At 60.1% G+C, this 57,671-nt stretch carries 50 protein-coding genes (2 of these 50 cut by a window edge); 24 read left to right on the top strand and 26 right to left on the bottom strand.

Translation table 11 applies throughout. The annotated features are described in order from the left end of the window. The 3 genes in view from ACO08C_RS05410 to glmM are tightly spaced (at most 27 nt apart) and all read right to left on the bottom strand, a layout consistent with a single transcriptional unit that may run on beyond the window. On the bottom strand, positions 1-119 hold the beginning of the coding sequence (locus ACO08C_RS05410) for an NAD-dependent epimerase/dehydratase family protein (protein WP_421788165.1). 859 nt of this gene lie to the left of the window's left edge; the window shows 119 of its 978 coding nt (coding positions 1-119); the start codon lies at positions 117-119; the stop codon falls past the left edge of the window. After that, on the bottom strand, positions 119-724 hold the full coding sequence (locus ACO08C_RS05415) for a hypothetical protein (RefSeq protein ID WP_421788167.1): 606 nt from the start codon (positions 722-724) through the stop codon (positions 119-121). The genes ACO08C_RS05410 and ACO08C_RS05415 overlap by 1 nt, the downstream gene beginning before the upstream one ends. Positions 725-751: 27 nt before the next feature. Continuing rightward, positions 752-2,107, bottom strand: coding sequence for a phosphoglucosamine mutase (glmM, locus tag ACO08C_RS05420; RefSeq protein ID WP_421788169.1), 1,356 nt, complete (start codon positions 2,105-2,107; stop codon positions 752-754). A 194-nt stretch (positions 2,108-2,301) separates the two neighbouring features. Between glmM and ACO08C_RS05425 the strand changes: the two genes are divergently transcribed. From ACO08C_RS05425 to ACO08C_RS05435, 3 genes are all read left to right on the top strand, one after another. Beyond that, positions 2,302-3,312, top strand: coding sequence for a glycosyltransferase family 2 protein (locus ACO08C_RS05425; protein ID WP_421788170.1), 1,011 nt, complete (start codon positions 2,302-2,304; stop codon positions 3,310-3,312). 262 nt (positions 3,313-3,574) lie between these two features. Then, positions 3,575-4,327, top strand: a complete 753-nt coding sequence (locus ACO08C_RS05430; RefSeq protein WP_421788171.1) for a glycosyltransferase — start codon at positions 3,575-3,577, stop codon at positions 4,325-4,327. Continuing rightward, entirely contained in the window at positions 4,324-6,432 is a 2,109-nt protein-coding gene (locus ACO08C_RS05435) for a glycosyltransferase (RefSeq protein WP_421788173.1), read from the top strand. The genes ACO08C_RS05430 and ACO08C_RS05435 overlap by 4 nt, the downstream gene beginning before the upstream one ends. On the opposite strand, the gene ACO08C_RS05440 is transcribed toward ACO08C_RS05435, so the two are convergent. Genes ACO08C_RS05440 through ACO08C_RS05460 form a run of 5 tightly spaced genes read right to left on the bottom strand, consistent with a single transcriptional unit; the run spans position 6,429 to position 10,617 of the window. Continuing rightward, positions 6,429-7,277 carry an SMP-30/gluconolactonase/LRE family protein gene (locus ACO08C_RS05440; RefSeq protein WP_421788175.1) on the bottom strand — a complete coding sequence of 283 codons (849 nt, stop codon included), beginning with the start codon at positions 7,275-7,277 and terminating at the stop codon, positions 6,429-6,431. The genes ACO08C_RS05435 and ACO08C_RS05440 overlap by 4 nt on opposite strands. A 13-nt stretch (positions 7,278-7,290) precedes the next feature. Beyond that, positions 7,291-8,034, bottom strand: a complete 744-nt coding sequence (locus ACO08C_RS05445; RefSeq protein ID WP_421788177.1) for an SDR family NAD(P)-dependent oxidoreductase — start codon at positions 8,032-8,034, stop codon at positions 7,291-7,293. Positions 8,035-8,039: 5 nt separating this feature from the next. After that, positions 8,040-8,972, bottom strand: coding sequence for a phosphoglycerate dehydrogenase (locus tag ACO08C_RS05450; RefSeq protein WP_421788179.1), 933 nt, complete (start codon positions 8,970-8,972; stop codon positions 8,040-8,042). A 3-nt stretch (positions 8,973-8,975) separates the two neighbouring features. After that, positions 8,976-9,680, bottom strand: coding sequence for an acylneuraminate cytidylyltransferase family protein (locus tag ACO08C_RS05455; protein ID WP_421788181.1), 705 nt, complete (start codon positions 9,678-9,680; stop codon positions 8,976-8,978). A gap of 52 nt (positions 9,681-9,732) precedes the next feature. Then, positions 9,733-10,617: a glycosyltransferase gene (locus ACO08C_RS05460; RefSeq protein ID WP_421788183.1), complete on the bottom strand. Its 885-nt coding sequence runs from the start codon at positions 10,615-10,617 to the stop codon at positions 9,733-9,735. 217 nt (positions 10,618-10,834) lie between these two features. Between ACO08C_RS05460 and ACO08C_RS05465 the strand changes: the two genes are divergently transcribed. Together ACO08C_RS05465 and ACO08C_RS05470 are read left to right on the top strand one after the other, a co-directional pair. Beyond that, entirely contained in the window at positions 10,835-11,638 is an 804-nt protein-coding gene (locus ACO08C_RS05465; protein ID WP_421788184.1) for an ABC transporter permease, read from the top strand. A 45-nt stretch (positions 11,639-11,683) separates the two neighbouring features. Beyond that, entirely contained in the window at positions 11,684-12,610 is a 927-nt protein-coding gene (locus tag ACO08C_RS05470; RefSeq protein ID WP_421788185.1) for an ABC transporter ATP-binding protein, read from the top strand. Positions 12,611-12,636: 26 nt separating this feature from the next. On the opposite strand, the gene ACO08C_RS05475 is transcribed toward ACO08C_RS05470, so the two are convergent. The 12 genes from ACO08C_RS05475 to gspG all read right to left on the bottom strand — a co-directional run bounded on the left by ACO08C_RS05475 (position 12,637) and on the right by gspG (position 31,275). Beyond that, on the bottom strand, positions 12,637-14,907 hold the full coding sequence (locus ACO08C_RS05475) for a sulfotransferase domain-containing protein (RefSeq protein WP_421788186.1): 2,271 nt from the start codon (positions 14,905-14,907) through the stop codon (positions 12,637-12,639). Positions 14,908-14,911: 4 nt separating this feature from the next. Continuing rightward, positions 14,912-18,115 (bottom strand): glycosyltransferase, encoded by a 3,204-nt coding sequence (locus tag ACO08C_RS05480; protein ID WP_421788188.1) that lies wholly within the window; start codon positions 18,113-18,115, stop codon positions 14,912-14,914. Positions 18,116-18,147: 32 nt separating this feature from the next. Continuing rightward, positions 18,148-18,855, bottom strand: a complete 708-nt coding sequence (locus ACO08C_RS05485) for an FkbM family methyltransferase (protein ID WP_421788190.1) — start codon at positions 18,853-18,855, stop codon at positions 18,148-18,150. A 76-nt stretch (positions 18,856-18,931) separates the two neighbouring features. Further along, complete coding sequence (locus ACO08C_RS05490) at positions 18,932-19,735, bottom strand: class I SAM-dependent methyltransferase (RefSeq protein WP_421788192.1); 804 nt, start codon at positions 19,733-19,735, stop codon at positions 18,932-18,934. A gap of 5 nt (positions 19,736-19,740) precedes the next feature. Further along, complete coding sequence (gene galE, locus ACO08C_RS05495) at positions 19,741-20,736, bottom strand: UDP-glucose 4-epimerase GalE (protein ID WP_421788193.1); 996 nt, start codon at positions 20,734-20,736, stop codon at positions 19,741-19,743. Between the two features lie 67 nt (positions 20,737-20,803). Beyond that, complete coding sequence (locus tag ACO08C_RS05500; protein ID WP_421788194.1) at positions 20,804-23,401, bottom strand: hypothetical protein; 2,598 nt, start codon at positions 23,399-23,401, stop codon at positions 20,804-20,806. Further along, complete coding sequence (locus tag ACO08C_RS05505; RefSeq protein WP_421788196.1) at positions 23,394-24,134, bottom strand: sulfotransferase family protein; 741 nt, start codon at positions 24,132-24,134, stop codon at positions 23,394-23,396. The genes ACO08C_RS05500 and ACO08C_RS05505 overlap by 8 nt, the downstream gene beginning before the upstream one ends. Positions 24,135-24,277: 143 nt before the next feature. After that, entirely contained in the window at positions 24,278-25,480 is a 1,203-nt protein-coding gene (locus ACO08C_RS05510; protein ID WP_421788198.1) for a type II secretion system F family protein, read from the bottom strand. Next, on the bottom strand, positions 25,477-27,288 hold the full coding sequence (locus tag ACO08C_RS05515) for a GspE/PulE family protein (RefSeq protein WP_421788199.1): 1,812 nt from the start codon (positions 27,286-27,288) through the stop codon (positions 25,477-25,479). Before ACO08C_RS05515 ends, ACO08C_RS05510 begins: the two co-directional genes overlap by 4 nt. Positions 27,289-27,587: 299 nt before the next feature. Beyond that, positions 27,588-29,102, bottom strand: a complete 1,515-nt coding sequence (locus tag ACO08C_RS05520) for a hypothetical protein (RefSeq protein ID WP_421788201.1) — start codon at positions 29,100-29,102, stop codon at positions 27,588-27,590. Between the two features lie 623 nt (positions 29,103-29,725). Continuing rightward, on the bottom strand, positions 29,726-30,121 hold the full coding sequence (locus ACO08C_RS05525; RefSeq protein WP_421788203.1) for a prepilin-type N-terminal cleavage/methylation domain-containing protein: 396 nt from the start codon (positions 30,119-30,121) through the stop codon (positions 29,726-29,728). A gap of 665 nt (positions 30,122-30,786) precedes the next feature. Further along, positions 30,787-31,275: a type II secretion system major pseudopilin GspG gene (gene gspG, locus ACO08C_RS05530; protein WP_421788205.1), complete on the bottom strand. Its 489-nt coding sequence runs from the start codon at positions 31,273-31,275 to the stop codon at positions 30,787-30,789. A 127-nt stretch (positions 31,276-31,402) separates the two neighbouring features. Between gspG and ACO08C_RS05535 the strand changes: the two genes are divergently transcribed. The 10 genes from ACO08C_RS05535 to fcl all read left to right on the top strand — a co-directional run bounded on the left by ACO08C_RS05535 (position 31,403) and on the right by fcl (position 40,806). Next, positions 31,403-31,990, top strand: a complete 588-nt coding sequence (locus ACO08C_RS05535) for a PulJ/GspJ family protein (protein WP_421788206.1) — start codon at positions 31,403-31,405, stop codon at positions 31,988-31,990. Next, entirely contained in the window at positions 31,987-33,036 is a 1,050-nt protein-coding gene (locus ACO08C_RS05540) for a hypothetical protein (RefSeq protein ID WP_421788208.1), read from the top strand. The genes ACO08C_RS05535 and ACO08C_RS05540 overlap by 4 nt, the downstream gene beginning before the upstream one ends. A gap of 67 nt (positions 33,037-33,103) precedes the next feature. Beyond that, positions 33,104-34,087 carry a hypothetical protein gene (locus tag ACO08C_RS05545; protein WP_421788210.1) on the top strand — a complete coding sequence of 328 codons (984 nt, stop codon included), beginning with the start codon at positions 33,104-33,106 and terminating at the stop codon, positions 34,085-34,087. Then, positions 34,084-34,674 (top strand): hypothetical protein, encoded by a 591-nt coding sequence (locus tag ACO08C_RS05550; protein ID WP_421788211.1) that lies wholly within the window; start codon positions 34,084-34,086, stop codon positions 34,672-34,674. The genes ACO08C_RS05545 and ACO08C_RS05550 overlap by 4 nt, the downstream gene beginning before the upstream one ends. Next, positions 34,671-35,174: a SctD/MshK family protein gene (locus ACO08C_RS05555; RefSeq protein ID WP_421788212.1), complete on the top strand. Its 504-nt coding sequence runs from the start codon at positions 34,671-34,673 to the stop codon at positions 35,172-35,174. Before ACO08C_RS05550 ends, ACO08C_RS05555 begins: the two co-directional genes overlap by 4 nt. Positions 35,175-35,183: 9 nt before the next feature. Continuing rightward, the gene (locus ACO08C_RS05560; RefSeq protein ID WP_421788214.1) at positions 35,184-37,277 is read left to right on the top strand and encodes a type II secretion system protein GspD; all 2,094 of its coding nucleotides are present in this window, start codon (positions 35,184-35,186) and stop codon (positions 37,275-37,277) included. A 57-nt stretch (positions 37,278-37,334) separates the two neighbouring features. Then, positions 37,335-37,769: a hypothetical protein gene (locus tag ACO08C_RS05565; RefSeq protein ID WP_421788216.1), complete on the top strand. Its 435-nt coding sequence runs from the start codon at positions 37,335-37,337 to the stop codon at positions 37,767-37,769. 48 nt (positions 37,770-37,817) lie between these two features. Beyond that, the gene (locus ACO08C_RS05570; protein ID WP_421788218.1) at positions 37,818-38,657 is read left to right on the top strand and encodes a sulfotransferase family protein; all 840 of its coding nucleotides are present in this window, start codon (positions 37,818-37,820) and stop codon (positions 38,655-38,657) included. A 141-nt stretch (positions 38,658-38,798) separates the two neighbouring features. After that, complete coding sequence (gmd, locus tag ACO08C_RS05575; RefSeq protein ID WP_421788220.1) at positions 38,799-39,863, top strand: GDP-mannose 4,6-dehydratase; 1,065 nt, start codon at positions 38,799-38,801, stop codon at positions 39,861-39,863. After that, complete coding sequence (fcl, locus tag ACO08C_RS05580) at positions 39,856-40,806, top strand: GDP-L-fucose synthase (protein WP_421788222.1); 951 nt, start codon at positions 39,856-39,858, stop codon at positions 40,804-40,806. Before gmd ends, fcl begins: the two co-directional genes overlap by 8 nt. Before the next feature lie 17 nt (positions 40,807-40,823). On the opposite strand, the gene ACO08C_RS05585 is transcribed toward fcl, so the two are convergent. Then, the gene (locus ACO08C_RS05585; protein ID WP_421788224.1) at positions 40,824-41,942 is read right to left on the bottom strand and encodes a DegT/DnrJ/EryC1/StrS family aminotransferase; all 1,119 of its coding nucleotides are present in this window, start codon (positions 41,940-41,942) and stop codon (positions 40,824-40,826) included. Positions 41,943-42,192: 250 nt separating this feature from the next. Here ACO08C_RS05585 and galU point away from each other — a divergent pair, with 250 nt between their 5' ends. The 5 genes from galU (at position 42,193) to cysQ (ending at position 46,294) form a co-directional block, all read left to right on the top strand. Beyond that, the gene (gene galU / locus ACO08C_RS05590) at positions 42,193-43,074 is read left to right on the top strand and encodes a UTP--glucose-1-phosphate uridylyltransferase GalU (protein ID WP_421788226.1); all 882 of its coding nucleotides are present in this window, start codon (positions 42,193-42,195) and stop codon (positions 43,072-43,074) included. Between the two features lie 66 nt (positions 43,075-43,140). Continuing rightward, on the top strand, positions 43,141-43,977 hold the full coding sequence (locus ACO08C_RS05595) for an ABC transporter permease (protein ID WP_421788228.1): 837 nt from the start codon (positions 43,141-43,143) through the stop codon (positions 43,975-43,977). A 4-nt stretch (positions 43,978-43,981) separates the two neighbouring features. Continuing rightward, on the top strand, positions 43,982-44,719 hold the full coding sequence (locus tag ACO08C_RS05600; protein WP_421788230.1) for an ABC transporter ATP-binding protein: 738 nt from the start codon (positions 43,982-43,984) through the stop codon (positions 44,717-44,719). 43 nt (positions 44,720-44,762) lie between these two features. Next, a complete protein-coding gene (locus ACO08C_RS05605) occupies positions 44,763-45,389 on the top strand; it encodes a hypothetical protein (protein WP_421788232.1) in 627 nt (208 codons plus the stop codon). Between the two features lie 107 nt (positions 45,390-45,496). Continuing rightward, positions 45,497-46,294 (top strand): 3'(2'),5'-bisphosphate nucleotidase CysQ, encoded by a 798-nt coding sequence (gene cysQ / locus ACO08C_RS05610; RefSeq protein ID WP_421788234.1) that lies wholly within the window; start codon positions 45,497-45,499, stop codon positions 46,292-46,294. 3 nt (positions 46,295-46,297) lie between these two features. On the opposite strand, the gene cysN is transcribed toward cysQ, so the two are convergent. Together cysN and cysD are read right to left on the bottom strand one after the other, a co-directional pair. Next, positions 46,298-48,196: a sulfate adenylyltransferase subunit CysN gene (gene cysN / locus ACO08C_RS05615; protein WP_421788236.1), complete on the bottom strand. Its 1,899-nt coding sequence runs from the start codon at positions 48,194-48,196 to the stop codon at positions 46,298-46,300. After that, complete coding sequence (gene cysD / locus ACO08C_RS05620) at positions 48,196-49,164, bottom strand: sulfate adenylyltransferase subunit CysD (RefSeq protein ID WP_421788238.1); 969 nt, start codon at positions 49,162-49,164, stop codon at positions 48,196-48,198. Before cysD ends, cysN begins: the two co-directional genes overlap by 1 nt. A gap of 234 nt (positions 49,165-49,398) precedes the next feature. Here cysD and glmS point away from each other — a divergent pair, with 234 nt between their 5' ends. Next, a complete protein-coding gene (gene glmS, locus ACO08C_RS05625; protein WP_421788240.1) occupies positions 49,399-51,219 on the top strand; it encodes a glutamine--fructose-6-phosphate transaminase (isomerizing) in 1,821 nt (606 codons plus the stop codon). 19 nt (positions 51,220-51,238) lie between these two features. Here the strand turns inward: glmS and ACO08C_RS05630 are convergent, their stop codons facing one another. From ACO08C_RS05630 to ACO08C_RS05640, 3 genes are all read right to left on the bottom strand, one after another. After that, positions 51,239-52,747, bottom strand: a complete 1,509-nt coding sequence (locus tag ACO08C_RS05630; RefSeq protein WP_421788242.1) for a phosphomannomutase/phosphoglucomutase — start codon at positions 52,745-52,747, stop codon at positions 51,239-51,241. A gap of 24 nt (positions 52,748-52,771) precedes the next feature. Next, positions 52,772-54,073 (bottom strand): UDP-glucose dehydrogenase family protein, encoded by a 1,302-nt coding sequence (locus ACO08C_RS05635; protein WP_421788244.1) that lies wholly within the window; start codon positions 54,071-54,073, stop codon positions 52,772-52,774. Between the two features lie 70 nt (positions 54,074-54,143). Then, positions 54,144-55,109 (bottom strand): KpsF/GutQ family sugar-phosphate isomerase, encoded by a 966-nt coding sequence (locus ACO08C_RS05640; RefSeq protein WP_421788246.1) that lies wholly within the window; start codon positions 55,107-55,109, stop codon positions 54,144-54,146. A gap of 174 nt (positions 55,110-55,283) precedes the next feature. Here ACO08C_RS05640 and gpmA point away from each other — a divergent pair, with 174 nt between their 5' ends. The 3 genes in view from gpmA to ACO08C_RS05655 are tightly spaced (at most 49 nt apart) and all read left to right on the top strand, a layout consistent with a single transcriptional unit that may run on beyond the window. Further along, a complete protein-coding gene (gene gpmA, locus ACO08C_RS05645) occupies positions 55,284-56,009 on the top strand; it encodes a 2,3-diphosphoglycerate-dependent phosphoglycerate mutase (RefSeq protein WP_421788247.1) in 726 nt (241 codons plus the stop codon). Continuing rightward, entirely contained in the window at positions 56,006-56,659 is a 654-nt protein-coding gene (gene ribD, locus ACO08C_RS05650) for a bifunctional diaminohydroxyphosphoribosylaminopyrimidine deaminase/5-amino-6-(5-phosphoribosylamino)uracil reductase RibD (protein ID WP_421788249.1), read from the top strand. The genes gpmA and ribD overlap by 4 nt, the downstream gene beginning before the upstream one ends. A gap of 49 nt (positions 56,660-56,708) precedes the next feature. Then, positions 56,709-57,671, top strand: partial view of a pentapeptide repeat-containing protein gene (locus ACO08C_RS05655; RefSeq protein WP_421788250.1) — the 5' portion only. The gene runs 339 nt beyond the window's last position; only the first 963 of its 1,302 coding nucleotides appear in the window; it begins with the start codon at positions 56,709-56,711; its stop codon lies beyond the right edge, outside the window.

The following is a 57,671-nucleotide window of genomic DNA, read 5'->3' on the forward strand; positions in this document are numbered from 1 at the left end:
TAATCGTTCAGATTATCGAGGCCCAGAACATCATGCCCGGCATTCAGCAATGCCTTGACGGCGTGGTGTCCGATGAAACCGGCCGCCCCGGTGACGATGACGCGCAGTTTTTCTCCCATTACGGATCCCCGCACTCGACCGGTTCGCGTCTTTCGATGCGGATCGTATCGAGCCGAACGGCCCCTGCCTCGCCCAAACCGGCCGGCCACAAGCCGATGAAAATGTATTCCGCTTCGCATTGCGGCGGGTTCAGCGTGACGGAAATCGGTTCACCATCGTCGGGAATATCCATCAGTTGCCAGCCATTCTGGCCGATACCCCGCTGAAAGACCCCGATATGGACCTGTTCGGCGGAGCTGCCCGGCGCGGCCGCCAATTCGTAGTGTATCTGCAAGCGATGCCCTTGCATGACTTCAAGCTCGCGACGGGTCAGCGGAATGAAGGCGCCGGCAGACGGGACGATCAGCGGATCGCCCAGCCGATTCTCCGCGAGGATGACGGCTGACTGGCCGCCACGGTCATTGACGGTCACGCTTGTCACGATCCCTTGTCCCACCACGAGCGATTGCAGGCGGTCGAAACCCGCGACGATGCCGGAGTCGATAATATTCCGCGTGCCATCAGCCTGCTGCCGGTAGGCTATCATCAGCGGCGAGAAGATCATGGCCGCCGCCAGCAACAGGCCAATCGTATAAAAAGCCGGGTCGTTGAGTCGAAGTAGCACGATCTAAGTCCTGGGAATTGAAACCGGTCAGACCTGGCTTTGCCGGATGGCAGCGGACACCATCTCCAACGCCTGATCGCTCGCGGGTTCTTCGCCTTCGGTCATCACGCGAATGACCGGTTCGGTGCCCGATGCCCGCACAAGGATGCGCCCGTGCTTGCCCAGATGTGCCTGGGCTTCGGCAATGGCTTTCTCGACAGGGCCGGAGGAAAGTATGGCGGCGCGGTCGCTGACGGCAATGTTTTCCAGCCTTTGAGGCGCCGGCTCGAATAGCCGGCAGCTTTCGCTGACCGGACGGTCCTTCTGCTTGAGGATGGCCAGCAATTGCAATGCCGTAATCAGGCCGTCGCCGGTCGTCGCGAAGTCGCTTAGAACAATGTGGCCAGACTGTTCGCCACCGATATTGGCGTTCAATTCGCGCATCTTCTCGACGACATAGCGATCCCCGACATCTGCGCGTTCGAGCTCCAAACCTAACGATTCCAAGAACCGGCCGAGCATGAAATTCGACATCACGGTGGCAACGACCGCCTTGCCACGCAACCGCCCCGCGGCAGCCCATTCGGAAGCGATCACGGCCAATAGTTGATCGCCGTCAACCACGTGACCCTGCTCGTCGACGATCACAACACGGTCGGCGTCGCCGTCAAACGCAATGCCGATATCGGCGCGGGTCTCGATGACTTTCTCGGCCAGCGAGCTGGGATCCGTCGCGCCGCAATTATTGTTGATGTTGAAGCCGTCCGGCTTGGTGTGGATCTCGATCACATCGGCACCGAGCTCCCAAAATGCCGCCGGGCTGACCTTGTATCCCGCACCATTCGCGCTATCGATCACGATCCGCAATCCGGACAGTGTCATGTCACGCGGGAAGGTGGCCTTGGCGATCTCGACATAACGGGCCTGGGCGTCATCGACGCGCTTGGCGCGGCCGAGAAGATCGGGCTTTGCCAGCATGATCTCCGCCGGCTCCTGCAAGAGCGCTTCGATCTTCATTTCCGCCTTGTCCGACAATTTGAAACCGTCGGGTCCGAACAATTTGATGCCATTGTCATAATAGGGATTGTGCGAAGCGGTAATCATGACACCGAGATCGGCCCGCAGTGACCGGGTCAGTTGTGCAACCGCGGGGGTCGGGATCGGGCCAAATTGGAACACGTCCATGCCCACAGCGGTGAAACCGGAAACCAGCGCGGTCTCGATCATATACCCCGACAGCCGCGTATCCTTGCCAATCACAACCGAGTGGCGGTGATCGCCGCGGCGCTTGAAATACTGTCCGGCGGCCATGCCAAGCTGCATCGCGAATGTCGGGGTCATCGGAGGCGTGTTGACGGTCCCGCGGATGCCGTCCGTTCCGAAATACTTCTTCTTGTTCTTCATGCCGCCTGTTCCCGGTTGAGGTCGCCGCGATTGTCGCCGGATGCATATCAAGGTTTTTCTGCGCGACCTATCCCCAATGCGACAAATGTGTGGCGCACCGAATTGACTTAGCAAGCCTGCAATTCCAGTAAGCGTGTAGCAATCCGTTCATGCGATCTGACCGATCGGCTGCGGGCGCAACCGGGACCTCGAACATGACACGTCAATCGCTTGTGGACATCGTCATCGTCAATTTCAACGGCGGCGATTTCATTTCCGATTGCATCGAGGCGGTTAAAAATCAGACGCTTTCAGACTTTCACGTCTATCTGATCGATAACAATTCGACTGACGGATCTGCCGAGCGCCTATCGCTTGAGGATGACCGCTTCACCCTTGTCCGGAATACTGAAAATGTCGGTTTTGCCGCGGCCTGCAATCAAGGGGCTGCCCTCGGCAGCGCACCCTGGATCGCCATGCTCAATCCAGACACCACACCGACGCCCGACTGGCTGGAAGAGGCTGTGCGGTGCGGCGATCAGTACCAGGCCGAGATGGTTGGCAGCACGCTGTTATCGAAACGCGATCCTTCCAAGCTGGACGGCGTCGGCGATGCCTACTCGCCCTTCGGCCTGGCTTGGCGCGGCGGATTTGATTGGCCTGCCGAAGCGGCGCCCGACAGCGATGGGCTGATTTTCGGTCCCTGCGCCGCGGCCGCGCTGTACCGGCGCAATATCTACATGGATGCCGGCGGATTCGACGAGGATTTCTTCTGCTATGTCGAGGACGTCGATCTGGCTTACCGCCTAAGGCTTTTTGGCGCCGTCTGCGTTCATGCCAGCCAGGCGAAAGTCTATCATTTTGGCTCCGGCATTTCCGGCCGGCGGTCAGAATTCACCATTTATCACGGCACGCGGAATCGCGTCTGGACCTGGGTAAAAAATACACCGCCAGTGATGTTCGTGCTCGGTCTGCCCGCGGTCGTGGCTGTAAATCTCGTTTTCCTCTCACGCAGTGCTTTTCATGGCAAATTTCATTGTACCGCACGGGCATTAATCGGCGCATTGCAAGGCATGGGGCCGATCCTGAGGAGCCGGCGCGACATCCAAAAGAGGCGAAAAGCAAGTACGCTCGAGCTGGCTCAGATTATGACCTGGTCGCCGATTAAGCTGCTTACCCGTGCGCCCGATGTGCGGCCGTTGAGCCAGCATAAGCAAGACCGTTGACGGCAGGACCGTTCCCGGTCGCCGCGGATTCAGCCTGTCGGCGGTCTGGACTCGGTTCCGGCACATGACTAAGGGTTGAATCCCGTTTGACGAAGCGGCTTTGAGCTTTGGCTGGACTCTTCGGGCGCTGCTTAATGGATGTTGAGGCAACACTGCCGGGCCAATGAGATCGCAATTCCGCTTATGACTTTTTTTCTTTGGTCGATTGTGGTCAGGCTGCGCAATCAAAGCGGCGGAGGGGATGCCGTCATGCCGAGACGCCATGTCTGATCCGCTTAGCTTCGCCGTAGCAATTCCCGTCGGCGGTTGGCACGATCTCCTGCCGCGGTCCCTGGCCAGTCTTGCCGCGCAAACGCCTCCTCTTCGCGTCGCCTTGATGGACGCTTCGGGCGACCCGAGGGTTGCCGAAGCAGCGGAGGCGAGCGGACTTGATTTCGCATACATGCGGACGGGTCCGGACGCCGGTCAATCATCTGCCATCGCTGAAGGCTGGGATCAGACCGAGTCAGATTTCGTATTCTGGCTGAATGCGGACGATTGCCTTGCGCCGGGTGCCCTCGATTGCGTGCGGCAAGCGGTCGAAACCCAGCCGGAGCTCGATGTCGTCTACGGGCATACCGACTTTATCGACCTGTCCGGAGAAGTGATCGACAGACACGATCAGGTGGAGGCGGTTTCGCTGCTTCTTTTGCGCTCCAACATCATTTCGCAGCCCTCCTGTTTTGTGCGCCGTTCCGCGATGGCCGCAGTGGGCGGCGTCGATCCGTCGCTTCACTATGTGATGGATTGGGATCTGTGGATCCGGCTTTATTTGGCGGGTGCGAAATTCGTGCTGGTCCACGAAACTCTCTCGCTTGTGTATATGGGCGAAGGTACGAAGACGCATCAGGTCTCGCTCGCGCGGTTGCGCGAAGTCTTTCAATTGGTCCATAAGAATGCCGGCGCTTGGGCCGCCATGAAATCTACCGGCTCGCTGGCAGCCGAGACGCTCTTCAGACGCAGGCCGACCTTATGAGTTCGCATCCTTCCATCAGTATTGTGACGCCGAATTACAACGGGGTGCAGTTCCTTCGGGAGTGTATGGAGTCGGTGCTCGGCCAAAACTATCCACGACTTCAGTATGTCATTTCAGATGGCGCCAGCACCGACGGGTCGCGGCTGGTGTTCGAGCAATACCGCAAAGAGCTTACCGCGCTGATCAGTGAGCCCGACGACGGTCATGCGGATGCCATCAACAAAGGTTTTTCCATGACCGATGGCGACATCATGGGCTGGATCAACTCCGACGACATTTTGCATCCCGGGTGCCTGTCCCAAGTCGCGCGAATTTTTGAGACCCACCCCGAAGTCGAGTGGATTACCGGCCGGCCCAGCGCGATGAATGTGCGCAGTGAGGTGTATTATGCCGGACCGGTCAGAACGTGGTCGCGGCTGCGTTTTCTCGCCGGCGACCATCGCTGGATTCAGCAGGAGTCGACTTTCTGGCGACGCAGTCTTTGGGAGCGCGCCGGTGGAGGGCTGGATACGCGGCTGGATCTGGCAAACGACTTTGACTTGTGGATGCGGTTTTTCCGTCATGCGGATCTTTATTCCGTCGATCGAATGCTGGGGTGTTTCCGCGTTCGCCCGGGTCAACGTTCCGTGGACCAACTCGATCAGTACAAGCAAGAAATGCGGGCGGTCATCCAAAGGGAGCTTGATTCACTCGATCCGGAATTCCGCTATGCGTTCGCAGACCTCATCCCGGCGAGGGCGCGCGAATTGACCGATGCCGAGCGCGAAGACCTTGATGAGCAGCTCCGCGTTCTCGATCCTCCGATCATCCGGATGAGCGCCGTACGGCGGCGGGCTGATTTTGGCGAAGCGACCGGCGGTACGCGCTTCAGCGCCGGCCTGCGAACGCCCGAGCCGATTAGCGATCTCGGCGCGCTCAAGGACAAGCACCGCGGCGAGCGCTGCGTCATTCTCGGGAATGGACCGTCGCTCAACAAGACAGATCTAAGTCTGCTCAAGGGCGAAACCGTTTTTGCGTGCAATGCTGTCCATCTCCTATTCGACCGGATCGACTGGCGACCGTCTTATTACACTTGTGTCGACTCGCAGGTCTTACCGGACCGCGCCAATGACATCGAAGCGATGCTCGGTGAGAACCCTAACATGGTCGCGTTCTTTCCGGCGGAGGTTCAAACGCATGGCGGCGAGCGCCGGCGCCTGAAAGGCCGCCAGATTATTTCCGACGGGCCCAATCGCTTTTTTTTCAATGAGGTGGCAGGAACAATCGATAACCTGCCAGAGTCGATGTTTTCGCTAAATGCTGCCGATCATGTGATCCAGCCTCACACGGTTGCCATCACGATGATGCAGCTCGCGGCCCATCTCGGTTTCTCCGAGCTGGTTCTGGTCGGTTTCGATATGAAATACACGATGCCAGCTTCGGCCAAGCGCGAAGACGAAGACGCGCCGGATGATCCGCGACTTATCTCATCGGCAAACGATGATTCCAATCATTTCGATCCGAGCTATTTCGGCGCCGGGCGGAAATGGCACACACCAAATACTATTCTGATGCGTGAGCATTTTGAAATTGCCCGCCAGGCGTTATCGCGGGCCGGCGTTCACGTGTTCAATGCAACGGTTGGCGGTGAGTTAGATGTCTTTGCGAGAAAACCGCTTTCCGACGCACTCCGGCAGCAGCCGGCACCCCAGCGCGATAAGATTCAAGCCGATACAGCCGCCGTTTCGGCGGACATGATTGAGGTGCCGCCCACCGGGGTGCAGCGGGTGCTTGCGGAGCTTGGCCCGAGCCTCAAACGCAACTGGGCCTTCGTTACGGGCGTGGTGCTTATGTTTGCAGCCATCGCGGCCAGCATCGTCTTGCTGCCGGAATGGCGACTTTGGATCGCCGTGTTCGGCCTCTTCGGCATCACGCTGGCTTTCAGCATTGCCGTAGCCCTCAAATCGCGGCGCATTCTCACCGGAGTGATGGTTGCGCTGAACGATAAGCAACGCAGCAAGGCCGAAGCTGAACTTGAACTTCAGCTGCTCGAACAGGAGCTTGATGCGCTGTATGCCGAGTTGCACATGTTGCGCCGCGAGCGCTCGCGACGCGATGTGGCCTAGCCGAATTTCAGGCTGAGGAGCGCACCATCGTGCGGCCCGTCGAGGCCGATCGACGCTGATGTCACGAAAACCCGGCTTAGCTCCGGCGCAAAGGCGAGGCTGGTGGGACGCCGGATGGGCAAGGTGACCTTTTGGATCAGATCGCCATCCGGTGAAAATCTGCGCAAGCAAGCGCCATCCCAGAAGGCAATCCAAAGCGAGCCGTCCGGATGCACCTGCATGCCGTCGGGAAAGCCGTCGCCTTCACCGAATTGGACAAACAAGCGTTTGTTGTTGAAGCCGCCTCCTGGAACCCAATCTGCGACAAAAACTGACTGGCGGGCGCTGTCCGTAAGGTAGACGCGAGCTCTGGCGGAATCAAAGGCGGGCCCATTCGTGACCCTGTATCCGCGCTCCAGGCAATTGGCCGTTCCGGTGTCCGGATCAAAGCGCCACCAACCTCCACTGTCCGCCTGTTCCGCATCGTCCATGCTGCCGGCCCAGAAGGAGCCGTCGGGTGCGCGTTTGCCGTCATTGAACCGGTTTCGCGGAAACTCCGCCTTTTCCGGCGAGAGTATCTCCCGCCGTTCAATCGAACCTTCATCGTCCAGGAAAAGCCACGCAAAACCCGATCGCGTCGCGGCAAATATGCCCCCTTCGCTGTCCGGTACATCGATGCAGCCGACCGGCTCATCCGATTTCCAGCTTTCCCGGCCACCCGATCCCGGCGTGTAACGATGCACAAGCTGGCCCTTTATGTCGACCCAGTAGAGGGCCTGCTCGGCCGCCGCCCAGACCGGTCCCTCGCCCAGCACAGACCTTGCCGGCCACGCTATTTCGGGATCGCCAATGGACAGTGGCGTCATCGCCTTGCCGGCTTCATACCGGATCGTGCAGGCGGGACAGAATACCGCCGTCCAGCCAGAATGTGGTGCCCGTCGCGAACCCGGCGTCCGGCCCGGTCAGGAACAAAGCGGCTTTGGCAACTTCCGCCGGCTCGCCAATGCGCCCCGCGGGATGGCAGGCTTCCAGCGACTGGAAGGCCGTTTCGCGACCGTCAAACCCCTCCATCAGCATCGGGGTCGAGATCGCGGCAGGTGCGAGACAGACGACCCGGACGCGCTTGCCGAGATCGACGGCCAATGCGCGGGTCAGCCCATGCAGGGCCGCCTTGGAGGTCGCGTATGCGGCAAACTCCGGCTTGGTGGCCTGGGCATGTACGCTACCGATATTGAGGATGGTTCCGGACGTGGCTTCGAGATCGGGCAGGAATGCCTGACTCAAGCGGAAGGGCGCGGTCAGATTGACATTCATCGTGCGCCGCCAGTCTGCGGCCGTAATGTCCTGGCTTGGCGCGAGTATCTGGGCCGCAGCGTTGTTGACGAGTGCGCCCAGGGGAGCGTCCGCTGCCGCAGCACGGACATCGCCCACAACACGGTCCAGAATGGATTCGTCTTCTGCAAGGGCATTAAGATCGGCTTCGACGAAATGATCGCAAATGTCCGGCCCGGGCGCTTTGCGGCCGGAACCAATGACACGCCACCCGGCATTCCGGTAGGCGGCACCCAGCGCGGAGCCGATGCCGCCGCCGACGCCCGTGATGAAGACCGCCTTGCCTGTCATGAATCCTACTTAACACCCAAGAAGTCGAACAGATAGCCGATGGCCTGATGGCTTACGCGGCGAACGGCATCTTCGGTGTTCGATCCGTTGTGCGATCCGAATATACATCGCTCATACTGCCGCAGCGGATTGTCGGCGGCGAGCGGTTCTTCCTCGAACACGTCAAGCGCAGCGGAGTGAACCTTTCCGCTCTCGAGGCCTTCGAGCAAGGCGGCCTCCTTGACCACCGGACCGCGGCCGACATTGACGATGCGCACGCCCGGCTTCACCGCCGCGAGCACGTCCTCGTTGAACATGTGGTGCGTACCCGGATTGAGCGGGGCGGTGAAGACAAGGAAGTCACAGTCTTCGACCCCTTCAAACCAGGGTTTCGGCGTCACGTCGATGCCGTCGACCTGGGTGTAGGCCGGATCATACGCATAGATTTCCATGCCAGAGGCTATCAGCCGCCGCGCGGTTTGGCGGCCGATATCACCAAAACCGATCACCCCGGCTTTGCGCCCGACCAAAGAAATACCGCGTGGCTTTGGCCAGGCATTGTTGGCGCGGATCTCGCGGTCGATCAGGAAAGTCTGGCGCGCCAGTCCACCGACATAATTCATCGCGACATCGGCCACTTCATTGCCGAATACACCGGGCGTGTTGGTCGATGGCAGGCCGAGCCGCTTCGCCGCTTCGAAGTCGACATTATCGACGCCGACACCCCATTTCACGATCGCCTTGAGCTTTCCCGCGGCGCCCGCTTCCAGCACACGGGAGCTCGCCGGATCATCGCCGATAATCCAGCCATCCATGTCGGGCAGGATGTCGCACAACGCGTCCTCGGTCATGGTTTGCACGACGTCCGGCGCTTCGAGCTCAACGTTTTTCGCGGCGAAGACGGGACGGAATTCGTCAATCATGCCCAGCATGGGCGGACAGGTCACCAGAATACGCATGGCCTAGAGCTCGACTTTCCGATCGTAGAGGGCCACCGCCTCGGCCAGCATCCACTGGTCCGCATTATCGATGTCGATGGATTCCAGCGGCGGGGTTTCGTGCATGGCAGGCCTCGCGCCGATGCGGGCGCCCGTTTTGGCAAAGCTCTGCCGGTTGAAGATATAGAGGTTCGAGTTCTCCTCGAACCAGGGTTCGAGGTCCTGGGTGCGAATCAGATTGTCCGGGTCGTGGTTCACCGGAGTCATGTCGTCACGGTAAAAACGCGTCTGGATCCGGTTCACGGTGAACAGGCTGTCGGCGCGTCCGTCAGCGGCGACCTCGCGATACCTGCCCAGTGCTGCGCGAATGGCATCTGCCGACAGGAGCGGATTTGTCGTGTGGGTCATCACATAAGTGTCGGCGTCGACATTCTCGACATCGTCGGCCAGCACCAGATTCATCGAAACCAGGTCGCCACAGATTTCCGGCTTGCGATCCCGCAGCATCACGCGCCCGCCCGCATCACCGTCATTCAGCCCGTGGTCCGACAGGATCTGACGCGCATCGGTGTTGATAACGACCCGATCGATCTCTTCGATGGACAGCAGCGTGTCGAGGATCCAGCGAAACAGCGGCTTGCCGGCAAACTCCCGGAAATTCTTGGATTTCACGCGCGCACTGTGCGCCTTCATCGGCAGGAGTGCGACGACCTCGGAAGATTGCACCATGGTTTCTCTCTTTCTGATCCGGGCCGGATTTGAGATTGTCGGCGCGGCGGAATTAGCGAGGGTAGAAATACCTGTCCTTGCGCTCCTGGGACAGCTTCCGGTGATCATTATTGCCCCTGTAGGAGCCCCAGTACTGCATCAGTCGGAACATGAAAATGCTGCCGGCTTCTTTCCAGAAAACACGCTGGTTCAAGGCTTCGCTCATGTCATACATTATGCCGGCTACTGTAAAACGGATGAAATCCCGGAACCGGATATGAACCTCCGGCATGATCCCCTGAAGAGCGATCGCTTCGCGCTCATAGCGGGTTTTGACCTTTGACCACGTTTCTTCGTGAAGGTGAATGACCGAAGCGTCGGCGACATAACCGATCTTGTGTCCATCGGCGACGAGCCGTTTGCCCATCACCATGTCTTCGAGGCCGGTTACCTCTTCGTCGAACTTGTATGTCTTCCAGATTTCCTTGAGCACGGCGGAATTGGCGTTGTTACAGAAAAAGCCCTCCTGCGGGATGCTGCCGTGCTCGGGAAAGTACTTCCGGAAGAGCTGTTCCTCGGAGAATTTGGTCACACCGGGCCGGCCCTGCTGGCGGCCATAGGTGAACGATACCGTCCCCTCGTGTAACGGCCGGATCAAATTGACGAGCCATTGATCACCTACGGGAATGCAATGCCCCGAGATGAAGACCAGAAATCGTCCTTCCGCAAATTCGCAGCCCACATTGAGCGAGCGGCCGAAGGTGAAGTCGGATTTCTTGATGTGGGTGACGCGGGCACCGTGTTGCTCGGCGATCGCCAGGGTGTCGTCCGTCGATCCGGAATCGACAATCACAACCTCATGGCTGAACTCGCCATTATCCTGCGCTGCGCAAGCCTCTAGAACCTCACCCAGCCATTTGCCTTCATTGTAAGTTCTGATGACGATGGACGCGTCCATGTCCGCCTCTAGCTGTTGTTCGCAGCGATAACTACAGGATGATCCGGTTCTGAAAAGGGGGGTGCTGCAGGTCGTTGAATTGCTTGACGTGTGCGGGCCGTTATGGTGACTGCATAACCGCGTTCGAACCTATGAGCCGGGTCCGCGCAGGCGATCCTTCACAATAATACCAAGCGGGTTCACTAGAACGATTATGGACAATTCAAAGCCAGTTATCGTGTCCCGGAAACATAAGGGGTTGTCCGTCTTCTTTGCCGACATTGCGCAGGGTGTTGCCAAGAACGATGTCTGGCTGACGTTCGCGATGGACGACATGCAGCAGCGCTACCGTCGGAGCGCGCTCGGACTGTTATGGATCATGTTATCCTACGCGCTATTCGTTGGCGGCATCTCATTTATCTTCGGCGCGTTTACCCGGTTCGATTCCGGGGCCTTCGTGACCTATGTCGCCATCGGCTTCGCGCTGTTCACCTTTCTGATGGCGCAGATTATCGATGGGTGTCAGGTTTTCGTAAACTCGATGACCTGGATCAAGAGCGTGTCGATGCCGCTTTCGGTCCATGTTTTCCGCAGCATTTTCAGAAGTATATTCGTTTTGGCCCTCAATTTGGTCGTTGCCTTCGCTGCCATGATCCTGTTCGGCTGGCGACCCGAACTGGTCGCGCTGATGAGCCTGCCCGGGTTTGCGATCTATCTGATCAACGCGGTCGCGGTTCAGTACACGTTCGGCTTTGTCGCCGCCCGCTATCGCGATGTCACGCATCTGACCAATTCCATCACAAGAATCATGATCTTCCTAACGCCCATTCTATGGGTCAGAGAGGAGATGACCGGTGCTCGGGCGGTCGCCGCAGATTTCAACCCACTGACTCACTACATTGAAATTATTCGTGCGCCATTGATGGGGGAGTTGCCGCGTATGTCGAGCTGGGGGATTGTCCTGGCATTGACGGCTATCATCTGGATCGCAGCGGCCCTAGTCGGTGCGCATCTGCGCCGCCGGCTCGCGTACTGGATATAGGAAAAGGCGTCCGGCTTGCCCCACGTATCTGTCAAAGACCTGTGCATGAACTATCCGATCTATCAGCGGGCTGTTGTCTCGGATAGGGCGGACGTCTCGACGCCGTCAGGCGATACCGAGGGATCGCTCACGCATCGTAACAGCACGCTAATCCGCGGAGCCGACAATTCGATCATCGGAGTACGCGCCTTGTCGGGCGTGAGTTTCGATCTTGAGAGCGGCGGCCGGCTGGCAGTGATCGGTGAGAACGGCTCGGGAAAAACCACACTGCTCCAGGTGCTTGCGGATATATATACGCCGGATTCCGGTGAGGTGATGATCGAGGGCCGGACCACCAGCGTGGTCAACATCAATCTCGGCATGAGCCTGGAAGCCAGCGGGCACAGCAATATCACCCTACGGGGTCTTGCGGCCGGGCGTACGCGCAAGGAGATCGAGGAACATCGCGCGGATATTGTGGCATTCTCAGAACTGGGCGAGTTTCTTGACTTGCCGGTCCAGACCTATTCGGCCGGCATGCGCATGCGGTTGAATTTTGCGATTGCGACAGCGTTCGAACCGGAAATCCTGATCCTCGACGAATGGCTATCCGCCGGCGATGCCGCCTTCCGGAAGAAAGCCACAGCCCGCATGCAAAGCTTTGTCGAGCAGGCCGGAATCCTCATTCTCGCCTCGCATAGCCGCCCCCTGATGGAAGCGACGTGCGATCGTGCGATCTGGCTCGATCACGGCAAGGTTCGGGCCGAAGGCGATGTGAAGGAGATTGCGGACGCATACGACGCGGAAATGATGCGCCGGCAAGAGTTGCGCGACGCGCAGGCCAAAGCCGAGCTTGAGCGAATGCGGGCCCGGCATGCCGCGGAGCTGCGCGCCGAGAATGAGGCACGCGACGGTGCGGCATCCAATGCCGGCGCACCGGCGAATTTTATTCAGCGTTTCTTCCGGTCATTCACGAGACTGTTCCGACGGTAGCGGTCGCGTCTCCTGACCGTACGCATTTACCAGTCCATGTCCTCGGCATAGCCCAGATCGATCAGGGCCTGGCCATAACGCTCCTTGAACCTTTCGCGGATCTCCGATGTGAAGTGTTTTCGCCAGTCGCTGCTGTCCGGGTTAGCTTTTGTATTGCCGTGATTGATACCCGTCACATCCGGCACGTTCAGGAATTCGGAGATATTGAGCAAATGTGCCTCCGGGTCCTGTGTGTAATCCTCTAGGCGAATGGTCATTACCCGGTCGTCGTCGAACGGGGCAAGGATCTGATCCTCGATCACCTGTTTGGAGATGTTGTCCAGTTCGTGAAGGATTCCGTCTTCCTCCGGCAATTCGCGCAGGATCGGTTTGTCTTTTACCAACTGGTCCCAGACCCAGCCGACTTCCGCCACATCCGGATGATCGCCCTTATGATGGAAATAGTTCGAGATCAGCACCTGCCGAGGATCGCGGATGATGCGTAATCCCTTCCAGTTCTTTGCATTCCGCTTGATCTTGTTAAGGCCGCGCTGAGTGGCATTTGCAAACCAGACGACGTCACGACCGTCCTTGCCCAGACCTTTGAAATCGACATTCACCAGGTCGAGTTCATCCATGCGGGAATAATGGAATGGCGGATCCTTGATTTCGTACTGACGGATACGCGCTCCGGTACTGTCGGCAACGCGCTTGAAGACTTCCAGCCGGAAGAAGCGGGACGCACATTTGTGATGCCCGAAGAATACAAAGACATCGGGTGCCTCCGGATATCGAAGCGCCCCTATCTGCCGTTCGCTCGCTTCGGTCCGCTCGCGGAGCCTGCCGCGCTCCAACTTTTCAACGTGAACCTGAGCCTTGATTTCACCGATAGCCTGGTGCGCCGCCTCCGCGACACCGCGCACTTTCCCAACTTCCGGCTTGAATTCCTCGTCCAACACCTTTTTCAGATCGGACAAGCCTGCTTTGTAAGCTTCGTCACCTCTGGTTTGAGCCGTTTCGACAGCATCAAGGCGCGCAATCAGCTCGGCGGACAGACTTCTGGCGTGCTCGTCGATTTCCGCGAACATGCGTTGCTCAAGCCCCTGCCGCAGCGCTTTCATCGACGCTTCGATTTCGACTTTCGCGTTATCGAGCGCCATGGCACCGAATTCGGCCTTGTTCTCGACGCCAACTATGCGATCACTAAGTTCCTGCTTAACCAGTTGGAGCTGGTCTTCGGCCTGTTCGCGGAGCGCTTCAAGCCGGGTTTCAATAAGCTGTTCGGTTTCACCTGCGTGGTCGGCGAGGCGTGATTGCACCTCCAGAGCGGCGTTCAATTCCTTCTGCAGTTCGCCGGTGGCCTGGTCGTTCGCCGCAATGCGTTCGCTTTGCCGCGATTCCAATGACTTCATCTCGATATGGATGGCCGCGATCTTGGCCGAGAGCTCAGCGCGAACCTTCTCGTCAAAATCCATCGCTCGCTCGGCGGTACGGTCCATCAGACGCGCCTGCTCGTCCAACACTGCGTTGAGGCGCTGTTGCAGCCCCTCGTATTGCCGCTCGACGTCATCATAAACGGCCGTTTGATCGAGACGCGCAGACAAAGATTGGATCTGCTTCTGCATCTCGGCTTCACGCCGTTCGACATCATCATAAACGGCCGTTTGATCGAGACGCGCAGACAAAGATTGCATCTGTCGCTGCATCTCGGCCTCGCGCCGTTTGGCGTGCGCACCGTCGAGACTCGCAACGCGTCTTGTCAAACCGACGTGATCGGCGAAAAGCCGCTCTATGCGTCCTTCGCGTTCACCAGCAAGATCGTGCATTCGCTCAATCTCAGCGAAAAGATCATGATTTTGAACAGACAATCGAGCGATATAGTTTCTTAGGCGCCAAATGATCAGCAACAAAGCGGCAAAAAAGCCCACGGTTACTGAAGACGCAGCCAAAAGCATCCGGTCTTCTGGGTTAATCGCTCCATCAAGCATTGCCAACGACACGAATATGCCGCCAGCTATTCCGAAAAGTACCGGTAGCAGCGGCAATATTTTCCACACGACACGCCGCGTCAGCTGTAAAACCGGAAATAGTGCCGGAAGATTTTTTCGAACATACTCGCCAACAGGTGCATACCACGGTGGTTTCCTTTCCTGACGCGATCCAAGGAAAGAAATACTGCCGCGGCGGTGCTCACCACGCATGGTCCGGGCATCCTGAACGATCGAACTCATATCAACACCCGGGTTCAACCTTCCGACATGCTCGAAAAGCTTCGTCGCCGCGCGTTCCTGCCATTCCTCTGTATGCCTGATGTCCATCTATCTACCCCGGAATCTCATCGTTATTCAAAAGAATCCGGCTAATATCATAACGGGATTTGAACAGCTTATGGTATTCATCGGCTCTCCGCCTGTATTCCTTGTACTCCTCCGTATTCGCTGAATGGTCCCGGTAATGATCGACGACGCATTGGTCGACATAAGAGATCTTCAGACCCTGTTCGCGCGCGCGTATGAAAAAATCCAGATGCTCGCCAAGCTTAAATTCGTCAGTCCACCTTACCGCTCGGAGCGATTGCGTCTTGGCGACAAAGAAATTCAGAACGAGGTCGTACAATGGAACATTGCTTTGCCATTGGCGAACCTTCCCCGTGGAAATCTTGAAATCACCATCATTCTCAAAATCAAAACACCCGTAAAATGTACGGGGCTGGTCTTTTTTCTGCGCAGAGGGACCAACATCAAAGACGGAGCCGCCTACGATATCCAGATCGTAGGTTTTTAGCACCTCCACCATATCTTCGATTCTGGTCTTATCGGTGAATATGAAATCGTCATCTAAGAGGACGAAGTACTTGGTTTCACATTTATCAATCAATGTATTTCGACCAGCCGATAGGCCGATATCCGTTTGTTCGGACCGAATCAGGTCAACATTCTTTGGCACCTTGAATTCCGCGCAATCCGAGTCATCCATAACAGTAATATGAGAGTGTGGATAACGCTCGCGAATTGACGAGATAAGCTTCAGAACATGCTGGGGACGGCCAAAAGATTTAATTCCGAACGTAACATCATTATTGATATCCGCCTCTGTTTCCGGTGAAACACTCGGAATGAATCTGGATTTTGATATATATTCGTTTCTGAAGGACTTAGTGAAGGTTTCGAAATCTGGCGCACTATTTTTTGACACAATGTCGTAGAGGATTTGAGCCGTTTTATCGATGGAGCTATTGCCCGGCAACAACGGCACCCGGCTGTCTTCGATGTCGCAGTGTGTCCTAAGAAATGCCGCGGGATCTCTCCTCTCCCCCGCCTTTATGGCGCTCAGAGCGGATTCGATTTCCGCTTCGTTTTCGGCTTTCCAGTATGCATCTAGCGGTTCGCTGAACTTATCGACCTTCTCGAGATTTGGGTTGTAATAGATGACGCTTATATTTGAAGCCAATGCCTCGAGTATGACACCGCTGAATCGGGAGATAACAACCGTTGCCCGTTCGAACAGCTTGTATAAGGGCTCCGGTGACGGCTCGATTCCGAAAGTGGGACCCGTATCGGCGATATGTTGTGATATCACCGGCTCGAATCCGGCAGCCTTTGAAGCGGCTATGGCGCCGCGCAGCCAGGAATCCCTTTTTGCACCTAAAACGCCATAAGAAAAATTGACATTTATCAGCGCCATTGGCCGGTCCTTTGCCCGGACAGCAGACGCGGATTCCGTCGGGCGGGAGGTCAGCAACTCATCCAACCTCTGGACACCACCAACATAGATTTTTTGATCGCTGTCGGCAAAGTAGCGACGGTCGAATTCGCCGTTGAGAATGACGGTATTGACGCGCCGATATGCGGTACGATTCTTGCCGGTATCTACATCAAAAAAGTCATTCACGCCCTCGACTATGCCGACGGTTTCGATTCCGGCCTCCGCTGCCACGCGGTTGAGATGCCTGACCACGCGGTTTTCCCAATCGTTAAATACGACAATGCATCGCGGAACCACGGCTCCTTCAATCAAGGTGTCCAAATGGATTAAGTTCGAATTCTGCTTTGCCACGCCCTCCTCGGGATGCGGGGGGCTGATGTTCACGATTTTTGACCGGACACCAAAAGTACGAAGCGCCTCGGCTAGATCGGCAGACGATTTGGCGTGATAGCCATTATGAGGCACAAACAAAACATCGATTATTGCCCCGCTTGCCGCTTTCCGTTCGTAAGCCGGCATACCTTTGCGCTTGACAATATGCTTGATGAGCTCCTGCTCACCCCAAGCGCTTTGATTTAGGCTTTGCGGGTCTTCCTTGCTCTTTTCAAATCGGGCATTGAATCGCTTACGATTTGTTTTTTGCTTTTCTATTCCATCGCGCACGACATGCGACAAATGGAGCACGAAACAGTCTTCATCGATCGATACGGTATCGGTTACGGTAAGACCACCCAATGCCGTTAGCTTTAGTTCGAAATCTCGGTCTTCGAAGCCGTGACCGGTATATCCTTCATCAAATGCGCCAACATCTAAAACCGTTTGACGCGGCGCCATCCACAAATAGGAATACGGGCTACCCGCGGAATATACATGTTTGCCTTTTTTATGTGCTTCCGTTTCAATCAAGTTGTTTGCGAGCACCAATTCCTGCCAGTCTACGCGCTTTATTGCCCTGCCCAGAGCTTCGAAATAGTCGTCATGGAACAAGAAGTCCGCGTCTACAAAGCCTAAAATATCGGCATTGGATTTTTTTATCCCATAGTTTAACAGGCCGGACCGCGTCCATGCGATGCCGGTATCGACTATATAGTGATCAATATTGGCCTCATTAAGCTTCAGGCCGTCTAATTTAAGTATATCATGAGATACATCTTCGACAATTATGACGTCTAATTCGATTCCGGTCAAGCCTTTAGACAAGTATTTGCGCCAAGACCGCTCTAGAGAATACAAAGATATCGCCGTCCGTTTTACTCTGTTTTTTATACAATATATAAGCGATACTTTTACTGATTTTTCTAATGTTGACGCGATCTGTTCGGCTCGATATGCATAATCTGTTAAGTACTTATAAGGAAAAACGTCTTCGAGATTAAGGCCGCCGTACAACCTGTACTCATCTCGCATTCGAGATCTAAATAGATTTGCCTTGTCTAGTACATATTCTGCTTTATTAATATTTCCCGTGTAAAGGGATTCTTCCAGTCTTTCGAAATCCTGGCTGTCAAGCACCGGCTTGTTGGAATCTATCACGCGCCTGACCGCCTCCGGACCCACCAGTTCGGAAACCGCACTTAGATACTGGGAATCGGTTGCGTGTACTTCCAGGCCAAACTCGTTGCCATCGCCGGAAGTCATCAGCCCTTTAAAGAAGCGCGTCGCTAGATCAAGCTGGCCTTCCTTGAGCAGAACTCCCAGAAGGAATGCCGCATAGGGCGTACCCTTCGCGGCGTTCGCAGCGCTCTCCGGTCCAATTGTCTGCAACAATTGCACCCTACGCCGGTTGTCCGCCAACGCAAACCAGTCAACTTCGCGGCTCACTTTTCCGTTGCCCTCCAAGACATCTGCCCCTGTCAGCGCCAGACGGATGCAGCAGCGGCCGACAGGCCCACCATATCAACCGACCCGGCCGGGCAGGCGAAATAGTCGTAGACCTGACCCGCCGCTATTGACTGCAAGAAGCCCTCTTCCGTGGGTATGTAAGTTCCAATGATGTCGAAGACAACATAGTCTTTCGATGCGAAAAACTGATAGATTTCCCTTGCTTCTATGCCATGCGCGGAGAGCGGTGATTCACCGACTTCGGCGTGAATGATCGGCGCACAGCTGCTTATAATGTTACTGCATCCCTGCAGCACTGACAGCTCTGCGCCTTCAACATCAATCTTGATGAACCGCACCTTCTGACTGCGCGCCAAGCACTGATCGAGCGAGACCATTGGAACCACCCGCTCGTGCTTCAGGGTACCCGTATCTCCTTGAAGCTTCTGGCGCACGTGAATTGCCGATTTGCCCGGATCGTCCGGGAGGTATGTGAAACTGACTTCGCCAGATTTTTCTCCGACGCAGGCATTCATAGCGCAAATCCTGACATCCGGGGTTTGCAATGAATACTCGATCAAGCGCGCACATTTCTCCGCGATAGGCTCGAAGGCATAAACACACCCGTCAACGCCAACCGCCTTTGCCATCGGGATCGCATGCTTTCCAGTATGCGCGCCGACATCTATCGCCACATCACCAGAGCTCAAGATCGCTTCATAAACGCTCCGAATCGACATCTCAAATCTGTCCGGCGCATCCGGAAATCTTGAGATGGTCGAATTATATAAATCTCTGTACACTATACGCCCCCTGCTAACTTCCCGCTTTTTTCATGTGATAGTTTGCGCCTTTTACATGGCTCAATACATGTATATCGGCACGACATAATTTTTGTTTATTTTGACTGTCGGATCTTGTTGTATGATATTTCGATACGTTAAGATCAGGGTTTTTGCAGAGAAACTCTTCTATTTCGTTGAAGTATATTTCATAGTGGCTTTCTGTTGTAATGAATAACTTATTACAACATGAAACAAATGGCTTTAGCTTTAGATTATGCGTTGAACTTAAGAATGCAATCGCCCCCTCGGTCACCCCAGGGCAGTGCACATTAGTGAAGTCGTCTACCGCGACAATGCCACCATCGCCCAATATTTGTAATGACAATAACAAATCATTGTACACACCTTCAAACGTATGCTCCGCATCAACACTAATAAATCTCGGCTTTTTTCCTAATGCCTTGAGTATATCGTCGCTGTTTAGCCTTTTTGTGTCACCTTTAAAACAAAATAGCCTGTCCGACTCGCCATTGGCCTTTTTTATATTTTCTTTGAGCTGCTCTTGCGTGTTTATGGTGAATATATCATAGCCAATAGCTACTTCGCTGTGTTCCTGTAAGCATGTATATATTACGGAAAGATACTTTCCTTTATATGTTCCGAATTCGACTGCGCCGGATACATTGCTTAGATCGACATTTTTTGTCTGAATTTCCATCAAAAACGCGGTCAACCAAGCTGAATCTTCCCATAACCAACCCTCGATTTCCTTGAGGGCAAACTTAATTTTGTCCTCTTTTATCTTTTTAACTTCCTGTATTTGGGCGTCGGTCATGGTTATTACTCCTGCATCGGATTGCCTGCCCGCAAAGCCTGCTCCCAAGCCCAGGCGGAGGCGACAATCTCCCTGAGATCATCGTGTAGCGGCGTCCAGCCGATCTCGTTCTTCAACCGGTGCGAACCCGCGACAATGGCAGCCGGATCACCGGGCCGGCGGGGCGCTTCCCGGACCTCGAAATCGACCCCGGACACGGCCTTCACCGTGTCGATCACTTCCTTGACGCTGGAGCCACGGCCATAACCGCAATTCAGCGTCACGCTGTCAGCGCCCTCCCTTAGATGATCGAGCACCACGCCGTGCGCATTCACCAGGTCGCTGACATGGATGTAGTCGCGCACACAGGTGCCATCGTGCGTCGGATAGTCCGTGCCGAACAGATCGAGCCGCTCGCGGATGCCGAGCGCCGCCTGACAGGCCGCCTTGATCAGGTGGGTCGCATTGGCGGTCGATTGCCCGGCCCGGCCTTCCGGGTCCGCGCCCGCCACATTGAAATAGCGCAAGACGCCGGAGCGCATGGCGCCCGTGTGAGCCAGATCTGCCAACATCCATTCGGTCATCAGCTTTGACCGGCCATAGGGCGATAGCGGGTTCAGCGGCGCGTCTTCGCTGACCGGCTCGTCGCCGGCCATGCCGTAGACCGCCGCCGTGGAGGAAAAGATGAAGCGCTCGACGCCGTTGGACGCGGCGGCTTCGATCAGGTTCCGCGAAGCTGCGGTATTGTTGGCATAGTATTTCAGGGGGTCGGAGACGGATTCCGGGACCACCACCGATCCCGCAAAATGAATGATATCGGTAATACCGTGATCGCGGATCAGCTTCGCCGTCAGCGCCTGATCTCCGACATCGCCGCGCACAAGTTCGGCCCGTTCATCGACCGCCCAGTCAAACCCGGTCACCAGATTGTCAAGTACCACGACGTGCTCGCCCGCATCCAGCAGGGCGAGTGTCATGTGTGCGCCGATATACCCTGCGCCGCCCGTCACCAAAACGGTCATGTTACCCCCGCTATCCTTTACGCCGCTGCCTGGATGATCCCAAGAAGCAATAACCCCAACGCGTGTTTTATTCCAACCCTGACTGGCAGCCGTCCGGCGTTTCAATGGTGCGCCCGGCTTGGCGGATGATCAATTGGGGAAGCGTATCCAGCCGCCGCGCAAACTCGCCGTAGACTGCGTCCAGAGATGCGCGAACCGCGTCCGGCAGCGCCTGCCAGTCGGATGCCCGCGGCGCATAGTCGATTGGCGGCCGGACGAGACCGAGCGCGCGCGCCAGCGCCGGTGCGGACGTCGACAGGCTTTCATAGCGGACGAACGCGACCGGATAGTGCTGGTCGCCGTAGAACCAGGCATCGAAATGTTCCTCGAGTCGCAGAAAGTCCCGCCCCTTGTTGAGATAGGCTTCCAGATCCCAGGCCGGATCGATCAAGGCCGGATCGGTTTGCATGTTGACAGCGTGCTTGCGCACGAATTCGGGATCCTGGCGATTGACGCGATCGCGCTTGGGCGTGAAGCCATGCCGGTCGCTCTTGCCAAATCGCCGATTGAACAAGGACAGCACGATGTTTCTGGGATCGCCGAAAACATAGATGAATTTCTGTGACTTAAAGGCGGCGGGCGGCGGCAGGCGGCGGTGCGAATGCATGCTGGCCCAGACCCGTTCGGTCGCGCGAGGTTCCAGCCAGCGGGTCAGCATTTTGGACCCGACACCGCCAGGCGACACGACCTGAAAGCGTGAAGGCGGCGGCGGATCGGACAAGGACCGCTGCAGCCTTGCGGGATGTACTGGCCAGCCGGCGTTCCGCGCGGCGTGCTGAGTGGGCGATGCATAAACCGCCGATTCCGGCGCCAGTCGTTCCGGTGTCAGCGGTTCGCCACGGTGCAGGCTGCGCACAAAAAAATTCGTGGTGAAACAGCCTTCCAGTGTGGGCTCTTCCAGCTTGATGACATTCTCCGCCGGCAGCAGAAAACGGGCGCGGTCTTCTGACGGCTCGATCTGGTTGGCCGTGAAGGTCTTGACCATCACATCGTGGAAGTCCCACAGGCCGGCATCGTCGTGACAGATATCGGCGACCGTTTCGAGGCATTGGCGGCGAATGAACTGATGATGCCAATGGCCCTGCCCGGCCGCACGCCCTTCCTGGAATCCGACGCCCGCGACTTGCCGCTGAGCGCCAATCAGATCGCGGACATCGCCCCAGCGGGTCAACCGCACCGATTGGATATCATCAATTTTTTCATTGGCTTGCAGCAATGAGCGCGCCAATCCGGACAGGTGGCCCGGATCGGACGCCATGTAGGGATAGCGGTCGGAGGTCGACCAAAAGACCCAGGGCGTGGATGGTGCGGCCGACAGCAGTGCTTTCAGCGTTGCGGCGATCGGCGCCGGGCTCTTGACGTACTCACAAGAAATGCGCGGATCAGTCCGGCTCTCGAAATACGCTCGCGTCTGGTCCTCATTGTACGGCAAATAGAACCGGAAACCGGACATGTCGGCATGGCGCGTATAGGCGTTGAGCATATAGACCGTCTCAAGCGCGCAAGCATCATAAGTCAGGCAAAGCGCCGGCAGCTGTTCGCCAACCACCGGTTTGGGGCGCTTCGATATGGCCGATGTGGCCTTTCGGAGAGCCTCGGCCGGCCTGTCCGGGCTGGCCGTCGCTGCATGCGGCGCCGCCGGCAATCTGATGGCATGCGCTTTGTCACCCAATGGCGCGATCCGGCTGTTCCAGCTCTGCGCGAGTGACAAGCGTTCGAACCAGGCATGACGCCAGTTTTCCGCCGTTTGGAATTTTTCGGTAATCTGTGCGCGCCAAGCCTCCAGCATCTCGCGCGTGATATTCCCGGCCTCCCAGTCCGCGACGACGATCACCGGAAGATCGTGATACGCCTCGGCGGTTGGCGAATGGCGGATGATCGGAACCGCGCCTTGCAGCAACGCCTGCCAAGCCTTCGGAGACGGGTCGAGACCCCCGCCTTCGACGCACAGCACAAAGGCGTGACGCGACAACAGGCGATTGAAGATCGGCGGTCCGACGGGTTCATCCAGCACGGTCGTCCATTCGGACCAAGCGTCTTTGGCCAGCGCGGTGACTTTGCGGCGGGGTTCCCATTGCGCGCCTTCGCGTACCCGGTGTCCGCACAGGACCGAGAGCGGGCGCCGGTTCAGCGGCTCGACATCCGCCGGCTCGGAAACGGGTCCGCCGCCCTCATCGGGCGGCAGCAATCCCAGCGGCATGGGCCGCAGCTTGGGATGGCTCGCCTCATCGAGATTTTCCGCCCACCAGGTCTTGAGATACGGGTTCGCAAGAATGGTGTTGACCGCCTTGCGGACCGGGTCCGGATAAGCCGGCCAGCGCTGGTCGATCTGTCGGGGCAAGGTCAGATCTTCCGATCCGGAAAACAGGACAAAGTCCGATTTGATGCGCGGCAGAACCTCGTTGGCGAAATGCAGAAGGGCCGCTTCTGCGTTGCGCATCGACAGAAATATCGTGCGCGGAGAGGCCGGTGCGCCCGGCCGCGGCCGCAAATGCGTGTGGGGCTCAGCGAAATCGCTCAACACCACCCAGTCGCAGCGCGCGGCGATACCGGTCAGACGATAGCCCGTCGCGCCCTTGCCTTTCGGGAACAGGCGTGTGGACCAGACTTCGAACGTTTCAGCCAAGGGCCAAACTCTTCAACTGCGCATGGAGATGGGAGATTTCCGCCGGTAGGACGGTTTTGTCGTTTGTGCCTTGCGGGATATCGGCATCGAAGAATTCCTGCGAAGCCGGCGGCGTCAGGCCCAGCGCTGTCGCCAGCCTGGCCAGACGTTTCGCCATGTCTGCCGGTTCCGCGGTGAACTCGACAAGCGGGCAGTCCCGTGTGTTCGCATAATGCAGCAAGCGTTCATTATAGGCGTACCAGAGAGACAAGCCCTTGCTTAGCGAAAAACCATTGCGGCGCTTCAGCGAGTGCGCAACGGCCAGCGGCTCACGGAAAATCCCGGCCAGCGCGAGATCGGCGCGGGCCTCCAGCCAGCCTTCAAGTGTCAGAAGCGTACGCGGGTCCTTGAAGGCCCAAGGCTCAAATCCGCGCCGGGATTCGAGATAGAGGTCGCGGACGGCGGTGTGCAGCCTTTGCCATTCAATCTTGGCCGGCGGATTGTCCCAACTGCCGCCATTCGCCTGCAGAAGGTTTTCCTGCATGAACAGGACGGAAGCGGGCTCCTGAAGACCTTTTCGATTGCCCGGGATGGATGTGCCCAGCACCTCACCCAGATAAGCGCCGGATTCGGCCAATGAGCCGGCGAGCGCACTGGTGCCGCTGCGATGCATGCCGAGCACGGCGATGGCACGCGCCTTTTTCGGCCTTGCCGCGTCGGCAGCCGGGCTGGCCGGGCCGGCTTGATCCGCCATGCGCGTCTCCCTCAATACGTGATCGGCGACGACGGTTCCGCCCCCGTTTGCCGTCGGTTTTCTCTTAAACCGCGCCAGCTGAAAGGGAAAGCGCTTCGCCCGATATTTGCTGTACTGGCTGGGGATTTCCGCCGTCGGCGCGGTCAGCCGATATCGAAATCGTAGAGGCTGGACATGGCCAACACCAGGGAGACCACGACGAGGCCGATAATGCCGGCGAGGAAGGCCACGGCAAGCGGTTCGGCGAGCGCCGTGACGCGCTTGGCGAGGTTGCGGGCATCGGCTTCACCGGTCTCCGCAACGAAGAGCAATATCCCGGCTAGATCGCCCGATAACCGCCCGGTGCGGACGAGGTTGATGGTCATTGTGTCCATGTCGGTATGGGCGCGCAGCGCCTGTTCCAGCATGGCCCCGGCCCGGACGGCGCGACGGACTTCGGCCAAGCCCGCCTTGCGCCGGGGCGACAGGACACCTTTCTCCGCCAGCGTTAGCGCATCGATGAGCCCTGCCCCGGCCGCCAGAGCGGTCCCGGCGACGCGGGCCCAGCGGGCGGAATCGGCAGCGGCCAGAAAGCGCCCGATCACCGGCATGCGGAAGGCGATCGCCGTCAGCTGACGCCGGGTGGCCGGCGCCGACACCAGCCGGACCGCCAGGGCGATGACCAGGATCATGCCGATGATCACAGGCACGGCATTGGCACCCGCAAACTCACCGATCGACAGGACGATGCGCGACAGGGCCGGGATGTCACCGCGCGAATTGGCCAACAGAGCCGAAAAACGCGGCACGACGGCGATGAAGATGAAAAAGACGGCAACGGTCCCGGCGACCGCCAGGAAAGCCGGATAGGCCAAAGCATTGCGGATCTCGGCCGCCGCAGCGAGATCAGCCTCCATCTGTTTGGAAACTTCCGTCAACCGCTCCGGAAGGGAGCCCGTCGCCTCACCCAGCTCGACCAGGCGCGGCGCATAGTCCGGCAGGTCCGGCATGCGGCGCGTCAGGGCCGCCGAAAGGCGCGAACCGCCGCGCAGATCGGCCCGCACAAGCCGCGCCTGCTCGGCGATCTCGCGGCAAGGCTCGTCTTCGATCAGGCTGTCGAAACAGGTGAGCAGCGGCGCGCCGGCCCGCACCAGCGTCGAAAGCTGGCGAAGAAAACGGGAACGGTCGACGGGCCGCGCCTTGCGCCGTTCATAGCGCCTTGCATCGGCATCCGGGATCAACTCAAACGGCGTGACCTTGCGGGCGGTCAGCTGGCTGACCGCGTCGTTTTCATCGGCCGCACTGATGCGGCCTTCGACCTCGCCGCCGTCGGCCCGCAAGCCCTTATAGCGGTAGCTGATCGTCAAGCGCCGCTCTCCTCGAGCGGGGCGCCGGCCTCGGTATTGCTGGCCAGCACGCGCAGAACCTCGGAGACCGAGGTGACGCCGGTACGCGCCTTCAGCATGGCGTCCTCGAACATGGAGAGATAGCCGCCCTCGCGGGCCGCGGCCTCCAGCTTGTCGGCGGAGGCGCCCTGAGCGACCGCTTCGCGGAGCGATCCGTCGATGCAGGCAGCCTCAAAGACAGCAATCCGCCCAGTATAGCCGGTATCGCGGCATTGCGGGCAGCCGGTCGGGATTTGCCAGTTGGCCGGTCCCGTCAGCAGATTTGACGGGATGCCCTGTTTCTGGCCACCGGCTTCGCTCATCAGCGCTTCGGCGGCCTTGATGTCCGCGGCGCCGGCGGGCCGGGCGCAGGCCGGACACAGGCGCCGCAAGAGGCGCTGGGCGACGAGGCCGCGCAAGGACGCAGAGATCAGGAAAGGTTCAACGCCGAGATCGGTCAGGCGTTCGACCGCGGCGAGCGCGGAATTGGTGTGCAGGGTGGAAAAGACGAGGTGGCCGGTAAGCGCCGCCTGCACGGCAATGCGCGCCGTCTCGCCATCGCGGATCTCGCCGATCATGATGATGTCCGGGTCCTGACGCAGGATGGCGCGCAGGCCGCGGGCAAAGGAATAGCCGATATCGGCGCGCGCCTGCACCTGGGTGACGCCGTCCATGTCGTATTCGACCGGGTCCTCGATGGTGATGATCTTGTGCTCGCCGTCATTCACCTGTTCGAGGGCGCGATAGAGGGTCGTCGATTTACCGGAGCCGGTCGGGCCGGTGACGAGGACGACGCCATTCGGTTCGCGGATCATGCGGTCGAAGGATTGGCGCGCCGGGCCTTCAAGGCCGAGGCCTTCCAGCGTCGGCAATTCCTGGCGCTTGCGCAGGAGACGCAGGACCAGCGATTCGCCCCAGGCGCCCGGCAGGCTGGAGACGCGAAGGTCGACATCTTCGCCGGCAAAGCGGATCGACTGGCGGCCATCCTGCGGCAGGCGGCGCTCGGCAATGTCCATGCCGGAGATCAGCTTGATGCGCGAGGCGACGGCGTCGAAGCGGCCGCGCGGCTGGGTCTGGACCCGGCTTAACACGCCGTCGATGCGCAGGCGGACGACATATTCGTGCTCATAGGGCTCGACATGGATGTCGCTGGCGCCAGCGCGCATGGCATCCTCGAAGAGTGCGTTGACGAAGTCGATGACCGGGGCTTCCTCGGCCATTTCGCGCAGGCGCTCGGCATCGGTCAGCGCCTCGCCCTTGGTCCGGGCAGACGCGTCGTGCAGGCGCGCCAGCGCGGCATCGAGCGAGCGGTTGGAGACGAGGACGCGGCGGATCGGGCCGTCAAAGCGAGTCTCAATACGTTCGCCCAGCGCCGGATCGAGCGGGTTGCGGGCGGCCACGACAAGGGTCGCGCCGGGTGGCGGAAGGTTTGTCGCCTCGGGATCGTGCCCGTTCGCGGCGCGGCCGGGCTTGGCCCCATCCACCGCTTCCGATTCGAACCAGATCACCGCTTCCTTCGCGGTCAGCCAGCGTAGCGGCAGGCCGAGCGCCGTGGGAGCGCGCGACAGGGCGAGCTCGTCGGAGGGAATTTCCGCGGCATCGAGCACGTCGAGTTCAAGCTGGGTGGACAGCGCGGCCAGCAGGCGCTCCTCGGCGACTGCGCCCAGTCGCAACAGCGCCTGGCCGATCAGCGTGCCGGTCTCGCGCTGATAGGCGAGCGCTTCGGCAATATCGTCGGTCGAGACCGAGCCGTCCTGAAGCAGGATGTCGCCAATGCAACGCTCGTCCATGATAATCGTTTCCCGCCTTCTATGCGCTGGAGCGTAATCGGGCGACCCGGCGCTTATTCTCTAGTTGGTCGCATTTTCGAACTGCAAAACCGGCACCCACTTTCGCTGAAAATGCTCCCGAAATCAGCTGCCTTTTCATACGCGATTGCCCGCCAGGCCGCAAAAACAGCGTGCAGGCATTCGGCGCTTTGCGGCAAAGCCCAAGCGATTTCGTAACGAAGACGCTTCGCGCAAAAGAAAAGGGGCGGCCCGAAGGCCGCCCCAATCCTTAGACGGTAAACCGTCAGGTCTAAGTCAGACTAGTTGTCCGTCAGACCACCGGTAGCCACGAAGGATCCCGGCGAACGGCTCACCAGCTGACGGGCCGACGTGGCAGCATTCACTTCTGCCGTGCCGATAACGGTATCATCGTACTGGAGTTCCAGCGTGGTGATGTCCGCATTGCCAGATCCGGTCGCATTCGCACCCAGGGAGCGCGAATTGAACGTAACCGTGGCACCCCGGATCACCGCTTCGGAATCTGCGTCGGTTCCGACCGGAATGATGATCGTTTGAGCACCAACACCATTACCAGCTGCCACCGTGGCGCGAACTTGCGTGACTGCCGCAGCGTCGGCGTCGCTTGCCATCTGGACACGGAAGTTACTTTCCGTACCGCCAGATCCAATGCGGACCCACTCGTAGGTGTCCGAAGCACCGCCACCGCTGCGCACTTCGTCTTCACCAAGACCATCGTCATGCGTGATTTCAGCGAGGTTGCCGTTGAAACCGGCCGCGACGTAGTCGGTGGCCGGATCTGTCGTGAACACCGCGGTCGGTATTTGCTCCGGAGTCACCGGCGGCGTAACGCCACCAACGGTATAGGTGATAGCGCGCGCAGTGCCGAGTGCGGTGATGTCGGCTGCGACGATGTCGCAAGTGAATACGTCGGCGACCGGACCGGCGCAAGCCGGAGTTGCGATGCCAGCGATACTGACACCATCGATATCACCTACGCCACCCGGGAAGGTGATCGCAATTTCGCCAGCAGCGCCAAACAGATCCCCAACAACGACCTGGGTACCAGCATCAGAGCGAATATCGAGCGGAGCGGCAGTTGCATTGCGGAAATCAACCTGCACGGTACCAAGCGTTCCGGCGCTAAGGATACCAGCGCTGGTCGCCACAAGATCAACACCGGCGGTAAATTGGTGATCACCGGCAACACCGGAGGCATCCCACGCACTTGCCAATTCAGCAAAATCAAGCGTCTCGGTGACTGTCACCGGGTTGGCAACAGCGCTGCCGTCGTTGTTCACTTGCGTATAGGTGAAAGTAACGCCGATCGGCGAACCATTCGCTGTGCGGACAATCGGGATCGAAAAGATACCAATGACGCCACCGTCTGCGGCACCGGGACCTGATTCGCCAACCGCATTCGTGCACAAGCTGATTGAATCAGCAGACGTACTTATGAAGCCAACCGACGTACCGCCGACGCCACCACCGGTGACAGCCGCTGGTTCGAAAGAGCAATCGCCGCCATCATTGCCGGTAAACGTAGCACCAGACGCGGTTGTGAACGTTGCATTGGTCAGCGAAATCCCCAATGTTGCGCGCCCATTAACAGGGATTGAGGAGAACGGTGACGTGGCGCCATCAAACCGTGACTGAATGGTCAACGTGCCAGCCAATTGGTCAACCGCAGCAGCGGGTTGGAATTCAGATGCGATGACAGCGACGCTGTCCAATGGAAGAGGTGCGCTTGGAGTGGAAATGGTATTGTCCACCGTCTGCGCATGCGCTGCACCGGCAATCAGCGCTGCAAACGCCACACCAGTGAGAAGTTTCTTCGTAGTCTATAGGGATATCCCCCCTCTAAGTTACATTATTGCCATGGCCATGACACGCCATGACGTTTCCAACATGACCGCCTAGGCTGGGCCGGCTCAATGATTGAACCGAACGACAGCCACTGACGCCCCTTTAAGTCCCGCAGAACGCGCGGAACATGTCAGAGACTTCATGACGTGAGCACATGATAGACGGGTTAAGGCCGGGGGTGTCAAGGTGAATCAGGCGCGGGAAAGGCCATAAAACCAAAATCTTGCCGCATTTCTCCAGCCCGCGCTTCCAAACTCGCACACCTTAAGGTTAATTTGGCATGGGAAATCATTGACTTGCCAGAAGAATGAGGCACCGGAATACATTTCCGTGACGACCGGGTGGCGTGGTTCAACCGCAACACTCCATGTTACGCCTCACGCCTGACAGGCGAAATTAAGGAAAAATTTCAACTGATGCGGGGTGGCGGGAAGACTGGCTCTCGAACTTTGAGGCCATTTCTTCACGGGCGTTCGAAGTTGGGCCAGTCTGGCCGACCCTGGCCGCCAAGAATTGGAAATGGTTGGGAGAATGTCCGGCCAATCGCCCGGTCCGGTCGACCGTAAGCGACGCCCTAGAGTCGTTCGAGCTGGCAATCGGGTGCAGCCGGCCGCCGCCGCCAGAGCCTATTGTCAGGTGAGGTGAGGGTGAGCACGGTTTCGCCATCGCACAGCCCGCCTGAGGACACCTGTAAAGGCGCATCGGCCGAAACGCGCCAACCCTCCGGCAGGTCGCTGAAGCGAGCATTTATCGCCGCGGGACCTATCTCGAGCGGTGTAGCCGCCAGCACTGCCTCGTAGCGCAACCGCGTCATGCCGGTCTCGAGTGCTGCCAGGGCCAGCCGCTCCTCACGGCGCTCAATCTGGTTGAGGATGGACGGCGCCGTGATCGCCCCAACCAGCGCAATTAGCGTCACCGTCAGAAGCACTTCCAGCAGGGAATAGCCGGCTTTCGTCGACGTTTCAGGCAAGTGTTGGGATTTTGATCTTTCGGGGGTCCGTCTCTTCCCCTCCCCTTGATGGGGAGGGTCGGCGGTCCCAAAGGATCGGCGGGGTGGGGTGATCTGCTGTATCCCCCCACCCCTACCCCTCCCCACGACGGGGGAGGGGAAAAGTGCTGCATCACCTCCCAGCCTGCGGAAAAAGCGGCTGGATTTCACGCCTTCGGAGCTCAGTGCTTTCCCCTCCCCTTGATGGGGAGGGTCGGCGGTCCGGCAGGACCGGCGGGGTGGGGTGGTCTGGAATGCGGCAGATTGAAGACGCCCGCCTCTACTCATCCCCCGGGATGTTTCGCTCGATCCCCCCACCCCTACCCCTCCCCACCAGGGGGAGGGGAAATCAACAGGATCGCGTTTTGGCCACGGCAGCAAGTGGCGGATATCCAAATCTTCGGGAGTCGACCCTTTCCCCTCCCCTTGATGGGGAGGGACGGCGATCCGGCAGGATCGGCGGGGTGGGATGGGGTAATCTGGACCGCGGCGGATTGAAGACCCTCCGCCTCTACTCTTCCCCCGGGGGGGGTCGCTGGATCCCCCCACCCCTACCCCTGCGGCGAACGAAAGTGTCCACCGGACCCTTTCTCCACGCCACAGCCACAAGGGGGTGGGGAAAGGATCCGGATTGCGACTGGCCTGCATTAGCCGCCTACAGTGCGACCCGGAAGCTGGCTCGGATCGGCCCCGCGGGAATAGAGATCGGCGGCCAGCCCCTCTCCGCCGGGTTCGCCATCATTGCCATAGGTATAGACAATGCCGCGGCGCGACAGGGAGTCGGCCGGCTGATAATGGAAGGGCTCGCCCCAGGGGTCGGTCGGCAGACCGCCGTCGAGATAGGGGCCGTTCCAGCGGTCGACGAGATCGGGCGGCGGCGCGGCGAGCGCGGCGAGGCCTTCTTCCTCGGCGGGGTAGCGGCCGACATCGAGACGGTAGGAATCGAGCGCTGTTTCAATCATGCGGATCTGCGTGCGCGCGGCTGTGACTTGAGACGAATCGAGCTGTCCGAGCAGACGCGGTGCAATCAGTGCGGCGAGCAGGGCGATAATCGCCACGGCAATCAGCACTTCGATCAGCGAATAGCCGCCGCGCATTTTGCGGCCGGGTTCCTTTGCGGGGCTGTGCTTTGCCATCTCGTCGACTCTCCAAACGCTCGCCGCCCAGCCATCGGTGCGGGCTCGATGCCGTCACACAGACACCAACAGCTTGAATAAGCAAGGCCGGACAATATCATGCCGGGCAAGGAGTTTGCCAGACCCTATGCGCAGCGGATTTACCCTTCTCGAAACGCTTATCGCGCTGGTCATCGCGGCGCTGATCACGCTTGTCCTGATGGACACGCTGTCGGCGGCCACTGGGCACGCTGCACGCATTGAGCAGGCGACACGGGAACATACGCAGCGGACGCTGGCGCTGATTCCGATGACACGGGCGCTGAATGGCATCACGCCGGATTATCATGATGGCGCGTTCGTCTTTACTGGCGATGCCCTCACGGCGCGGGGGCTGACGACCGCAGCCGCTGCGAGACTCGACCGGGGACCTGCCGGATTTGAATTGGCGATCGAAAGCCGCGGCAGCCAGCCGGTATTACGGTATCGCGAAGCCGGTGAAGACCTGTTCGAGGTCGAGATTCCGGCTGGTGCCCAGTTTTCTTTCCGCGATCCGCGAGGCGAAACGCACCCGGTCTGGCCGCCCGAGGAGGGCTTTGACCCCGACCCGCTTTATTATCGTCCTGTCCCGACAGCCCTTGTGATCACAGCCGGTGACACGATTATTCTGGCCGCGGCGCCGTCGGGAACGACCGGGCTGATCTTGCGGGTTCGCGACTTCGATCTCGTCTTGTGAGCGGCCATCCCGAACCATCCGATCCGCGCGGCGGATACGTTTATATCCTGGCGCTGGCGGCCATCGCCATTCTGGCGCTTGTTCTGGCGGGCGCTTACGCGGTGCAGCGCGTCAGCTCGGACGGGGCGGCGCGATTGCTGGATCAATCCGGTCTGGAGCGCGATCTGCGGGCCGCACAGGCCAGCGCCATTCATTTACTGCTGACCGCGCCACGCGGCGAACTCACCGTGAATGCCGGCGGTGTGCCCAACCCCGACATTCTCGAGGGCGGGCTGATCGAGGAGGGCGATCCGATCAGCGCCCGCGGCGAACCACGCCGTGTCGAGATCAATGGACGGACGATGATTGTCCGCCTGATCTCGACCCAGGGGCTGATCGGGCTGGATCCCGATGACCCGCGTGGCGTGCAGTTATTCCTGGCGCAATCCGGGTTTCGCGACTCGGAGGCCTCGCGGCTTGCGGCCCGCCTGGCCGACTATGTCGATGGCGACGAGCTCCGGCGGCTGGGGGGCGCGGAAGCGGGAGACTATCCTGAGGACCGGCCGCCACCGGCCAATGTCCCGTTGCGTGCGCCTCGCGAAATGTGCAGCGCGCTCGGATGGGAGGTCTTGCCGCTATGCGAGGACGATGCGCGATTAATGGACCTCTATTTCACCGTGGCGCCCGGCGCTACCAGCCACCCCAGCTTCATGCCCGATTATGTGGTCGATCTTTTGTTGGAAAACGCGCCCGGAATGGTGATCCGGCGGCAAAGTCTGAACCGGTCGACACCCCGCAGTTTCGCCGATTTGGGTTTCGACGGATGGGATGCACTGCATGCGGGTGATTTCGGCTATGGTCCTATCGGGACAGAGTTTTTAATCTTGACCCACGAACCCCGGGCAGGCTTAGTCTTGGCCGCCCGGGTCAGGCTGACAGCGGGGGATGTCGCATCGCCCTATCAGACCGTTTTCGATTTCGTGATAGGAGGAGAGCGCGTTGAGCAGGAATTCAGCCTCACAGATATCGAGGATCTCGAGGCTTTTCCCCTCCCCGAGCCGCCGTAGGATCACGCCGTCAGGACTGGAGCGGCGCTCTCAAGGGAGTTTCGTTCGCGCTCTGCTGTTCGGCGAGATGATCGTGATTTCCCGGTCGCTGTTGCATTTCGAGCGGATCGAGCGGCCGCCCGGTCCGGTGGATACCCGCATGCGTGCAGCGATGCAGTTAATGGCGCGAACGCGCGCGCCCTTCGACGATCCCGGCACGCACATTATCTGGCAGGCGCGGCACGCTGCGGTGTGGTCGTGGGACAAAGGCCGGCTGGCCCGTCTCGGCGCCGACGAACACGCCTGGTTCATGCCCGAGCCGGTTTTGGGCGAAGACAGGTTTATTTCGGGCACGCGCGATGTCGATGACGGTTTCGGGCTGATTGACCGGCGGGACGGGTATGAAGGCCAGATCTGGCAGAGCGGCGAATTGACCATGAGCCGGTTCTGGAGCCGTCAGCCCGCCGCTGACGAGATCACGCGTTTTCGCCGCGCGGCCCACGCGGAAACCGATGTCGATGCTGTCGATACGGCCAGCGGGACCCAGGCCCTGCAGGAGCGAATCCAATCCATCGGTGCGCGTTTCCGGCCTATTCACGCTGCCGCGCTTGCTTTGCTGCTGGTCGGAACGCCGCTGCTGTTTTCGGCCGGTGCCTATGTCCGCCTGTCGATCGAGCAGTCGGCGGCGCAGCGGGAGCTTGCGGCATTTGCGGAGAATAGCGCGGGCGATTTCAGCGCACTGGATCGTTACCGGTCCCAAGCCGCGCGATTGGCCGTCTACCGCGAGGCGCTCGAGCAGATCAATCCGCTGCTGCCGGCTGCGGAACTGGCGGAGGTGACCGCTGAGCTTGAATCCAGAATCAGCCGGCTGCAAGTGAATCCTGATGAGGTCAGCGCGGTGATCGAATCACAGAGCGAGCTTGATCCGGCTCGCCTTGCGCAGGCGCTTGAAGCGCAGCCAAGCCTGGCCAATGTCCGGCTGAACCGGACCGTGAACAGCTCGGCCTGGGAAGCGCAAGCCGACCTCGTCTTTCCCATTACAGAGGCAACCGTCGCCGGGGGTGCACCATGACTCGTGACGCGCCAGCCTCTCTTTCCACTCTGCAGAATGCGTTCGGCGCTTTAAGCGTGCGGGCACAATATGGTCTCGTCGTATTGGTGAGCCTCGCGGCCATCTACGCGCTGATGGGCTTGTCGGACGCCAATGCGCAGCTACGCCTCTCTCTCGACAATACGCAGCGCCAACTCAACGCCCGGCAGGCCGCATTGGAGCAGCGCGATTGGCAACAGCTCGCGGAACAGGCAGCATTGCTAACCGAGGGCGCAGAAGCCCGGTTCTGGCGGGCGCCGACCGAGGGCATTGCCGCCGCGAGAATTCAGGGCGCGCTGGAGGCCGCGGCCCGGTCTGCGGGCTTGCAAAATCCGCGCGTGAGGGTCGTTGAGGCCGGCGCGCTTGGATTAAACGAGACAGGGTCCGAAACGCGGCTATTCGAAGCTGAAGTCACTGCCCGCGATTCCGGTGGCGCTTTTGCCCCCTTCATCGAAGCAGCGGCCGGCGCGACAGGGGAGCTTCGCGCTGTTCGTCTCGATTGGGATTCGCGATCCCAACGCTTCACCGTGAATTTCATTGCACCTGCTCTGATGGTGAACGAATCATGATGCCGCTCGGTGTCGCCAGGCTATGGGCTGCCGGTGGCGCCGCGGTCTTGGCAGGTGTGGCGGGCCTCGCCCTGTCGACACATTCGGCGCCCACTTCGAGGCTGACCGCGACGGGAGATGTTGGCGGTCCCGAACCCGTGAATCCCGATGATATCAGTGCGTTGAGCGCCCGGTTGCGGGCGACAGGCCTGTTTCCCGCTGCCATTCCGCTTGAGGACACCCTTGCAAGCGACCCCACCTCGGTCGCCTCGCATTTGACCACATTACCTGGAGGCGAAGCTGCCGTCGCGATTGCGCCGCCCATCGTCGCTTTGGTGCGTGAGGATGGGGTCTGGCGAATTCACGCCGGAGGCGTTATCACCGAACGCGCGCGCCTCATCGTGGGCGACGAGCTTTATGACGGCTGGCGCATCGAGGAAATTGGCGCGACACAGGTTGTCTTGCGACGCGGGGATGAGGTTTTCCCGATTGATGTGTTCGACCCGCAAGGGGAAGGTTGAGGCATGGACATGAAACGCCACGCTGTCAGTGTGCTGGTCTTGGCTGCGGGCCTCGCCGGATGCTCGACCCTTGATGATGGCAGCCTGTATCATGCGCGCTTAAGCGACATAGAACGGCCGACAACAACCGGCGAGGATGTCACCGCGGATACATCTGACCCAATGTATATTTCAGCGCCGCAGGACAGCATTGCCAATGTCGAAACCTACCGGGTGCCCCGCTTGGCGACGCCTGTCCGTTTTGCCGAAAGCGACGATGCCGAGCGGCCGCGGCTCGGAGGTTCGGACATCAATGTAACGATCCCGGCCCAGTCCGTAGGGTCATTTGTCAACACCGTGCTAGGCGATGTGCTCGAATTGCCCTATGCGCTGGGTCCAGGTGTTTCCGAACGGACGGAAGTTGTCACGCTGCGCAGCGTTCGCGACATGGATCCGGAGACGTTCTTTCAACTGTTCGAGGCAGCGATTAGCGAATACGGGCTGGCGGTGACGTATACAGATGGCCTGATCCAAGTTGTCGAGCGCGCTGAACTGCTGGCGCAAACACCCCAGTTTGTTCGATCGAGGGCACGGTCAAGCGCCCCGGCCTCCCTGCGACCCGTCGCGCAATTCGTCCAGCTCGAAGCTATGGATGCTGCCGAGATGGAAGCGATCCTTCGCGTCAGCTTTCCGGACCGCAATGAACTCGGCATTCAGGCAAGGCGCGACATTGGCGCATTGACGATCAGCGGTCTTTCCGATGATGTCGATGCCGCCTTGGCCATCATCCACCAGATGGACGATTTGCGATTCTCGGGGGTCGAGGCGGTTACGCTCTCGCCACGAAATTGGGAAGCGCAATCACTTGCCAGCACGCTTCGGGATATTTTGAGCGTCGAAGGCTATTTGATAGCACTAGGAGCTGGTTCGCCGAGGCCGATCACGCTGCTTCCCATCCCGCATACCAACCAGATTCTCATTTTTGCAGACAGCGCTGCTTCCATGCGCCATGTGGTCGATACCGCACGCCGCCTTGACGATGCCGCACAGTCCAGCGAGGCCCGAATTCCGCATGTCTATCAGGTTCAAGCGCGTGACGCACAGGACCTGGCGGACATTGTTCGTGGGGTGTTGGGCGAGCAGAGAGCGAGTAATCAGGACGGCGCTCCGGCGCCCCCGCCCGGTCAGCTGACAGTCGATGAAGTCGGCAACCGCATCATTTTCAACGGCACCGAGGCTGAGTTCGCACCCCTAGAGGCGCTGATGCGCCGGCTGGACACAGCGGCGCCGGAGGTTCTGATCGAGGTGACCATCGCGGAAGTCACGCTCGGCGACGAGGAACGGTTCGGTGTCGAGTTCCTGCTCAACACCTTTGGCGGCGATCTGGAGCTTCGCACGCAAGGCGGTCTTGGCCTCCAGTCTGGCGGACTGAGCGCAGTCCTGCGGTCAGGCGATATGGATTGGTCTGGAGCGGCCTTTGCGTCGAATTCTCACGTGCAAGTCCTGTCGACACCGCGGGTGTCCGTTCGATCAGGCACACAAGCGTCTGTTCAGGTCGGCACCGATGTGCCGATCATTACAAGCCAGCGGGCGGCCAACACCCAGCAAACCGGCTCCACCGATATCCTTCAGACCGTGCAATACCGGTCGACCGGCGTCATTCTCTCTGTTGAACCGCGGGTCTACAGCAATAACCGCATTGATCTGATCATCGAGCAGGAAGTCAGCTCGGCACAGGCTAACCCCAACCAGGATATCGCCAGCCCCATCATTTCCAGCCGCATGCTGACCTCAGAATTGACGCTGCAGGATGGCCAGACGGCGGTGCTGGGCGGCCTGATGGAAAACCGTATCAACAACGGGACGACGGGCGTGCCAGGACTGCAAAGCGTTCCGCTGCTGGGAACGCTTTTCAGCACCCAGTCGGCCACGTCGGATCGCACGGTGCTGTTGATCCTGGTGACGCCCTATATTCTGAGTACCCGGACGGACCGGCAGTTCATGGTCGATTTCTACAGTGAGGAGATCGATCGCGCATTCGCTACGCCGCTGCGCACATCATTGCCGTTCCGCGACCAGGGTGAACCGCTTTCGGTGCAACCAAATGGCCGGAATCAGGACTAAACGCCGCATACGGGATGTCTGCGGGCCGCATGCCGGCCACTCCCAGGGTTGCGCGTCATGAACGGCCGTGCCGGCTTCAGCGTTATCGAGGCGCTTGCCGCCACAGCGCTTCTCGCGCTGGCGCTGATCCCCATCTACGACATGCTGACAGCGCTGCACGAAGCCAGCGATCGGCTGGACCGCGCCACGCAAACGCCTTTCATCGAATCCACCGCGCTTGCCATGCTGGCCGGACCCGATCCGCGCGACGAACCGCGTGAAGAGAGCGGCGAGCTGACCATCAATGGCTGGCTGGTCGAGTGGGAAAGGCGCGCGCTAAGCCCGGTTGAGCCGGCCGGCGGCGCTTATGGAAATAACATGATCGACATTCGGCTCGAGGAGGTGGTGTTAACGTTGATACTCGACGATTACCGCCGGACGAGCCGCCATCGCCGCATCGCGTGGACGCCGCGCTATGACGATCTCGACACCTATTTGGAAACGCTGCAATGACCTGCAAAGTCGTGGCGGCGTTTAATCAACCGAATCCGGTTCCCGTCAATGGCTGACGAATTGATTGAGCCATCCTATCCACCCTTCGCCATCGGCGGGTTGGGTGGGAGCGGAACCCGCGCAACGGCCATGCTGGTCCGGAATTGCGGCTGCTGGCTGGGCGGGGATCTGAATTCCGCGCTGGATAATCTCTGGTTCACGCTGCTGTTCAAACGGCCCTCAGTGCTGGCGGAAAGTGACGCCAGGCTGGCCCATCTTTTCAGTCTGTTCGCCGCTCGCATGGAAGGTCAACATTCCCCGCGGACAATGGATGCGCAGGCGCTGGAGAGGCTCGCCCGCGACGACCGGTATATGCATTCGGCAGAATGGCTGCGCGCCCGGGTCGACAGTTTCATCCGCGGTGCCGAGAGCCCGCCTCCGGATTGCCGCTGGGGATGGAAAGAGCCCAACACGCACGTCGTGATTGACCGCTTGTTCCGCCTATCGCCGGGTCTGAAATACGTCCACGTGGTGCGCGATCCGCACTACATGGCCCAGAGCCAGAACCAGAACCAGCTTCAGATCTGGGGACCGGTTTTTCTCGACCGTGTATCCGTGCAAAGACCGGAAGATGCGTTCGCCTACTGGGTGGCGGTTCATCGCCGGCTTGACGCCCTGCAAAGCGAATTCCCGGGGCGTATCCTGTTTTTCAGCCATGATCGCTTCATGCTCGATCCGGAATCGCAGGCAGCAGCGCTACTGGAATTCCTGGAACTCGATCCGCCGTCCGACAAGAACCAGTTGTTCGAAGGCATTGTGTTCAAGCCACCGGCACCGCCTGACACACAGCTGGATGCCGACCCGGATGATCTTGCTTTCTGCACGCAGTTCATGAGCCGGTTCAATTGACCAATCGGCAACGCATTCGTCGTTGGCGATGTGTATCAATTCAAGGCTTTATCTTATTCGCGGACGAGGACGCTGCTCTGGCAATCCTGAGCCAAACCGGTTATTCAGCTGCCCCGCATCAAGACAGGAATAAGCCCTGCCATGAAAACCGCATTGATCACCGGCGTGACCGGCCAAGATGGCGCCTATCTGGCCGCCCTGTTGTTAAACAAGGGCTATCGGGTTCATGGGGTGAAACGCCGCGCATCCTCCTTCAATACGCAGCGCATCGACCCGCTCTATGTCGATCCGCACGAGGGCGAAACGCGCTTTCATCTGCACTATGGCGACATGACGGATTCCACCAATCTGATCCGGCTGGTGCAGGAAACGCAGCCCGACGAGATCTATAATCTGGCGGCGCAATCGCACGTACAGGTGAGTTTCGAAACGCCGGAGTACACGGCCAATGCCGATGCCGTTGGCGCGCTGCGCCTATTGGAGGCCATGCGCATTCTCGGTATGGAAGAGAGCTGCCGCTTCTATCAGGCGTCGACGTCCGAGCTGTATGGTCTGGTGCAGGAGACGCCACAGAGCGAGACCACGCCCTTCTATCCGCGCAGCCCGTACGCCGCAGCCAAACTCTATGCCTACTGGATCACGGTGAATTACCGGGAAGCCTATGGCATGCATGCCTCGAACGGCATTCTGTTCAATCATGAAAGCCCGATGCGCGGGGAGACATTCGTTACGCGCAAGATCACGCGGGCCGTTGCGGGGATCGAGCTGGGCCTGCAGACCACGCTGTGGCTCGGCAATCTGGATGCCCGCCGCGACTGGGGCCATGCGCGCGATTATGTCGAGGGCATGTGGCGCATCGTCCAGCATGAGACCGCCGACGATTTCGTGCTCGCGACCGGTGAAACTCACAGCGTGCGGGAGTTCGTGGAACGGGCCTTCGCCGAGGTCGGCCGCACGGTCGAATGGCAGGGTAAAGGTGTTGACGAGATCGGCAAGGATGCCAAGAGCGGCGACGTTCTGGTCCGGATCGACAAGCGCTATTTCCGGCCCACCGAGGTCGATCTGCTGATCGGCGACCCGGCGAAAGCCCGCGAACAGCTCGGCTGGCAGCACACGACGCGTTTCGAGGATCTGGTCAGCGAGATGGTCCGGGAGGATCTCAAGGAGGTCGCCAGCGAGGCCGACCGCAGGAACCGGCATGGCTGACATCCTCTATCCGCTTGAGGGCAAGCGCATCTGGGTTGCGGGCCATCGCGGCATGGTGGGATCGGCGCTGGTGCGGCGCCTGGCGCGTGAGAACCCGGCCGATATCCTGACCGCGACGCGCCAGGACGCTGATCTGACCGATCAGCGAGCCACGACACGATGGATCAGGCGGGCCAAGCCGGATGCGGTCTTCATACCGGCCGCGAAAGTCGGGGGCATTCTCGCAAACGCCAGCCTCCCCGCTGATTTTCTGTACGAAAACTTGATGATCGCCGCAAACATCATTCACGCCTGCCATGCGGCAGACGTGGAGAAGCTGCTCTTCCTTGGCTCGTCCTGCATCTATCCGAAGCTTGCGGATCAGCCCATTGGCGAGGATGCCTTGCTGACCGGTCCGCTGGAACCGACCAATGAGTGGTATGCCATTGCAAAAATTGCGGGCATCAAGCTCTGCCAAGCCTATCGGCGACAGCACGGCGACGATTTCATCTCCGCCATGCCGACCAATCTCTACGGTCCAGGCGACAATTACGATCTGAAAAGCTCGCATGTCATCCCGGCGCTGATCCGCAAGGCGCATGAGGCGAAGGTGGCAGGCGCGTCATCGATGGAGATCTGGGGCAGCGGTGCGCCGCGCCGCGAATTCCTGCATGTCGATGACTGCGCCGACGCGCTGGTTCATCTGATGAAAGTCTACAGCGAACCCGAACACATCAATGTCGGGTCCGGCGAAGATTTGCCGATCGAGGATCTGGCGCGGCTGATCATGGAGGTCGTCGGGTTTGACGGTGAGCTAACGCACGACACGTCAAAGCCCGACGGAACCCCGCGCAAGCTGATGAGCGCGGACAAGATACGGGCGCTCGGCTGGGCACCGGACATCACACTGCGCGAGGGACTGGAACGCACTTACCGGTCCTTTTTGGAACATCAGGCGGCCTAGACCGCCAGCCGGCCTTTCTACGCGACAGCGCGGCGCACTGCCCGGATAACGGTCTCTTGGCGTTCGCCGCCAAGATAGCCGTCCATCGGCAGCGACACCACGCGGCCGGCCGCGTATTCCGTCACCGGCAATCCGCCCGGTGCGACCGGGAAATCGGCATAGGGTGTCTGCAAGTGGATCGGGATCGGATAGTATATCGCCGTCGGTACGCCGGCCTCGCCGAGCTTGGCGCGGAAGCCGTCCCGGTCGTCCACCTCGATGGTATATTGCGCCCAGGTGGAGACGCCGCCGTCGATCACCGTCGGCGTTTTTACAACATTGCCAAAGCCGGCCGCATAAGCGTCCGCCGCCTTGTTCCGGCCGATGATCTCGTCCTCGAATATGTCGAGCTTTGCCAACAGGATGCCGGCCTGCAACGTGTCGAGCCGTGAATTCAGACCAATGCGCTCATAGGCGTAGCGGGCTTCGCCCTCGCCATGATTGCGGAGCGACCGGATCAGCGCGGCCAGTTCGGCATCGCGTGTGACGATGGCGCCGCCATCGCCGTAACATCCTAGCGGCTTGGCCGGATAAAAGCTGATCGTGGTGATATCCGCCCAGGCGGCCGGGTGTTTGCCGTTCAGCGTGCAGCCGAAGCCCTGCGCGCTGTCGGCGATCAGTTTCAGGCCTTCCGCCCGGCAAATCTCGCTGATCGCCGGATAATCGGCGGGCTGACCAAACAGATCGACCGCGATTACCACGCGCGGCGTCAAATCGGACTGGGATTTCACCCAATCGATCGCCGCCGCCAGGCTCTTGGGACACATGCAGTAAGTGTCCGGGTCGATATCGACGAAAACCGGCGTGCCGCCATGCAGCGGAACGACTTCGGCGGTCGAAGCAAATGTGAAGCTGGGAACGAATACCGCGTCATTCCTGCGCAGCTTCCAGGCCATCAGCGGCAGGGCCAGCGCGTCGGTGCCATTGGCACAGGTCAGCGCGTGATCGGCCTGGCCGAAGCTGGCGAGCCGCTCTTCGAGCTCTGCCACTTCCGGACCCAGCACATAGCGTCCCTCGGCGATGATTTTGCTGATCGTCGCGTCCAGCTTGTCCTGCAACCGCGCCCGCTGGGTCGCAAGGTCGATAAACGGCATCATGGCCAACTCCTGTCGATGCGGCTGACGCATCTTCTCGCGTCTGCCGGCTGCATAAGAAATCCGGTGGCGCGGTGAAAATCACTTATGAATACAGATCGTATCCCTTCGGTCCGCCCCAGATAGACGAACCGGACGGAAAGCGCGAGGCTGGCGTGTAGCGCAATTCAGCCGCACCGCTTGATTAGATTGGGGCGAGCGGGCAATAGAAGCCCGGCAAGACTTCTGCGTTGTTTGCGAGTGGACAAGGTTGATGACCCGAATCCGGAAAGCCGTTCTGCCTGTCGCCGGCCTCGGCACCCGCGTATTGCCGGCCACGAAGTCGGTTCCGAAGGAAATGCTCCCGGTCTTCGACCGTCCGGCCATCCAGTATGTGGTCAATGAGGCGCTGGAAGCCGGCATCGAACATTTTGTATTCGTAACCGGACGCAACAAGGGCGCGATTGAGGACCATTTCGACCGGGCCTATGAGCTCGAAGCCTCGCTGCACCAGAAGAACAAAGCCAACATTCTGAAAGAGCTCGAAGCCGAGCGCCCGCCGGCCGGTTCGATGAGCTTTGTCCGGCAACAGGCCCCGCTCGGCCTGGGTCATGCGGTCTGGTGCGCGCGTGATGTCATCGGCAATGAGCCCTTTGCCATCCTGCTACCGGATGTGATCGTCAAAGCCTCGCCGAGCTGTCTGGCGCAGATGACGGCGATACACGCCGAAAAAGGCGGCAATATCATCGCTGTGGAAGCCGTGCCGTGGGACAAGGTTGACCAGTACGGCATTGTGACGCCGGAAAGCCGCGAAAACCGGACCGTGCGGATGTCGGGCATGGTCGAGAAACCGGCGCGCGACGCGGCTCCGTCCAATCTCTCGATCACCGGGCGGTACATTCTTCAGCCGGAAATATTCGAGATCCTCGAAAAACAGGGCAAAGGCGCCGGTGGCGAGATCCAGCTCACCGATGCCATGGCGAAGCTGATGCAGGAGCAGGACTTCTTCGCGCTTGAATATGAGGGCAAGAGCTACGATTGCGGCAGCAAGCAAGGTTATCTGCGCGCTTTCCTGCAGTTTGCATTGAGCCATGAGGACGAAGGCAGCGCTTCTTTAGAGACGGTGCGGCGAGTGCTGGATGAGAACAGCGCTTAACAGCCGGTTCCGCGCCAGCGCTACGTTGCGCCTATCCCACGCCGCGGCAGCATTGGGGGATACAAAATGACCGTCGCGGCGCGCCCTTCCGATACCGAGCAACACCGCGATTGGTCCAAACGTTTCCGCGAAGCCGGCCGGGACATCGCCCAGGGCGCTCTGAAATTCGAGCTGTGGACATCACTGGCGCAGGATGATCTGCGGCAACGCTACCGGCGCACGGTTTTCGGTCTCGCCTGGCTGACCTTTTCCTATCTGGTCTTCATCACGGCCAAGATCTTCATATTCGGTGCGCTCAATCCAGCGCCGCTGGCCTGGTTCGCCGCCTATGTGACCGTCGGTTTCCTCGTCTGGCAGCTGCTCAACTCCTTCGTGGTCGATGGGTGCACGTCGCTGATCAATTCCGAGACCTGGGTCAAAGGCGTGCAGTTGCCGTATTCGACCTATTTCTACGAGAGCATCTGGCGGGACATCATCATCTTTGCCTACAGCGCCGTCGTGGCGGCCGTCGTTCTGGTGTTAACGGGGCACCTTCCCGGTTGGGCGGCCCTGTCCGTCCCCCCTGCCCTGGTGCTGATCGTCGTCAACGGTTTGTTCGTGCACATGCTGCTGGGCGTGATCTGCCTGCGCTATCGCGACATTGCGCAAATCGCCCAGACCGCGATGCGCGTCCTGTTCTTTTTGACGCCGCTTGTTTGGACGCCTGAACAGGTGGGCCCGATTGCGGCCTTCCTCGTCTGGAACCCGTTCACCTATCTGATCGACATTGTGCGGGCGCCGTTGATCGACGGTCAAATCCCTGCGCTTAGCTGGATCGTTTCGCTGGGCCTGACGGCCGCCCTGGGCGCCGTCGCCTTTACGGTGTTTGCGTTTTTCCGCAATCGCCTGGCCGTCTGGTATTAGCGCGATGAGCTCGGTTCATATTCAAGACCTGTCGATGCGCTATCGCGTCTACGAGAACACCGCGAGCCGCATAAGCCCTGACGGTGCGGGTGACTTTTCCTCCGGTGGATCGTCCCAGCGTTGGGTACAGGCGCTGTCGGGTATCCAGCTGCAAATGTCGGATGGCGAACGCCTCGGGATTATCGGCCGCAATGGCTGCGGTAAATCCACCCTGCTAAAAGTGATTGCGGGGCTTCTGCCCCCGGCGTCCGGCGACATCCGTATCGAAGGCCGGGTGTCGTCGCTGATCGACATCGCCCATGGCATGCGCATTGAAGCGACCGGCGAGCGCAACATTCTGCTGCGCGGCATGATTGCCGGCCTGTCCATGCGCGAAGCCAAGGAGCGGGTCGGCGACATCGCGGCCTTCGCCGAGCTGGGCGATTACATCAATCTGCCGGTGCGGACCTATTCGTCCGGCATGGCCATGCGGCTCAATTTCGCTATCGCGACGGCCTTCGATCCAGATATTCTGATCATCGACGAGTGGATCGGCGCCGGCGATTTGGCCTTCCAGAAGCGGGCCCAAGCGCGCATGCAGGAATTAATCGACGCGTCGGGCGCGTTGATCCTTGCCAGTCACGATCTGGACCTGGTCGGCCGGATGGCCGACCGCGTGCTGTGGCTCGATTCCGGCCGCATGAAGGTGCTCGGACCGGCGGACGAGGTCATCGAATCCTATCGCGAAGCGGTGAGCGCGTGACCGATTGCAGAAAAGCGGCAAGGCATAGCAAGGTGTAGCCACTATGAAGCGCGTTTACATTGTCAGCTCTGACCATGACCCTGCCGATGAATGGATTCTGTCCCTGCGCGAGCGGCTGAAAGCCGCCGGTCTCACGCCCATTATAATGACTCACCGCGCGCGCAACGGTGCCTCCCGCGATGACGTCATCGTGCTTCGCTCGCGGGCGGCGGCGATCCTGATGATCGGCGCCCAGCTGGGGATCGCAGCGGTTATTTTCGGCTATTTCTCGCGCTTCTTCCCGGTCGCGATGACCGTTGTGTTCTGGTCGCTGGTGCTTAGCGCTGTTTTCCTGGCCAGCCGGTTTGGCGCGCGCTGGCGGGAAAAACTGCTCGAAGCGGTCTCCGGGCAGTTGGCGCGGATGATTTTCGCCCAAAAACGCCCTGCAGCAATCTGGCAGGTTGGATCGGACCTGCCTGCGCCGATCCGCTCGGCCGCAAGGGATCAGGCCGCGGTTCATATTGTCGATCAGGCGCAGGGCACCGCTATCGGCGGCGCAGAAAAAGCCGATCAAGCCGACATGGTCCTCGCGGATGGCCGCCAAAGTCCGGCAGCGGAAAACCGCTATTCCGATCGCGACGCTCTCATTGAGGCTTTGAAGCGCCGTCTCGCCCAGACGCAGACGGGCTGAAGGCATCAAAATACCCTGCCTATCAGATAGATAGCTAGCAATTTTGCGCGCTGGCCCTTACCTATGCGGCAAGTGATCACCACAGGCTTTACACATCGGAGTTCTCATTGACGCATAACCTGGATGCCCTGGCGCTCGAATTCGCCCGAATCTGTTCGGTGGCGGCGGTGCCGGTCATGGAGGTCTATCGGAGCGATTTCACGCCGCAACAGAAGGCTGACCGCTCGCCCGTGACCGAGGCGGACATGCGTGCCGAGGCGATCATCCTGAAAGCGCTGCAATCGGCCTGCCCGGGGATTCCGGTTTTGGCCGAGGAACAGTTCGAAGCGGGCGTGCGTCCGGAAGTCGACGATGTTTTCCTGCTTGTCGATCCCGTCGACGGCACCAAGGAGTTTATCGCCAAGAATGGCGAGTTCACACTGAACATTGCCCTGATCGAGAAGGGCGCGCCGGTGGCCGGCAGCGTGTATGCTCCGGCGCTGGAACGCATCTATCTCGGCGGCCGCGTGGCGCGCGCCGGAGCGCTGCAGCCCGGAGGCTCTATCAACGCCGACGCGCTGAGCGGAATCGCAACCCGTAAAACCCCGCCCGCCAAGGGCGCCGTTGCGGTCATGAGCCGCTCGCATGCGGATGAACGCACGCGCGCCTTCGCCGGTGAGTTCGGTGTCACGCAATCATTGAGCGCCGGATCGTCGTTGAAATTCTGCCGCATTGCCGAAGGCGAAGCGGACATTTATCCGCGCTTCGGCCCGACCATGGAATGGGACACGGCGGCCGGCCATGCGGTGCTCAACAGCGCGGGCGGTGCCGTTACCCAGCCCGACCGCTCGCCCTTCCTGTATGGCAAGTCCGCCGCCGGCTACCGCAATGGTGATTTCATCGCCTGGGCGGTGCCGCCGGCCTAGCGGCTAGCCGAGCAGCCCGCGCTTCACGAGCTCATCGATGACGATTTCAGCCGCCGCATCGGCGGTCATATCGGCTGTGTTGATGTGCAGTTCCGGCTCTTGTGGCTCTTCATAGGGGCTGTCAAAGCCCGTGAAGTTCTTGATCTTGCCGGCCTTGGCCTTGGCGTAGAGGCCTTTGGGATCGCGTTCGATGCAGACATTCAGCGGCGCATCGACGAACACTTCGATGAACTCACCGGCGTCGACCTGTTCGCGAACCATTCGCCGTTCGGAGCGGAAGGGCGAGATGAAGGAGCAGGTCACAATCAGGCCGGCGTCAAGGAACAGCTTCGCGACCTCGCCTATGCGGCGGATGTTCTCGACACGATCGGCGTCGGTGAAACCGAGATCCCGGTTAAGCCCCTGACGGACATTGTCCCCGTCAAGCGAATAGGTATGCCGACCGCTGCTGGCCAGCTTGCGCTCGACCAGGTTGGCGATGGTTGATTTGCCGGCTCCGGACAAGCCCGTGAACCACAGGATCGCCGGCTTCTGATGCTTCAGCTCGGCGCGCCGGGATTTGTCGACATCCATGGCGTAGGCGTGAATGTTGGCGGCGCGGCGGAGCGAAAACTGGATCATGCCGCCCGCGACGGTCTGGTTGCTGAAGCGGTCGATCAGGATGAAGGATCCGGTTTCGCGCTGGTCGGCATACCGGTCGAAAGCGATCGGTTTGGCGGTCGACAGCTGGCAGACGCCGATCTCGTTCAGATCGAGCGTTTCCGCAGGCGCCTTGGCATAAGTATTCACATCCAGCTTGTGCTTGAGCCGGGTCACCGAAGCCGGTGTGATCTGGCATCCCGCTTTCAAGAGGTAGGACCGCCCCGGGTGCAGCTTCTCGTCCGACATCCAGAGGATTTCGGCGGCAAACTGGTCGGACACGTCCGGCGGCGCTTTGGGCGCCACAAGCATGTCGCCCCGGGCGATATCGATCTCACGGTCCAGCACCAGCGTCACAGCGTCGCCCGCCCCCGCGTTATCGAGATCGCCGTCAGCGGTCACGATCCGGGATATCCCGGCCAGCTTGCCGGAATGCGCGACGCGGACGGGATCGCCTTGGGCGACTTTTCCGCCCGCCACCGTGCCGGCGAAGCCGCGGAAATCGCTGCCCGCGCGGTTCACCCACTGCACCGGGAAGCGGAAGGGCTTGTCGGCATTGTCGTCGGCGGACGTCTCCACCGCTTCGAGATGGTCCATCAGCGTCGGGCCGTCATACCAGTCGAGCGCGGCCGAGCGTTCGAAAATGTTGTCACCAAAGCGCGCCGAGATCGGGATCGGCGTGACGGAGGCAAAGCCCAGCACGCCGGCGATCTTCATATAGTCCGACACGATCTGGTCGTAGATCGCCTGTTTGTGTCCGACCAGGTCCATCTTATTGACGGCGAGGACCGCGTGCCGAATGCCCATCATGTTGGCAATGTAGGTATGCCGCCGCGTCTGGGTCAGCACGCCCTTGCGGGCATCCACGAGGATGATCGCCAGGTCGGCGGTCGACGCGCCGGTCGCCATATTGCGGGTATATTGTTCATGACCCGGCGTGTCGGCGACGATGAATTTGCGCTTTTCGGTGTTGAAGAAACGGTAGGCAACATCAATCGTGATGCCCTGCTCGCGCTCGGCTTCGAGACCGTCCAACAACAGCGCGAAATCCATATCATCGCCGGTCGTGCCGTGTTTCTTCGAATCCTGTTCGAGGCGCCTGATCTGGTCCTCGAACAAGAGCTTTGAATCAAACAGCAGGCGGCCGATCAGCGTCGACTTGCCGTCATCCACCGAACCACAGGTGATAAAGCGCAACACGCCGCGCTCGCCGGCGCGGGTCAGGCGATCGCGGAGTTCGCGGGCGATATCTCCCTCCGGCATCAGAAATACCCTTCCCGCTTTTTCCGCTCCATCGAGCCGGCCTCATCAAAATCAATCAGCCGTCCCGCACGTTCCGATGTCCGCGCGGTGAGCATTTCCAGCACGATGTCCTCGACGGTCTCGGCCTCGCTCTCGATGCCCCCGGTCAGCGGATAACAACCGAGCGTCCGGAACCGGATCTTCAATTGCTCCGGCGTTTCGCCGTCTTTTAGCGGCATGCGGTCGTCGTCCACCATGATCAGCATACCGTCGCGCTCGACCACCGGCCGGCGATGCGCGAGATACAGCGGTACGATCGGGATCTCCTCTTCGAGGATGTATTGCCAGATATCGACCTCGGTCCAGTTCGACAGCGGAAAGACCCGGATCGATTCACCGCGGCGTATGCGGCTGTTGAAGATGTGCCAGAGTTCGGGCCGCTGATTGCGCGGATCCCAGGCGTGCTGGTTGTTGCGGAAGGAGAAAATCCGCTCCTTGGCGCGCGACTTTTCCTCGTCGCGCCGGCCGCCGCCGAATGCCGCATCATAGCCCCCGGCGTTTAGCGCCTGCAGCAAGCCGTCGGTGCGCATTATTTGGGTGTGCAGGACCGATCCGTGCTCGAACGGATTGATATTGCGGGCGCGGCCCTCGTCATTGACGTGGACGATCATGTCGAGGCCCAGCGCCGCGGTCAACGCGTCGCGGAATTCCGCCATCTGTTTAAATTCCCACAGGGAATCGATGTGCAGGAAAGGAAAGGGTGGCTTCGACGGATAAAACGCCTTCAGCGCGAGATGAAGCATTACCGTCGAATCCTTGCCAATCGAATAGAGCATGACCGGGCGTTCGAATTCGGCCGCGACTTCGCGCAAGATGTGGATGGCTTCCGCCTCCAGGGATTTGAGATGTGGCGAAAGCTGGTGCGGCCTGGGCTCCGGGTTGGCAAATCGCGCCGCATAGCGGGAAACAGTCTCTTGAATGGCAGTCATACGGCGCTGGCTCTGTATCCGGAGAGAGAGTGAAGGGACTTTCATACCGCTGTCCGCCCCATCAAATCCAGCGACGCGTCACATGCAACTGTCAATCGCGCCAAACGGCTTTTCCGCCAGCACATCCGGGCCGGCCGGAATATGGCGTTTGGCGCCGCTGGTTCTCGTGCTTGATTCACGCTATGCCCTCGGCGATCACAAAGCTGGATTGGCTTACAAGGCAAGGAGACTGCCATGTGCGGTATTGTCGGAATCGCGGGGCGCAACCCTGTCACGGAACGTCTTGTCGACGGTCTGCGGCGCCTGGAATACCGCGGTTATGATTCCGCCGGCATCGCGGTGATCCGCGACGGCGAAGTGCAGCGCCGCCGCGCCGAAGGCAAAATCCGCAATCTCGACAAGACCCTTCATGACGACCCCGTGGACGGGCTGATCGGCATCGCCCACACCCGCTGGGCCACGCATGGCCGGCCGACCACCGACAATGCCCATCCGCATACGGCCGGGAATGTCGCCATCGTTCACAATGGAATCATCGAGAATTTCAAGGAGTTGCGTGAAAGCCTGGCGAAGGAGGGGCATCAGTTCGTCACGCAGACCGATTCCGAAGTCATCGCCCATCTCATCGATTCTCACCTCAAGGCCGGGATGAGCCATGAGGACGCCTTCTCCCAGGCCATCTCCAAGCTTCGCGGGGCTTACGGTGTCGCGGCGATTTTTGCCGACAAGCCGGACACGCTGATGGCGGCCCGCCATGGAAGCCCGCTGGCAGTCGGCCTGGCCGAGGATGAGGCCTTTATCGGTTCGGATTCCATGGCGTTGGCCATTTTCACCCGCCAAATCATCTATCTTGAAGAAGGCGACTGGTGCGTCGTAACGCCCGGCGATGCGCGCATTTTCGATCGTGACGGCAAACCCGCCAACCGCGAGGTGGTGATTTCGACGGCCGCGTCCGAACTGGTCGACAAGGCGGGCTGCCGCCACTTCATGGAAAAGGAAATCCGCGAACAGCCGGAATCGGTCGGCCGGACCCTCGCGCAATACGTTTACTCCGCCGATGAGGGCTTCGGCTTCGATCCCGCCGAGCTGGGTCTGGCCGATGCCGAGCGGCTGCTCTCAGTGGCTTGTGGCACGGCGTATTATGCCGGAGCGACCGCAAAATACTGGTTCGAGCGCTATGCCGGGCTCGCGGTCGAGACGGATATTGCCTCGGAGTTCCGCTACCGCCATCCGGTGCTACCAAAGAAGGGCGCGGCGCTGTTCATTTCGCAATCCGGAGAGACCGCCGACACGCTGGCAGCCCTGCGCCACTGCAAGCAAAACGAAATCCGCACGATCGGCGTCGTCAACGTCCCGGAAAGCTCGATCGCGCGCGAATCCGACCTGTTATTGAAGACGCTCGCCGGTCCCGAAATCGGCGTCGCCTCCACTAAGGCGTTCACAGCTCAGCTGACGGCCCTGGCGAGTATTGCGCTGGCGACGGCGGCGAGCCGGGGCAGGCTAAGCCCGGCCGAAGTCGGCGCAAAAATCCAATCGCTGATGGAAGTACCGCGCCTGATCAATGAAGTGATGTCCGTCGAACCCCAGATCGACGAGTTGGCGCGCGCGCTCACGCATCATCGCGACGTGCTTTATCTCGGCCGCGGGCAGTTCTATCCCTTGGCGATGGAGGGCGCGCTGAAGCTCAAGGAGCTCGCCTACATCCATGCCGAAGGCTATGCCGCCGGCGAGCTGAAACACGGCCCGATCGCGCTCATCGAGGACGGAACGCCGGTCATCGCCATCGCTCCGTGGGACGAGCTCTTCGAGAAGACCTATTCCAATCTGCAGGAAATCTCCGCGCGTGGCGCCGATGTGACGCTGTTTACCGACGCCAAGGGTGCGGACATTGCCGGCGACACCTGCCGCGCAGTCGTCATGCCGGATTGCGATCCGATCGCCCAGGCCATCGTGGCGGCGGTCCCCCTGCAATTGCTCGCCTATCACACCGCCGTGCACATGGGCACGGATGTGGACCAGCCGCGCAATCTCGCGAAATCGGTAACCGTCGAATAGGCCGCTTTACCGGCGGTGGCTAGATTTCCTGGTCGAAAGCGCCGACTTCCGGATGCTTTGCCAGCTCAGCCTGGATGTCCTTGAAGATCGCTTTCATGTCGTCTGCCGAGTTCGGGCTTTCGACGACGATCACCAGATTGGGGGTGTTCGATGATGCACGGACCAGCCCCCACGCCCCGTCTTCCAGCGTGAACCGCACGCCGTTGACGGTGAGCACGTCGCGGACCTTACGACCCAGGATTTCGCTGCGCGCGGAATAGGCCGCGGCAATCCTGTCCACGACTTCATACTTGATCTCGTCAGCGCAGGCCGGCGACATGGTCGGTGACGAATAGCTCACCGGCAGATCGCGGCGCAGATCCGCCATCGACTTGTCCGGATTGCGGTCGAGCATGTCGAGCACGGCGCGGGCCGCGACAATGCCATCGTCAAAGCCACGGCCAAGCGGCGGCTGGAAGAAGAAATGGCCCGATTTTTCGAAGCCGACCAAAGCGCCGGTCTTCTTCGAATAGCGTTTGATGTAGGAGTGGCCGGTCTTCCAATACTCGGTCGTCGCGCCGTTTTCCGCGAGCACCGGATCGGTGAGGAACAGGCCGGTCGATTTCACATCGACCACGAATTTCGCCTTCTCGAAGCGGCCTGACAGGTCGCGCGCCAGCATCAGGCCGACCTTGTCGGCGAAAATCTCCTCGCCTTCATTGTCGACGACGCCACAGCGGTCGCCATCGCCGTCGAACGCCAGGCCGATATCGGCCTTGTGCTCCAGCACGGCATCACGCAGCGCGTGCAGCATTTTCATGTCTTCCGGGTTCGGATTGTAGCGGGGGAAGGTGTGGTCGAGCTCGCAATCCATGGGGATCACCTCGACGCCCATGGCTTGCAGCGCTTTCGGCGCAAAGGCGCCGGCCGTGCCATTGCCGCAGGCCGCGACGACCTTCAGCTTGCGCCGGATCGATACGCCGTCGGACAGATCCGCCAGATAGCTCTCGGCAACGCTGGTTTCGCGAATATACCCGCCACCTTCGCGGAGCTTGCCCTCGCCATTGAGGACGATCGCCTTGAGGCGCGCCATCTCGTCAGGGCCAAAGGTCAACGCCTTCTCGACGCCCATCTTCACCCCGGTCCAGCCATTGGAATTGTGACTGGCAGTGACCATGGCGACGCAATCGATGTCGAGATCGAACTGCGCGAAATAAGCGGTCGGCGAAAGCGCAAGGCCGATGTCGTGGACTTCGATGCCGGCCGACATCAGGCCGACCGTCAGCGCCTGTTTCACGCCGAGCGAATAGCCGCGGAAATCGTGTCCCGTGACGATTTTGGGCTCGACACCCAATTCGTGGATCAGCGTGCCGAGGCCGAGCCCCAGAGCCTGGATGCCATAGAGATTGATCTCCGGCGCCTTGTCTGAGCCCGGATGGCCGAACCACCAGCGCGCATCGTATTCGCGAAATCCCGTCGGCTTGATCAGCGCCGAAGTTTCGTAATCCCAGGTGTTGGGCAACAGGTCGGCGCGCGGCTTCTGGCTCATCACATCCCTCCGCTTGATGGCGGCCTAACGGCCCACACTCGTGTAGTTGAAACCGCGTTTGCGGATGTCGTCCGGGCTGTAGATATTGCGCAGATCGACCATCACATCGCCCGCCATCACCGCTTTCAGGCGCTCGGTGTCGAGCGCGCGGAATTCATTCCATTCTGTGATGATCACGATGGCGTCGGCACCTTCAGCACACAGGTAAGGACCGGAGGTAAACTCGACGTCCTTGAGCATTTTTTCCGCTTCAACGACGCCGGCCGGATCGTAGGCCCGGACCTTGGCGCCGGCGTCCTGCAGCGCCGGAATGATATCCAGCGAAGGCGCTTCGCGCATGTCGTCCGTGTTCGGCTTGAAGGTCAGGCCGAGCACGGCGATCGTCTTGCCGGACACGTCGCCGTCCATTGCCTTGATGACCTTCTTGGCCATGTCCTGCTTGCGGCGGTCATTGACCTCGACGGTGGTCTCGATGAGGCGCAGCGGCGTGCCGGCCTCCTGGGCCGTACGCGTCAGGGCCAGCGTGTCCTTCGGGAAGCAGGACCCGCCATAGCCGGGACCGGCATGCAGGAATTTGCCGCCGATGCGATTGTCGAGACCGACACCGCGCGCCACTTCCTGAACATTGGCACCGACCGACTCGCAGAGATCCGCCATCTCGTTGATGAAGGTGATCTTCATGGCGAGGAAGGCATTGGCGGCGTATTTGATCAGTTCCGAGGTCCGGCGCGTGGTGAACAAGATCGGCGTTTCATTGAGATAGAGCGGCCGGTAGAGCTCGGTCATGACGTCCTTGGCGCGTTCATCCTCGGTGCCGACGACCACCCGGTCTGGGCGCTTGAAGTCGTCGATGGCGGCGCCTTCGCGCAGGAATTCCGGGTTGGACACCACCGCGAAATCGCCGTCGGGCCGGGCTTCGCGGATGATTTTCTCGACCTCGTCGCCGGTGCCGACCGGCACGGTCGACTTGGTCACGACGACCGTATAGCCGTCCATGACACCGGCAATTTCCTTCGCTGCGGCATGGACATAGGACAGGTCAGCAAATCCGTCGCCGCGGCGCGAAGGCGTTCCGACCGCGATGAAAACCGCATCGGCTTCGCGCACTGCCTGGGTCAGGTCGGTGTCAAAGCTCAACCGGTCTTCGCGGACATTGCGCTGCACCAGCTGGTCGAGGCCCGGTTCGTAGATCGGGATGCCGCCGGCGCGCAGCATGTCCACCTTTTCCTGGTCCTTGTCGATACAGGTCACATGGTGTCCGAAATCGGCGAAGCAGGCACCCGAGACAAGACCGACATAGCCGGTACCGATCATGGCGACGCGCATGGGGCGTTCCTTCTTTTCGTGTTTGCAGACCGTCTAGCGATAAGGGGGCTGCACGGTCAATGCGCAAGCGCTATTTCACACCGGCGCGCAGGAGGTCGTGAATGTGCAGGAGGCCGGTCGGACGGCCATCCTCAACCGCGAAGAGCTGGGTGATCTTCACCCTGCCCGACGTCATCAGGCGGAGCGCATCGGCCGCCAGTGTGCCCGCTGAAGCAGTCCTTGGGCCACGTGTCATGACTTCGGTAACCGGCAGGTCGAGCAGTTGGGGACCCATGTGGCGGCGCAAATCACCGTCGGTGATCATGCCAACGAGCTTGTTGTCCGATGAAATGATGCCGACGCAGCCGAGCCCCTTGGCGCTGATCTCGATCAGTGCCTCGCTCATGACTGCGTCGTCGCCGATCAGCGGCACCGCATCGCCGGTGTGCATGAGATCGCCAACAGTTGCGAGGGTTGCCCCCAGCGCACCGCCCGGATGGTAGGTCTTGAAATCCTGCGCCGTAAATCCGCGTGCTTCGAGCAGAGCGACCGCGAGTGCGTCGCCCAAAGCCATCATCAGCGTGGTGGATGTCGTCGGCGCACGCGTTTCAGCGCAAGCTTCGGGCGCGTCGGGGATCAGCAGCAAATGATCGCTGGCTTTTGCCAGACCGGATTGCGCACCCGTGGTCATGCCAATCAACGGCGTTCCGAAGCGCCGGCAATACGCCATCAGATCGCCCAGCTCCCGGGTTTCGCCCGATTTCGAAAGCGCCAAAACCGCATCGTCCGGCGTGATCATGCCGAGATCGCCATGGCTTGCCTCGGTCGGGTGGACAAATTGCGAGGGCGTACCGGTGGACGCCAGCGTAGCCGCGATCTTGCGCGCCACATGACCGGACTTTCCGACGCCTGCGCAGATCAGCCGGCCTTTCAGGTCCACGAGGCGCTGAACGACGGCATCGAAATCCGCGTCCAGCCCGTGAGCGAGCTGTTCAAGTCCCTGGCGTTCCAGTTCGATAACCCGGCGGGCCACGTCGAGCGGGCGCGATTGCGTCATGAAGCCTCCTGTCTCGAAACAGCCCTTAGCAGAAGCGTGTGGCCTCCGGGAAGGGCGCGCACCATGGCCGGTGGACCAGCGAAGCCCGTTCCGGCCCGCGAATGACACAGCCAGCTTTCTTGATACACAGCCTCCGCCACGCTATGCGCTGGACAGAGTTGCCGGGAGAGCATGATGGCGAAGCTGGTTTTGATCCGACACGGGCAAAGCGAATGGAATTTGCAGAAGCGGTTCACCGGCTGGATTGACGTCAAGCTGACCGAGGAAGGCGTCGCTCAGGCCCGCAAGGCCGGGCAATTGCTTGCAGCGACGGATTTCAAACCGAAGCGGGCTTTCACCTCGGTTTTGACGCGCGCCATCCGAACTCTCTGGCTCACCCTCGAAGAAATGGACCGCGTCTGGATTCCGGTCGACAAGCACTGGCGGCTGAATGAACGCCATTATGGCGGCCTCACAGGGCTGAACAAGGACGAGACCCGCGCGCGGCATGGCGACGCGCAGGTCCAGATCTGGCGCCGCAGCTTCGACACCCCGCCGCCGGCGCTTGACGTCAATGATGAGCGGCATCCCTCGCACGATCCGCGGTATCGCGATTTGCCGGCGGAAGCGCTTCCGGCAACGGAATCGCTCAAGATCACCCTCGAACGGGTTCAGCCCTACTGGGAAGAGCAGATCGCGCCCCTGTTGCGCGCTGGCGAGGATGTTCTGGTCGTCGCCCATGGCAATTCGCTGCGCGCCATCGTCAAATTGCTGTTCGATCTGTCAGACGAAGAGATCGTCCAGATTGAGATTCCGACCGGTAATCCACTCGAAATCGGTATGGACGGTGCCGGAGAATTGCCCGTTACGGCCCGCTATCTCGATGCCGATCGCGCCAATCCGCTTCCGGACATGCCTTGACCGATATCGCTGATCTGCGCTGGATGGACGCCGCGTTGGCGCTGGCGCGATCGGGACTGGGTACGACCGCCCCCAATCCATGCGTCGGCTGTCTGATCGTCAAAGACGGTATCGTCATCGGCCGCGGCGTGACCGCGCCGGGCGGCCGGCCCCATGCCGAGCGTATAGCGCTTAACGAGGCCGGTGCCGACGCGCGTGGCGCCACAACCTATGTCACGCTGGAACCGTGCGCGCATACTGGCCAGACGCCACCGTGTGCCGATGCGCTGGTCGAGGCAGGCGTGAAGCGCGTTGTCATCGCGTGTGGCGATCCCGACCCCCGCACGTCGGGCGAAGGTGCGGCCCGGTTGCGCGCGGCCGGGATCAGTGTGGAGGAAGGCGTCCGCCGCGAGGCCGCCGAGGCCGCGCATGCCGGCTTTTTCTCGCGGGTGCTCAGGCAGCGCCCCCTCATCGCTATCGATCCCGAGCCCGGCGGTTATGATGTCAGCTTGGAGACCGTTGACGGGACGGCGCCTGACGCCTGGGTGAAAAGCCTTTATGCGCAGGGCTGGACACGCGTTCGGCTGGTCCCGGGTTCGAAAGCTGCGGCGGCCGCGGCCGCCGCGGACATAGTCGATGTCATCCAGCCCCAATTGGACACGCCACGTTAACCCGAAATCCCGATAGTTTTTCACAAAACTGGAGGAAGTCTCGAAGGTTATGTCGGATCACGGCGTCCAATACCGGACCGTCGACCAATTGCAGGTCGACGAGATTTGCCGACGGCATGAGTTATTGTGGAGCGGCCGTCCGGGCGGGGCGCGCGCCGCTTTCAACTATTGCATCATGGACGGATTGAATCTCTCAAACCGCGATTTGTCCGATGCCGACTTCACCGGAGCGACCCTGATCGGGGCCGATCTGTCCGGGAGCGTGCTCAATTCGGCCAGCTTCTATGGCGCGGATTTACGCCGTTCCAGCCTGGCCGGCGCATCTTTGCGGCGGGCCGATATGCGGGGCGCTTCATTGCGCGGCGCCAATCTGCAGGGCGCCGATCTTTCGGAGACGGATCTTCGCGAAGGCACCATCGCCCAGCTCGATAAGGAACGCGGCCTGTCGGTGATCAAACACCGGACACGGCCGGGCGAGATGACGATGGCGAATTTCCAGGGGGCCAACCTGTCGCGGTCGAAAATGTCGGGTTCAACGGCGCAGCGCGCCGATTTCACGGATGCCGTAATGCTGGGCGCCCGCATGGTCAAAGCCAATCTCCGATCGGCGGTATTTTCCGGTGCCAATCTCGAGGGTGCGGATTTGTCGGGCGCCGATCTGACCGATGCCGATCTGACCGACAGCGTGCTGATCAACACCAATCTGAAGATGGCGCGCCTCGACAATTGCGACCGGACCGGCGCCCTGACGGATCAGCCGGCCGGGCGCGAAATGCGCGAGCTTGAGCGCCCCGTCGAGGCCATGATCGAAGATCATATCCGCTGGTGCGCGACGGCCGGGCGCGAAGGACAGCCGTCGCTGTTCGACAATACCGATCTGCGCCCGCTGAAATCCCTTGCCGGGAAAACACTGACGGCGTTTCATGCCAGCGGGGCCACGCTCTACGGGCTCGATCTGGAAGGGGCACAATTGCAGGGCGCAAAGCTCGAGCGCGCCGATTTGCGCATGGCC

Origin of the sequence: Hyphobacterium sp., from assembly GCF_965229905.1 — a bacterium.
Taxonomy (GTDB): Bacteria; Pseudomonadota; Alphaproteobacteria; order Caulobacterales; family Maricaulaceae; genus Hyphobacterium.

Bases quoted from the DNA above. Each gene is read 5' to 3' on its own strand.
- glmM (WP_421788169.1), bottom strand. From the start codon at position 2,107: ATGAAGAACAAGAAGAAGTATTTCGGAACGGACGGCATCCGCGGGACC.
- ACO08C_RS05425 (WP_421788170.1), top strand. From the start codon at position 2,302: ATGACACGTCAATCGCTTGTGGACATCGTCATCGTCAATTTCAACGGC.
- ACO08C_RS05430 (WP_421788171.1), top strand. From the start codon at position 3,575: ATGTCTGATCCGCTTAGCTTCGCCGTAGCAATTCCCGTCGGCGGTTGG.
- ACO08C_RS05435 (WP_421788173.1), top strand. From the start codon at position 4,324: ATGAGTTCGCATCCTTCCATCAGTATTGTGACGCCGAATTACAACGGG.
- ACO08C_RS05440 (WP_421788175.1), bottom strand. From the start codon at position 7,277: ATGACGCCACTGTCCATTGGCGATCCCGAAATAGCGTGGCCGGCAAGG.
- ACO08C_RS05445 (WP_421788177.1), bottom strand. From the start codon at position 8,034: ATGACAGGCAAGGCGGTCTTCATCACGGGCGTCGGCGGCGGCATCGGC.
- ACO08C_RS05450 (WP_421788179.1), bottom strand. From the start codon at position 8,972: ATGCGTATTCTGGTGACCTGTCCGCCCATGCTGGGCATGATTGACGAA.
- ACO08C_RS05455 (WP_421788181.1), bottom strand. From the start codon at position 9,680: ATGGTGCAATCTTCCGAGGTCGTCGCACTCCTGCCGATGAAGGCGCAC.
- ACO08C_RS05460 (WP_421788183.1), bottom strand. From the start codon at position 10,617: ATGGACGCGTCCATCGTCATCAGAACTTACAATGAAGGCAAATGGCTG.
- ACO08C_RS05470 (WP_421788185.1), top strand. From the start codon at position 11,684: ATGAACTATCCGATCTATCAGCGGGCTGTTGTCTCGGATAGGGCGGAC.
- ACO08C_RS05475 (WP_421788186.1), bottom strand. From the start codon at position 14,907: ATGGACATCAGGCATACAGAGGAATGGCAGGAACGCGCGGCGACGAAG.
- ACO08C_RS05485 (WP_421788190.1), bottom strand. From the start codon at position 18,855: ATGTCGATTCGGAGCGTTTATGAAGCGATCTTGAGCTCTGGTGATGTG.
- ACO08C_RS05490 (WP_421788192.1), bottom strand. From the start codon at position 19,735: ATGACCGACGCCCAAATACAGGAAGTTAAAAAGATAAAAGAGGACAAA.
- galE (WP_421788193.1), bottom strand. From the start codon at position 20,736: ATGACCGTTTTGGTGACGGGCGGCGCAGGGTATATCGGCGCACACATG.
- ACO08C_RS05505 (WP_421788196.1), bottom strand. From the start codon at position 24,134: ATGGCGGATCAAGCCGGCCCGGCCAGCCCGGCTGCCGACGCGGCAAGG.
- ACO08C_RS05515 (WP_421788199.1), bottom strand. From the start codon at position 27,288: ATGGACGAGCGTTGCATTGGCGACATCCTGCTTCAGGACGGCTCGGTC.
- gspG (WP_421788205.1), bottom strand. From the start codon at position 31,275: ATGGCAAAGCACAGCCCCGCAAAGGAACCCGGCCGCAAAATGCGCGGC.
- ACO08C_RS05535 (WP_421788206.1), top strand. From the start codon at position 31,403: ATGCGCAGCGGATTTACCCTTCTCGAAACGCTTATCGCGCTGGTCATC.
- ACO08C_RS05545 (WP_421788210.1), top strand. From the start codon at position 33,104: ATGATCGTGATTTCCCGGTCGCTGTTGCATTTCGAGCGGATCGAGCGG.
- ACO08C_RS05550 (WP_421788211.1), top strand. From the start codon at position 34,084: ATGACTCGTGACGCGCCAGCCTCTCTTTCCACTCTGCAGAATGCGTTC.
- ACO08C_RS05555 (WP_421788212.1), top strand. From the start codon at position 34,671: ATGATGCCGCTCGGTGTCGCCAGGCTATGGGCTGCCGGTGGCGCCGCG.
- ACO08C_RS05560 (WP_421788214.1), top strand. From the start codon at position 35,184: ATGAAACGCCACGCTGTCAGTGTGCTGGTCTTGGCTGCGGGCCTCGCC.
- ACO08C_RS05565 (WP_421788216.1), top strand. From the start codon at position 37,335: ATGAACGGCCGTGCCGGCTTCAGCGTTATCGAGGCGCTTGCCGCCACA.
- ACO08C_RS05570 (WP_421788218.1), top strand. From the start codon at position 37,818: ATGGCTGACGAATTGATTGAGCCATCCTATCCACCCTTCGCCATCGGC.
- gmd (WP_421788220.1), top strand. From the start codon at position 38,799: ATGAAAACCGCATTGATCACCGGCGTGACCGGCCAAGATGGCGCCTAT.
- fcl (WP_421788222.1), top strand. From the start codon at position 39,856: ATGGCTGACATCCTCTATCCGCTTGAGGGCAAGCGCATCTGGGTTGCG.
- ACO08C_RS05585 (WP_421788224.1), bottom strand. From the start codon at position 41,942: ATGATGCCGTTTATCGACCTTGCGACCCAGCGGGCGCGGTTGCAGGAC.
- galU (WP_421788226.1), top strand. From the start codon at position 42,193: ATGACCCGAATCCGGAAAGCCGTTCTGCCTGTCGCCGGCCTCGGCACC.
- ACO08C_RS05595 (WP_421788228.1), top strand. From the start codon at position 43,141: ATGACCGTCGCGGCGCGCCCTTCCGATACCGAGCAACACCGCGATTGG.
- ACO08C_RS05600 (WP_421788230.1), top strand. From the start codon at position 43,982: ATGAGCTCGGTTCATATTCAAGACCTGTCGATGCGCTATCGCGTCTAC.
- ACO08C_RS05605 (WP_421788232.1), top strand. From the start codon at position 44,763: ATGAAGCGCGTTTACATTGTCAGCTCTGACCATGACCCTGCCGATGAA.
- cysN (WP_421788236.1), bottom strand. From the start codon at position 48,196: ATGCCGGAGGGAGATATCGCCCGCGAACTCCGCGATCGCCTGACCCGC.
- cysD (WP_421788238.1), bottom strand. From the start codon at position 49,164: ATGACTGCCATTCAAGAGACTGTTTCCCGCTATGCGGCGCGATTTGCC.
- glmS (WP_421788240.1), top strand. From the start codon at position 49,399: ATGTGCGGTATTGTCGGAATCGCGGGGCGCAACCCTGTCACGGAACGT.
- ACO08C_RS05630 (WP_421788242.1), bottom strand. From the start codon at position 52,747: ATGAGCCAGAAGCCGCGCGCCGACCTGTTGCCCAACACCTGGGATTAC.
- ACO08C_RS05635 (WP_421788244.1), bottom strand. From the start codon at position 54,073: ATGCGCGTCGCCATGATCGGTACCGGCTATGTCGGTCTTGTCTCGGGT.
- ACO08C_RS05640 (WP_421788246.1), bottom strand. From the start codon at position 55,109: ATGACGCAATCGCGCCCGCTCGACGTGGCCCGCCGGGTTATCGAACTG.
- gpmA (WP_421788247.1), top strand. From the start codon at position 55,284: ATGGCGAAGCTGGTTTTGATCCGACACGGGCAAAGCGAATGGAATTTG.